This is a genomic window from Shewanella sp. (genome assembly GCF_047975355.1).
Lineage (GTDB): Bacteria > Pseudomonadota > Gammaproteobacteria > Enterobacterales > Shewanellaceae > Shewanella.
Genome location: NZ_JBKEDJ010000041.1, coordinates 1 through 57,671, shown reverse-complemented (window position 1 = coordinate 57,671; position 57,671 = coordinate 1). Strand labels below are relative to the sequence as shown.

The following is a 57,671-nucleotide window of genomic DNA, read 5'->3' as shown; positions in this document are numbered from 1 at the left end:
CATTTCCCTGACCGACAGTTTAGTAAAGGACACTAAGCCAAAAACGCACAGCAATAAGCTTAAAACGATCGCGACGACGGGGCGCTTAACTGAAACATCGGACAGCCACATTATTTCGTCTCCGCAGTGTTGACGTCAGACTTGGCTGCAGGACGATTTGTGTCGTTCTTGGCTTCGAGGACGACCTCATTGATCTTTAAGCCATCGCGCATATTCACTAGCCCTTGCACTACCACTTTGTCGCCAATCTTGAGGCCAGAATCGATCAGCACTTGGTCGCCCACGCGGGCGCCTAAAATCACTTCGGTGCGATGGGCGATATGGTCCTCGCCAACCACATACACGTAGCGCTTAGTGCCTGAATATTCTAAGGCTTGTACTGGCACAATCGGAGCAGAAATCGGTGGGAAGGTGATGGTCGATGACATCATCATGCCGGGTTTTAAGCGGTTTTTCGCGTTTTCAAATTGCACGCGGATCTTCAAGTTTAAGGTTTCTTCATTGACGCGGGGATCGATGGCAACCACTTTGCCGATAAAGGTTTCACCCGGCCAAGCGCGGCTGGTGGCCGAGACTGGCATGCCAATACTCAGCTGTGACAGAAAATGTTCGGGCACTTGTAGGTCGAGTCGCATACTGGATAAATCATCCAAGGTCATCAACTCAGTGCCTATGCTCACCATTTTGCCTTCACTGAAGTTAATCAGGCCGGTTTTACCGGCAAAGGGGGCGATCAGCGAATGGTAATGTAAATCTGCCTGCGCCGAGGCGAGTCGTGCTCTGGCAATATCGACACTGGCCTTTTGCGCATCGATTTCGGTTTGGGTGATGGCGTTGCGGCTGATAAGCTTTTCAAATTCCCTGAGTTTACGGGTTTCATCATTTAAAAAGGCATTGGCTTCGGCCACCGCAGCTTGGGCTTTCATATCGTCGAGTTCGATAAGCAGTTGGCCTTTCTTGACCGCTTGATTCGAGGTCACGGCGATTTGCTTAATTTTGCCAGTGACTTGCGGCGCTATCACCACAGCGCGATCGGCGGCGAGTTTACCTATCAGTGAAATAGATTGTGCTAGTGGATGTTCAACCACTTCTCCTGTGACCACAGGCACTGTGCGCATTAAATGGGGCGCGCTTTCGGGTTTTGCCGCTTGCAGTACATCACTAAAACTCACAGCGGCGGCAACCGCAGCAACTAAGGCAATGGCTATTATGGTTTTTTTCATTGGAATAATTATCTCGCACAAAGACGGTTAACAGGCGAACGCACTAATGGCGCTATTCTAGTGAATAACCGTCAGCAGGTGGGTAAAAGTTTGTAAAGTTAAGCACTCGAAAGTGAAAGAAATTGTGTTTTGTGTCGAGACACCCCATGGCAATCTCATCCGCCCCGTTTGAAGTGGCTAAGATAGCCGAGTTTAGTTACTAAGGATGTGCTTGTGTTCGTATTTTTTCTATCGGATCTAAGGTGGATTGAATTTGCGGGTATTGGCTTAAAATTGCGTCAAGGCGGCCATCCTGGTCCATGCTTTCCAGTCCTTTATTAAACTCATTGACTAAGGTAGTTTGGTCGGCGATTGCTAACGAAACTCCTAAATGGAATACCTCAGTCGCGATGGGCTCGCCTACTTGTTCAAGGGTATCGGCATATTCACCTTCATGTTGCTTGATTAAATACTGCGCAAGGTTGTAACCAATCAACACTAAGTCAATGCGTTTTAGAAACAATTTCTTAAAATTCATCTCATCGGAACTGCCTTCCTCGGTCCTCAGTCCCGCAGCGGCAATTTCGGGTGGATTGGCATAGCCGCGACCAATGCCTATGGTAAAGGGTTTTAGCTCAGTTAATTGACTAAAACTTAAAGGATTATCCTTACGTTTGTAGAAGACTATTTGTACGGCCTGTATGGGATCGGAATAGTGTGCCCATTGCTCACGCTCTTTGCGGTACCAAAGGCCAATAATGCCATCGGCCTGGCCTGTTTTAACGAGCAAGGCTGCCCGCGCAAAGGGATAGAATTTGACACTGGCATTATAGCCGCGACGTTTAAAGGCTTCTTTTACCACAAGTGCAACGCCGCCTTGGTCGGGTAACTCACTGGTGTAAAAGGGAGGGTAGTTAGTCGCCACGAGTGTTAAATCTCGTCCTGCCATACTCGGGGTTGATAATCCTAGTAGCTGCAACACAAGGCTAATTTTGATTAGCGACTTGATGTTCATACTCGTCCCTTAAAAAATAAAGAGTCACTTTGCTGAGTATAGGGGGAGTTTGGATCTTGAGTGGGGAATTTTGTGTGGCGATAACTATAGTGGTAACTCTCAAAAAATTAAAGGGAAAAGAGGCGCGGTGACATGCAACCGAGTTATTGGACTCAAAAAATAAAAAGGGCTTATGGGTAAACCTCATAAGCCCTAAATCCTGTTGTGCGGCACTCTTATTCTTGAGTGAGACTTTTATGTGAAAGCCATGCTTTAAAGTGGCTCTTGCTCTCCCTGATACAGACCTCGAGTGAGTTTATCTTGGTCTATCAATAGTAGCTCGCCCGATTTACCATTCTTAATGCTGCTATCTATCGCAATGATTTTATTATGGTAAAGCCCGAGAACTCGCTCCTGTGAGGTATGGCCGACTATGATGTGGTCGACTTTAAAGTAGTTAAGGATATGGTCGATTTCTTGCTCACTAAGCACGTCTTTAAAATAGCCTCGGTACCAAGTGGGGCCATTAGTGAAAAACAGGAAGTTCAACAAATCATTTTGTTTTAAATCTTCTTTTTTATCGTCTAAATGTTGGCGAAATAACTGGTTGGCATCACTGATATTGAGTTTACGCTCGACCCATTCAGGGCTTATTCCACCGTGCATAAACAGCAGATTGTTGATCTTCACTAGGGTGTTTTTGCTGCGTAACCAACGGCCGATTTCGGTGTCTTTGTTGTAGAGCGCATCATAGCTGCGATCGAGTAATTCGGTTGAGGTTTTGTAACGCTCATTGATATAGCGTAAGTCGCCGCGAAACACCATTTGCTCGTGGTTGCCCATGAGTAAATGTAAACGACCACCGGCTGCTTGGGCCTCTTTATCTAACTCATATAAAAACCACAAAACTTCGTTAACTTGATGACCGCGGTCGAACATATCGCCCGTCATCACCATATGACCATCACCAAAGGCCCAATGATTATTTTCATCGATAATCTTATGGGCTTTAAGCAAATTAATCATCACATCAAACTGGCCGTGCACATCGCTCAGAGCAATAATTTTACCCGCATGGGTATAAGTATCGGCCTCAACCTGAGGTGCCTCGCTATGACGTACTGGTTGTGGCAAGTTACCGCAATCGTTAGGGCGGGCTAATTGATTGTTTGCGATAGGAGTTTGTTTTAACTCACTCTGGCAGATCCAGTAAGCAGTATTTTCTTTTCCTTGGTCAAGAAACACATAGGGGCCATCTGTGACGTGTGCACTGTAAGTGGCAAAGGAAAACAAGCTGAGCAGAGAGAGTAGGGCTCCCTGAGCGGCGATAGTACCGCGCTTTTTGGCCGATGCGGATGAATACACATCCTGTGATGGGCATTTCACGTGATTGACGCCTCGTTCGGAGAGTATGTGCATTCGATGTTCCTTATATCGTTTACGCCGCCTATTTGGGGGTTGGTTAGCATAATGTTAATAATTGGATGCGGCAAGGGTCATCAAGATGGAAAATTTTCATGAACAAGCGATTAAAAGTCATGCTTATCTTGCGCTGAACTTGAGGGTTTATGTTGCGTGAAGTGTTTAAAACTATAGTGAAGCTATTTTTAACTAGATCATTTTAATAAGTGTTTTATGTTCATTTACCCCATTATTTTAATCGGCTTTAATACAGTTGTTTTAAATATTTTTATATCTTTTTATTCAACTAAATGGTCAGATGATATTTTTAATTGATACGTGTGTTTTTGATATTTGTGTCTTAGTTTAAATAATTTTGTTTATTGATTGCCAAATAAGTGTTGATAATGGTAAAAGTGCAGTTTGATCACCTAACGTCATGATTTTACTGATCTCCATTCGGTAATTGATGCTTTTTCTTAACCTGTGAGTTAAAGCCTGAAATCGTAGGTGAAATGTTTTTATTATCTAAATAACAGATATGCGTACCGTATGATACCGTTTTTATTAAAATGCCAACCCAGTAATCGGTTGGTATTCTCCATAGCTCGTGTTTCTTCGCTAATATACCTTAACACTCGACCACAAAACGTTCGCCATACGTTAACGTCAGTTGTTTCTCTTATTTTGTCGAGTTTAATTGTGAGTGCCGCCAGTTTATTTATGGCGCCGATTTATGCTGATGACACTGAACTTTATGTTTTCGAAGCGTCGGCACGCAATGGCTCGCGTCCACAGGTGCTGATTATTTTCGATAACTCGGGCAGCATGAGCAGTCTCGCCTATGATGTCGAGGCGCCCTACGAGAATAAGCGCAAGGTCAATTTCGCCCAATCGGGGAATTTATTTTATAGCCGAGGCTCGTCGGAAAATACGACTGCGCCTAATCCGAATGCATTGCGAGAAAAACGCAAGTTCAAAGGTTCACTCAATGGCTGCGAAAGCTCATGGGAATTTCTCAATCGTTACGGCACCTTTACGGGGTTCTTTAGGGAATATGGTTTTTCGGGAAGCTCGGGGTCTTGGAGAGAGTTTTCAGAGCTCAATGGCAGTTCCATTTCCGCCGTCGATTGTTTTGAGGATATTCAGGAAGCTAAGTTCGGTAACGCGGTAGGCGAAGCCGAAGGTTTACCCGTGGATAGCTTAGGGACGGCGAGCAAACCTGAACGTTATACTAGGGCCAGTACTAGCTCGTCAGACAGTATAAAGTCTGCGGCCAAGACGAAGGCGGAAAAAACCGCTTTTGGTACTGGCAAAGTGGTCACTGTCTATACCGAAGATTACTTAAACTGGTTGCATGGCCCTAAAACTAAGGTGGATAAGACCCGGCTAGAACTGGCTAAAGATGCGATTGAAAGTGTGATTTTAACCACGCCGGGCGTGGATTTTGGCTTAGCCGTTTTTAATATGAATGGTCCCTATGATGGGCAGCGTGATGGTGGGCGGATAATCTCTGGGATTAAGTCTATGTCCGCCGAAACTAAAATTGATTTGTTAAAAAGAGTTAACCTGATTAGTTATGCCCAAAATACCCCCTTATGCGAAACCCTTTATGAGGCGTACCGCTATTTTGGTGGGCAGAGTCAGTATTTTGGTGACGACGACAGCGATCACCATTATTTCGATCGCTGGGGGCGCTATCAAGGGACTTACCAAGCGAGCGTAAATCCTTTTACCGATCCCGAAGCATTAGTAGTGGGGACCAACAACTATAACTCGCCCTTCAAACGCTGCCAAAACGAAGCCTATATCATCTATATCACCGATGGTGAGCCCACACTGGATAATGCGGCCGATGGATTGGTTGAACAGTTAACCAAAGGTGTGGGGAAACATACATCTCGCCCCGTCAGTTACCTCAGTGCGCTTTCGGGCTGGATGAGAAATGAGGATGTCAATCCGAACTCCGCGGGTAAACAAACCGTTAAAACCTTTACCATCGGCTTTAGTGAAGGTGCTGCAAGTGCCGAACATTTGCTGAAGCAGACCGCTGAAAATGGCGGAGGTAAGTATTTCGATGCGACCGATGCCAGCAAATTACGTTCTTCATTACAAACGGCCTTGAACAATATCCTCGAAAAAAATGCCAGCTTTACCTCTCCCTCGGTGGCAAGTAATAACTTTAACCGAACGCAAACCTTTGATTCAGCCTATTACTCTATGTTCTTGCCAAACAAAGGGCCGAGATGGTTAGGCAATATCAAGAAATTTAAGGTGACCAGTGGTGGTGATGTTGTCGACAGCAAAGGCATTAATGCGATAGGCGAAGATGGCAATATCAAGGCCGATGCCTGTTCCTATTGGACCTCTGCCGAAGAGTGTGGTGTGAGCGGCGATGGTAACGATGTGAAGCGGGGCGGGGTGTTAGCCGCTATGCAACAGGCTGGCAGTCGAACCCTATACAGTAATTTTGGCACGGGATTGAGTCCGTTTACCCTATCGAACGCTTCTCGCAAAGCGGGGGGAAATACGTCTTTAGCCTTCTATATGGGAATCGATGAAACTGAGCTTAGCGAGCATTTTGATTGGGCAAAAGGAATCGATGTCGATAATGACAAGAATCAGGACTTAAGTGCCGTCAGTGGCGCAACCCCAAATTGGCGCACCGATATTATGGGGGATGCTTTACATTCCAAACCCTTAGCACTGAATTTTGGCTCCGAAGGCAAACCCGATATTCGGATTATCGTGGGGACTAACCATGGGTTCCTGCATATGTTTAAGGATGAAGGCGATAGCGTGTCCGAGACTTGGGGATTTATGCCCTATGAGTTGTTGCCTAATCTTCGCGATCTCAAGGCTAACGCGCCGACGGGCGTGCACTCAGTATACGGTATTGATGGCTCGCCAGTCGCCTATACCAAAATGCAGGGTAAACGCATTGAAAAAGCGTGGGTCTTTGTGGGGATGCGCCGTGGGGGAAATGCTTATTATGCCCTCGATATCACCTCCCCCGATAATCCTAGTTTTATGTGGAGGATTGATGCCAGCTCACCGGGAATGGGTGAGTTAGGTCAATCCTGGTCGACGCCTGTCGTCACCACGATTCCGAGTGCCACAGGGGATAAACCCGTGCTTATCTTCGGTGCAGGATATACCCCCGCGACTAAGGATGGCGCTGAGATTGGCAGTGACGATAGCCAAGGCCGAGGTGTGTTTATTGTCGATGCCGAAACGGGCGCGTTAATCCATCAATTTGGTGGCAGTGGCGCAAATACCCAACTGCCGGGGATTGCCAACAGTATTCCGAGCAGTGTTGCCGTGTTAGACGGTAATGGCGATGGTCGAACGGATAGGATTTATGCCACAGACACCCAAGGGAATGTGTGGCGAATGGACATGCCTTCGGCAAATACTTCGACTTGGTCGGGATTTAAATTTGCCGCATTAGGGGATAGGAGTTCGGTGGCAAGTGACAGACGATTCTTTTCGGGGCCGACAGTTGCCCAGACCATGGTCACCAATACCTTCGAGTTGACTCAGGTGGTGAATGGGAAATCGACCAAGACAGTGACTAAGCAGAATATTCCCTACGATGCCGTAGTTGTAGGCAGCGGTCATAGGGCGAAGCCTAGCGATGCGTCCCGTTCGGATATGTTTTTTGCCTTGCAAGATAGGAACATAGTGACTCAGTCATTCCAAGGTAAACCTAATCAAAAGCCTGTGCCGAGCGCCTTAACCTTAAGTGACTTATACGATGTGACTACGGCGGCGCCAAACGATAAAGCCAGCGAAATCGCTTTTGGTCAAAAGCGGGGCTGGTACTATAACTTCTCCCGCAAAGGTGAAAAGAGTCTATCCTCTGCGACCATAGTACAGGGCGAGGTGTATTTCACCAGTTTTGTGCCTGGCAGTGATGCTTCGGTGAACCAATGTTTGAGTTCGGGTAAGGGCTACCTCTATAAAAAGAACTTACACAAGGGCACAAATGGCTACAGAACCGATTTCTTGTATGCCGGTGAACTGGTTTTGGATACGCCGCAATTGGTCATCCCCCCGGCTGCGCAGTCCGATGACCCCAATGCTAAGGCTCCCACTCCAGATATGTTTTTGATTGGGATTGGTAAGGCGGTGCCCGAGGAGGCGACTTGTGAGAGTGGTAATCCTAAGTGTATCGGCAGTGGGCCTAAAGCAAACAAGATTTACTACTACGTAGATCAATGATGCAAAGCCTTAACAAACAACATGAGTGATAGCTTTATGATGAAATATGGTACCGTTTGTCTGTTGCTGTTATGGGGGCTGCAATGGCCTGCAATGGCGGCAGAAAAAGAGAAACGACAGGATTACAAATGCTATTTAGAAACGAATCAAGGATTTAAATTGATGCGTTTCTCCTGGTTTGAATCTAAAGTCGAGCAGTATCAACTGTCTTTACCCGGTACAAAATTACCCCGTTTACCACAGGATAAGCCGATAGCGCTCTATGTTAAGACGGTGCTGGAATGTGTGAAAAAGACGGAGAATTTCACCCTCGAAGAAGCAAAGCAGGCCGAGCTTGCTCCTGAAAACCAAGGTTAACCGATTATCTAAGCCTTTAAAAAGACATAGATAATCGCTTTGTGCTCAGGACTAAAATATCACGCCTTAGGTAGTAAACTTCCTAAGGCGTATGCTTTCAATCACCAACTTGATAAGAAAGCTGCTGATTAGGATAGCTGCTGATTCAGATATTCAAGCCACTCAGAGGGGTGACCGTAAAAGCGGCTGTGATTGAGAAGCTTTAAGTGGCCTTCACTGGTCTCTAGCGCCACTGAAGGAAACCCCTGGGCGCCGAGCTGATTCATTAATGCCCGCGAAGCGACGATATGTTGATAAAGGGTTTCTTCATTTTCGGCGTATTCTCCGGCGAAGGCGGCGCAATCTATCCCCAATTTCTCCGCTAAAAGTTGCAGGTTATTTTCATCGCTTGCGCACTTGCCATCGCGATAATGGGCGAGCTGCACCGCATGTAAGTAGGCTAAATCATCGCCTCCTAAGGCGGCTACAGCGAGTAACGCCCAGATGGGCGGCGCCGAATCTAATAGGATACTCGTGTCACGCAATAGGCCTTCATAGTAGTTCTCACCAAAGGCTTGTCCGGTTAGCGCGGCAATACGCTGGTCATGGGGCATCACATAGTCGCGCCATTGATTATCAATCTGTTTGCGTCTTGGGCCTGTGAGCATGCCGCCCGCGTGGAGTTTAATGGTAAATCCGGCAGCGGCTGCGGCATCAAACAGCGGTGCGGCCGCATAACACCAACCGCACAGAGGGTCGATAATGGCATGTAAAACGGCCGGTGGATTTTCAGTGGTATTCATTGGGACTTCCTATAAAACAGGCTGAACTTTGGCTTTTGCTTGAGTGTTAACCCAAGCACAACATCAGAGTGAATGGAGCCGGAATTTCCAGCTTACATGGGCCAGCGCATTTCGCCCATGATGACTTTGGAGCTGATCTCAAGGCCCACATCGCTAGGGATTTGTGGGTAGAGTGCGAGCATCTTGGCGATTAAGTCCGCAGAGTTTTTTGCTGTTTTAGCTGCATTTTCAAAGGCATGAATATAGTCGCGGGTAAAGTTAATCGCGCGCTGATCAAATCTCGCCTTGCCAAGATAATGGCCTGGGATCACCGTTTCGGGGGAGAGGGCGCTCATTTTATCCAAATGGGCTAACCAAGCCTGGCGAGACTCGATACTTTGGGTATCAGCAATCCAAACATGCGTGTTATCAAACACTTCAACGCCGCCAGTGATGGTCTTCGCAGAAGGGACCCACAGGAAGGTATGCTTAGGGTGAGTATCCTCTAGACCTTCAATCAGCACTTGTTCACCGTCGATACTAAAGCTATTGGTTGTCACCACCTTAGGCAGCACTAATTGGCTCGGTGCATTGTCCTTTAAAATCGGTCCCCAGTAGGCCAGTTTGCCCTCCATCGAGGCTTTAATATCATCGACCGTGGTTTGGGTGGCGACGATTTCAACCTCGGGGAAGTTTTGCTTAATCACATCCAATCCAAAGTAAAAGTCTGGATCGCTGTGGCTGATATACACCAAGGTAAGTTTTTTACCGCTGGCCTTAATGCTATCCACTAAGGTCTGGGCATCATTTTTTTGGAACTGAGCATCGACCAACATCATTTCATGTTCGCCACTGATAAAGCTGGAGGACACGGCAAAGATGCTGTTTTCGCCCGGATTAAAATGGCTCACTTGCAAAGGTGCGGCTTGCGCCGTAGCCATTCCCGCCACCAGCATTGCAGCGGCGAATTGGGGTTTGAAGCTGGCCAAGCTCAGGTTATTCAATAGTGTCATTTCAGTTCTCACTTATTCATTCAAATAGGCATTCGGTGATTTGCATTGCTACAAAAGTGAGCTTAGTTTAGGTTGCAAAAAACGTTAGATAAACACGGAAAATTGCGTTTATTTGTTGCATAATTCGGTTGAATTGGCGTTGAAAGCCGAATATCTAGTGCGCGCTAATCCACAAGGGAGAATAACCATGGATAGACTCGAAGCGGCAAAGGTGTTTGTGACTATTGTCGAACGGGGAAGCATGATTGGCGCCGCCGAGGCGTTAGATATGTCGCGCTCCATGGTGACCCGTTACTTGGCCGAGATGGAAGAATGGTCGGGCGCCCGTTTATTGCACCGCTCTACGAGACGTTTGAGCTTGACCAGTGCGGGTGAGCAAGTGCTCGATTATTGCCAGCGTTTGCTTGAACTTGCGCAGGAAGTGCCCGCCGTCAGTCATGCTCAGAGTGCCCAGCCGCGAGGGTTACTGCGGATCAGCTGCTCGCAATTTATGGCGCATTTACTCCTCCCCAGCGTTGTGCGTCCATATTTAGCCCAATACCCGCAGGCGAGTGTGAACTTTCATGTGACGAGTCAAACCGTTGATTTAGTGGCTGAACGTATCGATCTTGCCATTCGAATCACCAACGAACTCGATCCTACGCTTATCGCCAGACGTTTAGGCGAGTGTGAGTCTGTGGTGTGTGCTGCACCGAGTTATCTTGCCTGCCATTCGGCCATCACGCATCCCGAGGATTTAACCCGGCATAACTGCTTGACCTATTCCTACTTTGGCGATGTGATGTGGCGATTCACTCAAACGCATGCCGCCGCGAGGGCGATGCCAACGCTGGAAGTAGGGCAGATATTTAATATTCCGGTGAAGGGCAACCTAAGTGCCAATGATTCTATGGTGGTGCTAAACGCCACTCTGGCGGGAGAGGGAATTGCCATGCAGCCCTTATGGGCGGCGAAACCGCACCTCGATTCGGGGGCATTAGTGCCATTGCTGCGGGAATTTAGACCTCAATCCCTAGGCGTGTATGGGGTGTATCAATCCCGCAAACATATGCAGCCATCATTAAGGGTGATGATGGATATGCTAGTGCAGCATTTTAATGGGGCAATTTAAGGGCGTGATCTTGAATGCGCGACTTGTAAGTTGTACTTGCATCTCTATGAGATAGCGGCGACTGGGTTGTGTTGTTCGTTCGACTTTGTCCCTAGGTTAACGTCACTTTGGAATCGTTAATCAGCCCCAGCTCCTTCCTTCGATTTATATTTTGCGCTAGACACTTAAACCCCATTGCGGCTATTTTCTGTTCGGCTATATTGGTTGGGATATTTTTGTTTTAAATGTGCAACTTAGGTCCCATCCTCCCCTGCTGAGCAGACGATATGAGCGAAGATATTAAAGATCACAAAGAAATTACCCGCGCGAATATTCGCGTCAATGCCCAGCTCGATGTGCCCTTTTTGGCGATGAACACCCTAGCGGCCATCATCGCCAGCTACGGACTCTTGGCCAACAGTGCCGCTGTGGTTATAGGTGCCATGATTGTCGCTATGCTTTTTTCCCCGATTTTAGGTTTGGCTTTAGGGCTGGTCGAAGGCGAAAAACTCTTGGTTCGACATGCCATTAAAAGTTTGATCGTGGGGAGCATTCTCGTTTATCTCACTGCCTTTATCATTGGCTTTATTCATTCCGATATTCCTATCACTCCTGAGATCATGGCAAGAACGGCGCCAAACTTTCTCGATTTAATGGTCGCGTTTGCGGGCGGTGCGGCGGGGGCCTATGCGACTATTTCGCCGCGGTTAAGTACTTCCTTTGTAGGGGTGGCGATTGCCACCGCATTAGTGCCGCCCCTGTGTGCCTCGGCGATATTGCTAGGTCATGGGAATTTTGAACTCGCCCGAGGAGCCTTCTTACTGACGTTTACCAACATAGTCGCCATCCAATTTGTGTCCTCCGTAGTGCTGTGGTTGAACGGTTTTCATGGATTTTATTTTTGGCAAAAAAGCTCACTGTGGGAGTTGCTGAAACGTAACTTCATTACATTGATACTGCTGGTTATTTTAGTCATTGCTCTCAGTGTGAATCTGCATAATGTGGTAGCAAGGCAATTGTATGAGAGCAAAGTGACTCGCATTGTGAGTGAGCAGTTACTCAAGTTCCCCAATATGCGGTTGATTAAAGTTGGGATTGAGGAAGAGGCCAGTCAATGGATAGTGCGAGTCACGGTTGGTGGGCTTAAAAAACCGGATGCCAGTTTTGTGCGATTACTGGAGAGTGAGTTGACGCAGGCGGGACAGGAAAAACCAGCAATCGTGCGCGTGCGTTACTTTCAGGTTGATGTGATTGACCGAGATGGTGACGTAAAAGCAATTCATGAGCAGGATTAGTTGTGGTTAATGTGTTGAGTATTAAAGAAAAGCCCCGTAATTGCGGGGCTTTTTATGTACCTGTAAACGCATCGCGCTTACTTAGTCATACGCTTGTATTTTAAGCGGTGTGGCTCAACCACATCGGCACCATAGGTGTTCTTCAACCACGCCGAGTATTCGGTGTAGTTACCTTCGTAGAAGTTCACTTGGCCTTCGTCGCGGTAGTCCAGAATATGGGTCGCGATACGGTCTAAGAACCAACGGTCGTGCGAGATCACCATAGCGCAACCTGGGAATTCGAGAATCGCTTCTTCCAGTGCGCGCAGGGTTTCAACGTCTAAGTCGTTGGTAGGTTCGTCGAGGAGCAGTACGTTACCGCCAGCCTGCAACAGTTTAGCTAAGTGAACACGGTTGCGCTCACCGCCCGACAGCGTGCCGATCACCTTTTGCTGATCCGCACCACGGAAGTTGAAGCGGCCCACATAGGCGCGGCTTGGGATTTCCATGTTATTGATACGCATGATGTCTTGACCACCGGAAATTTCTTGCCAAATGGTGTTCTTGTCATTCATCGAGTCACGGAACTGTTCAACCGATGCCAGTTGCACGGTTTCACCCAGCTCGATGGTGCCGCTATCAGGCTGCTCGCTGCCAGACAGCATGCGGAACAGGGTCGATTTACCTGCACCGTTGGCACCGATAATACCGACGATCGCGCCCTTAGGAATGGAGAACGACAGGTTATCGATCAGAACGCGGTCACCGTAGGATTTGGTTAAGTTCTTCACTTCGATGACTTTGTCACCTAAACGCGGTCCGGGCGGAATAAACAGCTCGTTGGTTTCGTTACGTTTTTGGTAATCAGAGGTATTCAGCTCTTCGAAGCGCGCCATACGGGCTTTGCCCTTAGACTGACGGCCTTTCGCGCCTTGGCGAACCCATTCTAATTCCTTAGCGATGGTCTTTTGACGCGCGCTTTCAGCGGCCGATTCCTGCTTCAAGCGAGCATCTTTTTGCTCAAGCCATGAAGAGTAGTTACCTTCCCATGGGATGCCCTCACCACGGTCAAGTTCTAAAATCCAGCCAGCAGCATTGTCGAGGAAGTAACGGTCGTGGGTAATGGCCACAACGGTGCCCGAGTATTCCTGCAGGAAGTGTTCGAGCCAAGCGACTGATTCGGCGTCCAAGTGGTTGGTCGGTTCGTCGAGCAGCAGCATCTCTGGCTTTTCCAGCAGCAGACGGCAAATCGCCACACGGCGGCGCTCACCACCCGATAAGACTTCAATCTTTTCATCCCAATCAGGCAGACGCAGCGCGTTAGCGGCGCGCTCGAGGATGTTGTCCAGATTGTGGGCGTCCTGCGCCTGAATGATGGCTTCGAGTTCGCCTTGCTCTTTGGCAAGCGCGTCAAAGTCCGCATCGGGATCGGCGTAAGCTGCGTAGACTTCGTCTAAGCGTTTGAGGGCATTTTTGGCTTCAGAAACCGCTTCTTCAATCGCTTCACGCACGGTTTGCGTCGGATCGAGTTTCGGTTCTTGCGGCAGGTAACCAATCTTCAGCCCTGGCATTGGACGCGCTTCACCCTCAATCTCGGTATCGATACCGGCCATGATGCGCAATAGGGTGGATTTACCTGAACCGTTAAGACCTAACACACCGATCTTAGCGCCGGGGAAAAAGCTTAAGGAAATGTCTTTAAGGATCTGCTTCTTAGGAGGAACAACCTTGCCCACCCGCAGCATGCTGTAAACAAACTGAGCCATTTTTCTGCATCTTAAGTGACTAATGATGCGGCTAATTCTACTCGATTGCGCGCCGAACTCAACTCGGCATTGAGGCGAGTTCAAGGTAAAACTGTAGGATTTTCATGTTTCAGAGACTGGGATTGTCGGCTAGTTACGAGTAGAATACCGCGCAACCCTACCTACAAGAATTGGCAGCTGGAGTAAGCAATGCTGAAAAAAGATATGAATATCGCAGATTATGATCCGGAACTGTTCAACGCAATTCAGAACGAAACTCTGCGTCAAGAAGAGCATATTGAGCTGATTGCTTCTGAGAACTACACTAGTCCACGCGTGATGCAAGCGCAAGGTTCACAATTAACCAACAAGTACGCCGAAGGTTATCCAGGCAAGCGTTACTATGGTGGTTGTGAGTATGTGGACGTAGTTGAAACCTTAGCGATTGAGCGTGCAAAACAACTGTTTGGTGCGACTTACGCAAACGTACAACCTCACTCAGGTTCTCAAGCGAACAGCGCCGTTTACATGGCATTGTTAAAACCAGGCGATACCGTTTTAGGTATGAACCTCGCTCACGGTGGTCACTTGACCCACGGTTCACCTGTTAACTTCTCCGGTAGACTGTACAACATCATTCCTTACGGCATCGATGAATCAGGCAAAATCGACTACGACGAAATGGAACGTCTGGCGGTTGAACATAAGCCTAAGATGATGATCGGTGGTTTCTCTGCTTACTCAGGCATCGTTGACTGGGCAAGAATGCGCGAAATCGCAGACAAAATAGGTGCTTACCTGTTTGTCGACATGGCGCACGTAGCCGGTCTTATCGCCGCGGGCGTGTATCCAAATCCAGTGCCACACGCTCACGTTGTGACCTCAACCACTCACAAAACCTTAGCCGGTCCTCGTGGCGGTATTATTCTGTCTGCTGCCGATGATGAAGAGTTATACAAAAAGCTGAACTCTGCGGTATTCCCTGGCGGTCAAGGCGGTCCTTTGATGCACGTTATCGCGGGTAAAGCGGTAGCCTTCAAAGAAGCTTTAGAGCCAGAGTTTAAAGCTTACCAACAACAAGTGGTTAAGAATGCTAAAGCCATGGTTGAAGTGTTCTTAGAGCGCGGTTACAAGATCGTTTCTGGCGGTACTGACAACCACTTAATGCTGGTGGACTTAATCGGTCGCGACCTGACGGGTAAAGAAGCCGATGCCGCTTTAGGTAGCGCGAACATCACAGTAAACAAAAACTCTGTGCCAAATGACCCACGTTCTCCATTCGTGACCTCTGGTGTGCGTATCGGTACGCCTGCGATCACTCGCCGTGGCTTTAAAGAAGCTGAAGCGAAAGAGTTAACCAGTTGGATCTGTGACATCCTCGACGATGCCCACAATCCAGCAGTCATCGAGCGCGTAAAAGGCCAAGTATTGGCTCTGTGCGCCCGTTTCCCTGTTTACGGTTAATTCGTTAATTTATCTGAATATGGTGGCTGAGTTCACAACTGCTTAGGGTGTCACTCTTAGGTGGTTAACCTCAGCCGATAAATAGGATAAAATCCCATGGCCGCATTAAGCGGCCATTTTTATTGCTAAAATCTTAGACTTAAACCCGCTCGGTTTAAGCGAGAAACAGCGAAAGCCATAGGCTTTATTCCATTCACGGCAGGAGGCTCAATGCATTGTCCATTTTGCAGCGCGACAGATACTAAAGTGATCGATTCCCGATTAGTGGCGGAAGGCCATCAAGTGCGTCGTCGCCGAGAATGCACCGAATGCCACGAAAGATTTACTACCTTCGAAGGGGCAGAATTAGTCATGCCACGGGTGATTAAACGCGATGGTACGCGCCAACCCTTCGATGAAGAAAAGCTGCAAGCAGGTATGTTACGCGCGGTCGAAAAGCGCCCCGTGTCTATGGATGAAATCGAGCAGGCCTTAAGTAAAATCAAGTCAACGCTGCGGGCTACTGGCGAGCGCGAAGTGCCATCCGAGATGATAGGTAACTTGATGATGGAACAGTTAATGAGCCTAGATAAGGTTGCCTATATTCGTTTTGCCTCGGTTTATCGCGCCTTTGAAGACGTCTCCGAATTTGGTGAGGCGATTGCGAAACTGCAAAAGTAATGTGGGTTATCTTAGGTTAGTGCTTAGGTTAGCGCCTCATTATGCGCCGCATTCGGACACGCTTCCTCAAGATTTCATAGGGTTTATATGAATTGGTCAGAACTCGATAACCAGATGATGAGCCGAGCCATACAACTGGCTCGCAAAGGATTTTATACCACTCGCCCCAATCCCAGTGTGGGCTGCATTATCGTAAAAGATAATCAGATTGTCGGTGAAGGTTATCATCAAAAAGCTGGCGAGCCCCACGCCGAGGTGCATGCGCTGCGGATGGCGGGCGATAGTGCCCGTGGCGCGACCGCCTATGTCACCTTAGAACCTTGCAGTCATTATGGCCGCACACCGCCGTGCGCCTTGGCGCTGATCAATATTGGTGTAAAACGAGTCGTGGTGGCGGTTGAAGATCCCAATCCACAGGTCGGTGGCCGCGGTATTCAAATGCTGCGCGATGCGGGCATTCAAGTGGATGTCGGCTTGCACCGCGAAGAAGCTTACGCTTTAAATCTTGGTTTTATGAAGCGCATGGAATCAGGCCTACCTTGGGTAACGGTAAAGCTTGCCGCGAGTCTCGATGGTAAAACCGCGTTATCAAACGGGGTATCTAAATGGATCACAGGCCCCGAAGCTCGCCGCGATGTGCAGCGTTTACGTTTACGCGCCTGCGCGCTAGTGACAGGGATTGACACTGTGCTGGCCGATGACCCTTCGCTCAATGTGCGTTACTCAGAGCTTGGCAGTCTTAGCTTACTATTGAATGAAGCGCAGATTTTACAACCGCTGCGGGTGATTTTAGACAGTCGCTGCCGCATGCCGATTACGGCAGCTCTGCTTGCGATTGAATCGCCGATTTTATTAGTCTCAACAGTGCCTTACTCGCCAGCCTTTGTAGCGCAGTTGCCCGCCCATGTGACTTGTCTTCAATTACCGGCGATTGATGGTCGAATCTCTCTGCCGGCACTATTAAGCTATTTAGGCAAAAGCTGTAATCAGGTGCTTATCGAAGCGGGCGCGACCTTAGCCGGCGCCTTTATCGGTGCGGAATTAGCCGATGAGTTAGTGCTGTATCAAGCGATGAAAATCCTTGGCGCACAGGGACGTAATCTACTCGAATTACCCGATTATCAAATGATGGCCGATATTCCGACCCTCAAACTGGTCGATGAGCGTAAAGTGGGCGCGGATACGCGTTTCACCTTGAGGCTCACGTCCAATCCATCTTTAGCGAATAAGTGAGTTAACCATGTTTACTGGGATTATTGAGGCCGTTGGCACGCTGCGAAAGCTTGAACGTAAAGGCGATGATATTCGTTTGACGGTCGCCAGTGGCAAACTGGATTTAAGCGATGTGCGTTTAGGCGACAGTATCGCCACCAATGGTGTGTGTTTGACTGTGGTTCAGCAATTAGCCGATGGCTATGTGGCGGATGTGTCGGCTGAAACTGTCAGTCTCACAGGCTTTGCTAACTATAAAGTCGGCACTAAGGTTAATCTTGAAAAAGCCGTTACCCCGACAACTCGCCTCGGCGGGCATATGGTCAGCGGCCATGTGGATGGCATTGCCACCGTCGAGCAGCGTCTGGCGCGGGGCCAAGCGATTGAATTTTGGTTAGCGGCCCCTACCGATCTGGCTCGTTATATCGCCCATAAAGGCTCTATTACCATCGATGGCGTGAGCCTGACGGTAAACGAAGTCGATGGACACCGTTTTCGATTAACCATAGTGCCTCACACCGCGGGCGAAACCACGCTGGTGGATTTAAAAGCTGGTGACAAGGTGAATATCGAAGTGGACTTAATTGCCCGATATTTAGAGCGTTTAATGCGCTTTGATACTAAAGAAACCCAAGGCGGTGGGGTGACCATGGAAATGTTAGCCCGTGCTGGCTTTGTGCGTTAGGGCACTGGCACTTAGCTCACTTAGGTATAGAATTTCATAACAACAGTAAAATCATAAAGGTCCTACAATGGCGCTGCACAGTATAGAAGAGATCATCGAGGATATTCGTCAAGGCAAAATGGTTATTTTGATGGATGACGAAGACAGAGAAAACGAAGGCGACCTGATTATGGCGGCCGAGCTGGTCACGCCTGAAGCGATTAACTTTATGGCGAAATACGGCCGCGGGTTAATCTGCCAAACGATGACTAAGGCCCGTTGCCAGCAGTTAAACCTGCCCTTGATGGTGACTAACAACAATGCGCAGTTCTCGACTAACTTTACGGTTTCGATTGAAGCGGCTGAAGGCGTAACCACAGGTATTTCGGCCCACGATCGCGCAGTGACTGTTAAAGCGGCCGTAGCTAAAGATGCCAAGGCATCGGATTTAGTACAGCCCGGTCATATCTTCCCATTAATGGCGCAGGACGGCGGCGTGTTAACCCGCGCAGGTCACACGGAAGCAGGTTGTGATTTAGCACGTTTAGCGGGGCTTGAGCCATCGGGCGTGATTGTTGAGATCCTCAATGAAGACGGCACTATGGCCCGTCGCCCTGATTTAGAGATTTTCTCTGAATTACATGGGATTAAAATAGGCACTATTGCGGCGCTGATTGAATACCGCAACACCAAAGAAACCACAGTGGTGCGCGAAGCCAAATGTAAGCTGCCAACGCGCTTTGGCGAGTTCGACATGGTGACCTTTAGGGATACTATCGATAATCAATTGCACTTTGCCTTAGTGAAGGGCGAGGTAAAACCGGATTGTTTAGTGCGCGTGCACTTACAAAATACCTTCAACGATTTGCTTCACTCAGAGCGCGATCAGCAGCGTAGCTGGCCGCTTGAAAAAGCAATGGAGCGTATTTCTGCTGAAGGTGGTGTGCTGGTGCTGCTGGGCAATCAGGAGCATACCTGTGAAATCCTTGCTAAAGTCAAAGCTTTTGAGGCGGAAGATCAAGGCCAAGCGCCTGTGTCTGCAAAATGGCAAGGCACTTCACGCCGTGTAGGTGTAGGCTCGCAAATCCTTGCCAGCCTTGGAGTAACGAAAATGCGACTCTTAAGTTCGCCTAAGCGTTATCATTCACTCTCAGGTTTTGGCCTTGAAGTGACTGAGTATGTGGCGGAATAACGGGCTAAACCTGTAAGACGTTGCACTAAGGTAAAATTAATTATTTGTATAATTTGCATAGGGCTGTGGGCGATTGACTGTGGTATCATGTCGCCACTTTTCGCCCAGAGCCGGGTGCTTTAGCTAAATTAGGTAAGAAAATGAACGTAGTTCAAGGTAATATCGAAGCGAAGAATGCCAAAGTTGCGATTGTAATTTCGCGTTTTAACAGCTTTTTAGTTGAGAGCCTGCTTGAAGGTGCAATCGACACGCTGAAACGTTTTGGCCAAGTCAGTGATGAAAACATCACTGTCGTTCGTGTTCCTGGTGCGGTTGAGTTACCGCTGGCAGCACGCCGTGTTGCCGCAAGTGGTAAGTTTGACGGTATCATCGCACTCGGTGCCGTGATCCGTGGTGGCACCCCTCATTTCGATTTTGTTGCAGGTGAATGTAACAAAGGTCTAGCTCAAATCGCATTAGAGTTCGATCTGCCCGTTGCTTTCGGTGTATTGACTACAGATACTATTGAACAAGCCATTGAGCGTTCAGGTACTAAAGCGGGTAACAAGGGCGGCGAAGCTGCACTTAGCTTGCTTGAAATGGTCAACGTTCTGCAGCAGCTAGAACAACAGTTGTAATAGTAGGAAAAATAATGAAGCCTTCTGAGCGCCGCAAGGCCCGCCGTTTAGCCGTTCAAGCCATTTATTCATGGCAACTAAGCGGGAATAATATTGCCGATGTCGAGCATGAGTTTTTAACTGAACAGAGCCTCGACGGTGTCGATGTAGCTTATTTTCGTGAGCTATTTGCAGGCGTAGCAACTAAGAAAACCCAGCTGGATGAGTTGTTCATCCCACACTTGGACCGACCCATTGATGAGGTGTCTCCAGTGGAGAAAGCCATAGTACGCCTAGCGGCCTATGAGCTGACTTTCCGTAAAGATGTGCCGTTTAAAGTTGCCATAAACGAGGCGATTGAACTGGCTAAAGCTTTCGGTGCGGATGAAAGCCATAAGTTTGTTAATGGATTACTCGACAAACTGGTTGCACGTAAGTAATAAGGACAAACGGTATCTTAGGATACCGTTTTTCATTGCTAACAAAGGTGGCCGATGTGAGTCGCGCCAAACTGTACAGTGAAAGAATTCCAACTTATCGAATGTTATTTCAATCACCGCGGCCCCACGCGCCGTGATGTCAAACTGAGTATTGGCGACGATTGCGCCCTAGTGCAGCCCGCCGAAAACAAGTCTATCGCCATCTCCTGCGATACCTTAGTCGAAAATGTTCACTTCTTCCCCGATATTCCTCCTCAAGCCTTAGGTTACAAAGCTTTAGCCGTGAACCTTTCCGATTTAGCAGCTATGGGGGCTGAGCCTGCGTGGATGACACTCGCGCTCACCTTGCCAGAGGTTAACGAGGCGTGGTTGAGTGGTTTTAGTGAAGGACTGTTCGAAGCGGCGGAATACTATGGTATAGCCTTAATTGGCGGCGACACCACTCGCGGCCCAAGAGCCATCAACATTACCGTGCATGGACAAGTGCCGCAGGGTAAGGCTCTGACTCGCCACGGCGCAAAAGCCGGTGACTGGATTTATGTGACCGGCACGCTCGGTGACTCGGCATTGGGGCTCGACTTGATCCGCGGTGTGCAACACGCGCGTGCGGAGCATAAAGAGTTCTTAATTAATCGACATTATCGTCCGACGCCACGAGTGCTAGCGGGTCAGTCATTACGATCTTTAGCATCTAGTGCTATCGATTTATCCGACGGTTTTATCTCCGATATTGGCCATATCCTTAAAGCATCACAGGTTGGTGCTGTTATTGATGTTGGTTTGATTCCGTTATCCCGCGCCATGCAAGATACCGTGAGCGAAGAGCATGCCCTAGGTTATGCGCTAACGGGGGGCGAGGATTATGAGTTGCTCTTTACCGTGCCAGAGGCACAAAAAGGTGCGTTAGAAACAGCACTGAGTCACGCAGGAACTAAGTTTGTGCGGGTTGGGCAAATCTGCGCGGGCAGTAAACTTAAGTTGCAACTCAATGGTGAGCCGTTTACGCCGCCATATCATGGCTTTGAGCACTTTTAATGAAGTTGTTATCCCAAGATCAGGCGCTGTCGCGCCTGTCTCTTAAAAATCCGATCCATTTTTTAGCATTAGGCTTTGGCAGCGGTTTAGCGGCTAAGGCACCCGGCACCTTTGGTACCTTGGCGGCCGTCCCGCTCTATTTGTTGTTGGCGCAATTGCCCTTGAGTTGGTATTTAGCCGTGACCTTAGTGTGCGTACTCGCGGGGATTTATATCTGCGATAAGGCTGCGAAGGACATGGGCGTACATGACCATGGCGCAATTGTTTGGGATGAAGTCGCAGGTCTATTAATCACTATGATTGCGGCACCAGCCGGAGTCCTCTGGTTAGTCGCTGGTTTTGTGCTGTTTCGTCTCTTTGACATTATCAAGCCTTGGCCAATCCGTTGGCTCGATGCTAAAGTCGAGGGCGGTTTTGGCATTATGATTGACGATGTATTAGCGGGGATTTTTGCGCTGATTGGCGTGCAAGCCCTTGCAGCTTTTATGCTTTAGCTGAACGCTATTCCGATGTCATCCAGCAGCCTTTAGAGAAAACTAAAGGCTGTTTTTGTTTAAGCGTTGTTTAGTGGGGATGTCTTGGTTTGACAATAAAGAGATCGGTTCGCAGCTTGTTGATGATGTTTCGAGCCGCATTACCTTTTAATGCACTCAACATGCCTTTGCGTTCTGCGCTGCCCATTATCAACATATTAACGTTGAGCCTGCGTGCTTCAGTGGAAATGGTATCTTCTGGCAAGCCTTCTTCTATGTGTAGATTATGGGTATTGAGATTATGCTGCCGCGCTACCGTCGTGAGCCTTGCCTTATATTTTTCTCGCTCAGAGACTTGCTCTTGCGCCTGATGATTGAAGCTCATATAGAATGGATCGGGTAAATAGCTATTGATTAAGTGCAGATCATTCGAGAGTAGGCTCGCAATCCGTTTGCTTTCTTCTATCAGGGTTTTATTAAACTCAAGGTGTGTGATGTTTTCATTGTCGAGTTCAAGTGCCGTGAGTACGTGGCCGTTCTCATGCCAATCTTCAAGATCCACAAACATTACAGGAATATGGGGTAACCGTAACAATTGCCATTCATCTGCAATTAAAAATTCATTAAAAAAGGGTGGATAGAATTTATGACTCACTATGATGAGATCATAATCTGACTGGCTACATTCATTGACAATAGCATTGTGCATTGAGTGGGATAGACATTCTTTTATACGGATTGGATATTGTTTACCGGGATAAGCCAAGATGGGCTTTCGCCTGTCATCGGGCATGCTCTTAGATTTATCTCTATGAAATAAAAGGTTAAGATTAAAATTATGAGTACGTTTTACCTTGAGAACCGTCAAGGAGGCATGGCATTTTCTTGCCAAGACAACTGACTTTTTGAGAACGGCATTAGGTGGAACGGAATCATCGACCGCAGCGAGAATGTGCTGAAAAGACATGTTCAACTCCTATTGACCTGAGAGGTAATTAAGTCTAGGAGAGTAGGGCTTATTAGAAAATATTAAATATCACTATTAAATTTGCAATCTAGCTAATAATAATCTAATAGAAATTTATTTTTAAATTTCAGTTGATTACACTCAGCTTGTCGAGGACTTTCGATTATTTTTATATAATCACTTCGATTGATATACGAATATATTTGCAAATTTAGGTTTCGATAAGGCGTACAGCTTAATTGTGAGTTGAATATAATCTTTAATTATTAACTGTAAAATATTAATACTTTTAGTTTGTTAGCATTTAAGCCTTCAATTTTCAGCCATTAATAAGGCTCTGCTGGAGCCTTATTAACATGTAAGCCTGAATTTACAGTTTAGTCCGGCTACTACTGTAACAACTCCCGCGCATTGGCTAAGGTGTTGCTGGTAATCGTATCGCCACCGAGTAATCTGGCGAGCTCTTGGATACGTTGCTCCCTATCTAAAGGCGTCATTGAGGTTTCAGTACTTCCCGCCTTGTTGAATTTATTCACAAACATATGCTGATGACCATTACCCGCAACCTGAGGTAAGTGGGTCACACATAGCACTTGAGTCGATTCGCCAAGGCTACGCAGCATTCGCCCAACTACGGCTGCAGTGGGGCCAGAAATCCCCACATCCACTTCGTCGAAAATCAGAGTCGGGGTGGCAACCTTTTTCGCGGTAATTACTTGGATCCCTAAGCCAATACGTGACAGTTCGCCGCCTGAGGCAACCCTAGATATAGGTTGTAACGGCTGGCCTGGGTTGGTGGTAACCATAAACTCTATATTATCGCTACCATTCATCGACATGATTTCTGGGTTGAAATTTACTTCGATAGTGAACTTCCCCTTAGGCATGTTGAGCTCATGGATAGATTGGGTCACTAGCTTATCCAACTCTTTTGCATATCGGGCGCGACTCTGACTCAGCTTTTGCGCATTAGCTAGATAGGCCGCTTTACTGGCTTCCACTTGGCGTTGGATATCTTCTAGCTTATTCTCATCATCATCGAGGGTGGTGAGTTCGGCCTTGAGAGCTAAATGATGCTCTGCTAGTTTGTCAGGGCTGACATGGTGCTTTCGTGCCAACTGCATGGCCTTTGAGAGTCTTCCTTCTAAATAGGCAAAATGCGCCGGATCGAGCTCGAGTTTGCTAAGGTAATGTTGCAATTCGCCTGCACTTTCTTGTACTTGAATTAGGGCCTCATTCAACATAGTGCTGACATTGGTTAAGGCAGGGTCATAGCTTTGCAGATTTTCTGCAAGGCTGACAGCTTTATTCAGCAGCGACTCGATATTACTCTCTTCACCATCTGTGAGTAAAAACAGGCTCGCTTGACAGCTATCGACCAGCTCAGTGCCATTTGCGAGACGTTTGTGTTCCTGTTCAATTTCTTCAAACTCACCGACCTTGAGGTCGAACTCATCTAACTCTTCAACTTGATATTGCACCAGCTGTTTACGGGCGATACGTTCCTGCTGTGAGGCTTCTAATTGCTTGAGTTCGGCTTCAATTTGTTTACAGCGCTGATAACTTGCCGCCACTGTGTCTATCAGCAGCCTGTGATTAGCGTAGCTATCGAGTAAGGTGAGCTGATGCTCACTCTTTAACATCGCATGGTGGGCGTGCTGACCATGAATACCCACAAGCAATTGCCCTAGTAACTTTAACTGAGTTAAAGGGACGGGATTGCCATTGATGTAGGCGCGTGAGCGACCGTCACTACCAATGGTTCGGCGTAGAATACACTCATCATCGAGTTCGAGATCGTTATCTTCGAGCCAACGTTTTGCCAGAGGCACATCCTCGAGTGAAAATCGGGCACTGACTTCGGTTTTACTCGCGCCAGGGCGAACACTACTGGCATCGGCGCGGTTACCTAGGCATAGACCGAGTGCGTCAATGGCGATGGATTTTCCCGCGCCGGTCTCACCGGTAATGCTGGTCATACCGGGGCGAAAGTCCAGTTCAAGGAAACGTACGATAGCGAAATTATTGATGCTGAGTTGGCAAAGCATAGTGAGTTCCTGTCGAAAAACTTACCAAATCACTGTATTGATAAACAGTATATACTGATTTTATATACAGTAAAGTGGCTTTGGGTGAATATTCGACATATCGCGATAAGCTAAAGTCTAATCGATTGTTTATGAATAGGTTTTAACGAGCTGCTCCAAAATGGGTAAGCTGAAAAAGGTCACTATAGTGCCAAAGAGTATTCCTTGAGCACTGGTGGAGGCTTGGGTGTTATACCGTTGGGCCAGTAGATAGACGCTTGCCGCCGTGGGCAAGGCACTGAGGATGACGCCCATAACGAGATAATCGCCACTGACACCTACGCCTTTCAACATAAAGTAAACCAAGGCGGGTTGCAGGATGAGTTTAAACAGGTTGATAAGGCTGAGTTCGACGAAGTTTGTCAGGCTAAAGACCTTGCTATCTTTTTGATAACGCATGGCTTTAGCCAAGACCATGCCGACGGCAAAAAGAGCGCAGGGGCTGGAAGTATTGCCTATCTGCTGGATCATCATTGCCACACCAGCAGGCAAGGTTATCCCTAATGCTGAGATGGCAACCCCAATAAAACAACCTATCACAATCGGGTTTTTCACCACGGCTAACAGCATGATCACCGCGGCGTGATGTTGCCGCAGTTTATTGGTGGCGAGTTCTAGCGAGACCAGCGCCACGGCAAACATGAGCACGGACAATAAACTGGCAATTGCGGCGGCAACTAAGGCGCTTTGTTGCTGGGGAAATAAGATAATCAGCAGTGGAATGCCAATGAATGCGGTATTTCCAAAGGTGGCATTTAAGGCGCGAACCGCAGCGATGGCATGCTGTTTTGGATTAACAAGCAGGGAGATGCCGATACAAACAAGGTAAATCACCAGCATGGCGGCGCTGTACCCGGCGATAAATCCCCATTGTAGAATTTCTTCAATGGGTTGCTGCGCGAGTGCTATCAATAGGATGGCAGGAAACGCAATATAGTAAACATATTGATTGAGTACTTGGTCTGTTTCTACTGGAAGAAAGCGCAGTTTTTGCACTAGTGTGCCCAGTAGCATGATCCCGAAGACGGCAAACAGAGGGGTTAAAATGGTCATGTCCCTCATTCATCCTTTTGTGTTTCTTTCCCGCGGGATGACCTTATTTCCCTTAAAGCTAACAAGCGGACAAGGCGAGGTCATCAGGGAATATTCTCTCAGGTAATTGACAATAATCGGCGCTAGCGCAGTAAATTTGTTGGCAAAATAGCATAGCATTCCCCCTAGAGGCTATTGCGCTATGGTCGTAGAAGTGAATAATTCTACGTTTAAAACACAATGAGTTAGTGCGTAGCCTGAACGCAAGCACTCACATAAACGATTGGGATTGAGAATGGCTGATGATGTAGGCGGCGAGCTGCAATTAATTTATCTATTTGTGCATTTAGTGAATGCTGGGAGTTTTTCCCAAGCCGCTAAAGAACTCGACATGCCCATCGCCACTGTTAGCCGCAAGCTGGCCAAGCTTGAAGAAAAGCTAGATAAACAATTGTTTATGCGTAGTACCCGTAAACTGCGGTTAACCGAAGAAGGCTTGGCATTATTTCAACGTTATCAGAGTGTGATTGCCCAATTTGATGAACTCAGTGGCATTGGTAGCGATAAGCCTGAAGGGACATTGCGGATTGCCGCGCCAATTTCAATTATTTCCATCATCTTTATTCGCGCATTAAACGAGTTTGGTCGCTTATATCCCGATATCCGCTTGCACATCTCCCAAAGTAATGAGTTGGTGGATTTAATCGATAAAGGGATAGATGTGGCGATTGTGGGCGGTGCTCAGCCCGATTCCTCTTGGGTGTCGAGCACCTTAGGCGAGCTTGATTACCGCCTGTTTGCGACGCCGGAATATTTAGCCACGGCGCCTAAATTAACCCACCCCGATGATCTCGAAGCCCATCAGTTAATCAAGGTTTGGCCGCTGTTTAATTGGCATTTAAAGCACCCCAATGGCGAGTCGTTCTATTTTAATGGCCCGACAAAGTTAACACTTACGGATCTCCACGGCGCGATTCAAGCGACCTTAGATCATGGCGGCATTCTCTATGGACCAGAATTATTTGTAAAACAACAGATTAAAGACGGTCAGTTAAAAGTATTGTTGCCAGAATGGATAGGTGAGCAGCGCAGGATATCGATTCTGTATCACCAGCGGAGTCAGCAGCCGCAAAAGGTTAGGGTGTTTATCGAGTTTATGCAGTCTAAGGCGCCCGAGCTGTTTTCTATGGTGTAATCCCGTTAGCGTTTACGGGGTTTTAGCGGATTTTTACTCATGGAATTTTGGGTATGTTTCGCCTCTTGCAGACTCGCACGGGTGGCGGGCACTATACCCAGCTCAAGGTAGTAATTGACTAAACGGCGCAGTTCAAACAGAGAACCAATACGGCTTTGCTGACCTATGGTGAGTTTCCAGCTGTCGGTGCGACCTTCGCTATTAGTTAAAATAAATCCTTGGTAAACGAGTTTTTTCATATTGAATGGATGCTTGGCTTAATCCTATTCCTGAGGTGCAATTACGTAATAATGATGCTACCTAATAGTGAACCACTCTTAGGTAGCATGAACAACTTATGCGACGCTAATGCCGATATTCGATACACCCGCTTCGATAATCTCTTTGCGTAAACCTTTCACTAACTCGGCGGTGATCTTAGGATTTTCTTCGATGATTTCCAGCAGGGTATTTTGTAGTGCGCGCTCTTCTTCCATCACTTCATGGGCAAAGACATAGTCATCTAAGGCATCATCGGTCAAATCCACATCACTGATGGTCTCAATGTAGTTTGCCACTGTGCTTGAGGATAGCTTGCTGATATTGGTGATATCTTCTTCAAGGTTGGTTTGAATCGCACCAAGTAACGTCGAGAGGGCGACCACGGCATCCATCGCCGGGTATACGCCATAGCTATCAAAATCGGCGGGTTCTGGGGTGTTATCTTCTAAGCGCTGTAGATGTACGTCAATGTTGAATTTCAGCTTGTTGTCGTACTGGGATTGCCAAAGAAGATCAAGAACAGTGCTTAATACCGCAGGATCGCCAAACTCACAAACCTCTGAAAACAATTGATAGTTAGGTAACATTCGTTGGCAAAGGGCAATGGCAAAGAGTTTTTTCTGTGGTAGTTCTAGCGCCTTTAAACGCTTAAAGAAGCCCGTTTTTTTGGTCATCTGTTATTCCCGCTGATAGCTGTGATAGCACTTGTTTTGCCGCCGATTCTACCTTAGTTAGCTCATCAAGTAACTCTAGTATTTCCGGTTCGAGATCTTCGACACGGGCATCATGTTTCAATGCCGATTCAATCTCTTGGCATAATCGTTGTGTGGTCGGCACTCCGCAATAGCAACTGGCACCATGGAGCTTATGGATTGTGCTGAGCATAGTCGCTTGATCGTTCTGACTCAGCGCCATCTCTATCGCCGAGACAGTCTGAGGCAGCGAATCCAATAACATGCGCAACATATCTAACGCCAAATCCGACTTGTGGTTGGCTTGTGTTAAGCACAGATCCCAGTTGAGGGTGTGTAAATCGAAGTGGGTAAACTTGGGCCGGGTGATCCAGCGATTTATCTCCGCTTTCAGTGCGGCTTCATCGATGGGCTTAGGCAAGTAACCATCCATGCCACAGCCTAAAATCAGCTCACGCTCCTCGGCGATCGCATGTGCTGTCACGGCAATAATCGGCGTGTTGCGGTTCATCGACCCTTGGCGAATTTGCTTAGTGGCACTGATGCCGTCGGTGCCCGGCATCTGAATATCCATAAAGATAAGATCAAAGGTGCGGCTCTTGGCCTGCTTCACGGCTTCTTCACCGCTGTTAACGGCGATGACGGTAGTCACTAACTCGCTAAGTAGGGTATCAATCAGTTTTAAATTGGCAAAGTTGTCATCCACCGCTAATACGGTAAGTGACTGACGTGCGGCGGGGACTGTAATGCTTGCAGGCGGTAAAATGTCATATTCCATTGGTGGATAAAGCATATTACGCGCCAGTTGGTGCTCGCTCACGGGGAGCGACAGCACCACATCGGCATTGGGGCGAATAAACTGGCTTAACACTTCCTGCTCTTGGCAATCGAACAGCACGATTAAGCAATCCGTCTTGGCCTTGGCTTGGTTTAAGGTGCTGACTAATTGATTGGGATTGCTAAACCCATGGCAACTCAATAACACATAATCGAATTGATGCTCAGTGGTCGAGAGGGTCGTCAGCAAACTCGGAATGTGTTGATGGTGAGTGACCTTAGTATCCCATTGCTTTAACTGACGACTAATCACTGAATGGGTGAGTACTCTAGGCTCATAAAACAATACTGTCTTATCTTTGAGTTTTTCCAGTGGTAGCGAGTCGCCAATTTGGAATTGCCCTAAACCTAAGGGCAGGGTAAACCAGAAGTTAGAACCCTTATCCACCGCCGAGGTAAAGCCTATTTGGCCGCCCATTTGATTAATGAGGCGCTTAGTGATGACCAGCCCCAGTCCTGTGCCCCCAAAGCGGCGAGAAATCGAGGAGTCCGCTTGACCAAAGGCTTGGAAGAGGAAGTCTTGCTGACTGTCGTCAATCCCAATCCCAGTATCGATAACATCACAGCGCAACATCACTTGCTCATCGGTCTGGTTTTGTAACTCTAATTTGACTAACACGCTGCCTGAATCGGTAAACTTGATGGCATTTCCCACTAAGTTATTGATAATTTGGCAAACGCGCATAGCATCGCCGTTAACATTGTCGGGGACGTTTGGCGCAATATCGACAACTAACTCCAGCCCTTTAGCCTGGGCACTGCCGGAGATTAAAGTAATCGTCTCACCTAAGGTTTCTCTTAAGCCGAATGGCATATTTTCTAACACCATTTTACCGGCTTCGAGTTTAGAGAAGTCGAGAATATCGTTGATAATTGCTAACAGGTTAGTCGCGCTGCGCTCGATGGTATTAATGTAATCGACTTGGCTCGAGTGCAATGGGGTTTTTACCAATTGGCGGGCAAACCCTATCACCCCATTTAATGGTGTGCGCAGCTCGTGGGACATGTTAGCCAAGAACTCAGACTTAATACGACTGGCCTCCAGCGCGCGTTTTTTGGCTAAATCGAGTTCGACGTTTTGGATCTCAATCTGCTCTAAGGTTTCTCGCAGATCAGAGGTCGCCTGATCGATATTTTGCTGCATCTCATCGTGATATTCCGATAGCGAGCCCGCCATGGCGTTAATGCCGCGTTTCAGTAAATCCAGCTCACCGATAAGATTACCCTCTAGCCTAGCATCGAGCTTACCCTCGCGGATCTTGGCGACCACCCGCACCATTTCGGTAATAGGCTGGGTGACATTTTTTACCAGACGAAAGGTAAACAACAGGTTTAATTGCACCCCAATCAAGACGATAATAAAGGCAGCCACGGCGGCCCTGTGCTGTTCGAGGAGTGCCCGCTCCTTATTGATAATCACCGAGATATAGCCGAGTAACTCGCCATTATCGGTTTGGATATCAAAATTGACGGGCTCGCCAGCCGCAGGTGGCGCGGTTGCAAAAATCGGCGTTCGTAAGATAAGGCTATCGCCCACATGTTCGATTTCGGTTTTGTGCAGATTGGTTAGCGCCTCTTTATAGCGCATGATCTCGAAGTCTTTGTGGTAATGCGATGTGACAAACAGTTGATTCTGAATGTCAAAAATGGCAATGGATTTAACGAGTGTGGATTTATTGAGTTGGGCGGCGGCAAGGAGTCGTTTCGTCGCTTCCCTGTCATTACCCACGAGTCCGACTTCGCTGGCAATTGCCAATGGCTCGATAATATTGCTGCCCTGTTCAATCAGCGTATCTTCGAGTTCATAAAAGCGATTTATGGTAAAGTAGCTGCCCAGCAGAATACCGACTAAGATCGTCGGCGCAAGCGCTAGTACCAGAACCCAGGAACGTAAGCTGTATTTGGTCATGTTGTTGACAGGGTTCATAGCCGCAGCGCAGTTTCCTAAATTCTAGGGACGATATGATTTTATAAGACTGCCAGAAAAAGGGCGGTCTTTACCAGTTTTTTATTGATTTAGAGGCCGAAATGGCACAATTTTTTAAAGCAAAACCAAATAGTTCCAAGCAATTGTCCGCGAAGCAGTCCTTTAGTGTGTATCAGCTCGATCATCTAGGGGCAGGTATAGCACAACATCAGGGAAAAGTCGTATTTATCCCCGGCGCCTTGCCAAATGAAACCGTACAGGCGCAGCTGACCGAACAAAAGAAAAACTATGCCCGAGCTAAGCTCATTAAAGTTGAGACGCCAAGCGCAGAGCGAGTATCGCCTTTATGCCCTCATTATCAGAGCTGTGGTGGCTGTGATTTACAACATATGTCATTAACTGGGCAGCGCGAGCATAAGTCGGCTGCATTGGTTGATATTATGGCCAAATTTGCCGGCGCCGAAGGTAGCTCTGTGCCTGCATTGACGGACGAAGGCTGGCACTATCGTCGCCGCGCCCGCCTTGCGACCCTATTCGATAAAAATACCAAACAGTTGAGCTTAGGATTTCGCGCATCGAGCAGCAGCCAAGTCGTGCCCATCAACGCCTGTTTAGTCTTAGCTAAACCTTTATCCGATTTAATTGCCCCATTTGCCAAGCTGCTTAACCAACTCTCGGCCAAATCGAGCCTTGGGCATTTAGAGTTAATTGACGCCGACAACGGCCATTTTGCGGTGATTCGGATCACTAAATCCTTAAACGATAAGGACATGGCAAAGCTTGCACAGTTTGCCGAGCAGCATCAAATCCATATTTGTTTGCAAGACAACAACGGCGAGTTTCATGGCGTGAATGGCACTCTGCTATTGCCCGTCTACCAGTTGCTCGATGATAAAGCCGATGCAAAGCCTGTGAGTCTCACCTTTACCCCTGGCAACTTTGTGCAAGTGAATGCGCAGATTAACAAGGCCATGGTGGCGCAGGCGTTAGACTGGTTAGCGCCGCAGCCGGGTGAGCGCATTCTCGATCTCTTCTGCGGTATGGGTAACTTCAGTTTGCCCTTAGCCAAAATGGGCGCCGAAGTGATTGGGGTTGAAGGAGTGCCAGAAATGGTCACTCAAGCCCGTGAAAACGCGGCGGCAAATGGTTTAAGCAATTTAACCTTTTACCACGGCGACCTAAGTGCCGATTTATCCTGTGAGCCTTGGATGGGTAAGATTGACAAATTGCTACTCGATCCCGCGCGCGCGGGGGCGTTCGAGAGTTTGCAATGGCTTAAAAAGATGAAGCCCCGCCAAGTGGTGTATGTCTCTTGTAATCCGGCGAGCTTGGCCCGCGACAGTGCGGTGTTGCTCGAGCGTGGTTACAAGTTACAAAAGTTAGGTTTAATCGATATGTTCCCGCAGACACATCATATCGAAGCCATGGCCTTGTTTGAGCTTACAAAATAAGGTGCATCGCTTGGACAAGGTTCCATCATTTGCCACTTTATTCGAATGTAAAGTAAGCAAAGCGTTTGAATAACGTAAAAAATGTGAAGTTTCGTCTCGTTGGGTTTGACAAGTACGTGCCAATGCTGAAGATAGGAGTGCCGAGGTGGTGCCACTTTTCTCTGAGCACGAATAAGGAAATAAATTAAGATGGTCTCTGTTCGCGAAGCGCACTTTAATGATCCCGATTTTCATCTTGAAGATTGGGTGGCTCGCTATGTCAGTCATGCCGATGAAGCGCAAACCATACTCGCCCTGATTGAGCAGGTCGATGCCTTACCCGCTAAGAGTCCTGCCGCGAAAAGAGAACTGCTCGAACGTGCCCGCGAGATGATCGAAATCCTCGCGCCATTGAATATGGATATCGAGACGCTGCAAGCGGCTATCCTGTTTGTGGTGTTTGATGCGGGCTTATTAAACGAAGAGGCGATCAAAGAAAAGTTTGGCGAGTCCCTCGCGCGTTTAGTCGCCAGCGTCGTGACCATGGATGCCATTGGCGCGTTAAAAATCAATCCCAATAGCCGCTCAACCGAGCCGCAAATCGACAATATCCGCCGCATGTTGCTGGCGATGGTCGAAGACGTGCGCGCCGTGGTGATTAAGCTTGCCGAGCGTGTCTGTTTGCTGCGCGCCGTGAAAAATGCCGATGAAGAAACCCGCGTCTTGCTGGCCCGCGAAATTGCCGACATCTATGCGCCGCTCGCTAACCGTTTGGGGATTGGTCAGTTAAAGTGGGAATTAGAAGATATTTCCTTCCGATATCTGCATCCAGATACCTACAAGGACATTGCGAAACAGTTAGACGGTAAGCGGTTAGATCGCGAAGTCTATATCGAAAAATTTGTTGAGCAGTTGCAGCAACGCCTCGATGAGGATCATATCCGCGCGAAAGTGTATGGTCGCCCAAAACATATCTACAGTATTTGGCGCAAGATGAAGGGCAAACACCTCAAGTTTGATGAGTTGTTTGACGTGCGCGCCGTGCGGATTGTCACCGAGCGTTTGCAGGACTGTTACGGCGCCTTAGGGGTAGTGCATACACTTTGGCACCATATTCCGCGCGAGTTCGACGACTATGTGGCCAACCCTAAACCTAACGGTTATCAATCCATCCATACCGTGGTGGTGGGGCCGGAAGGTAAAACCGTTGAAATTCAAATTCGTACCCAAGATATGCATGAAGATGCTGAACTTGGGGTTGCCGCGCATTGGAAATACAAAGAGGGTAATCACTCCGGCAAACAGAGCGGCTACGAAGAAAAAATCAATTGGCTGCGTAAAATTCTGCAATGGCAGGAGGACGTGGTCGAAAGCGGCAACTTGGTTGAAGAAGTCCGCAGCCAAGTGTTTGAAGACCGAGTCTATGTGTTCACCCCAAGCGGTGAGGTCGTTGACTTGCCGCTCGGCTCAACCGTGCTCGACTTTGCCTACTATATCCACTCGCAGGTTGGCCATAAGTGTATCGGTGCCAAGGTCGATGGCCGCATTGTGCCGTTTACCTATCAGGTTGAAACGGGCGAGCGCATCGAGATCATCACTTCGAAGCATCCGAATCCTAAGCGCGATTGGCTCAATCCAAACTTAGGATATATCCGCACATCGCGGGCGCGCTCGAAAATTCAGCATTGGTTTAAGCAGCAAGATCGCGATAAAAACATTATCGCTGGTAAAGAGATGCTCGAAGCCGAGCTGGCGAGAGTCAGCCTTAAAATCAAAGATGCCGCCATTGCCGTTGAGCGCTTTAATATGGCGAGCATGGACGACTTGCTTGCCGCTATCGGCGGTGGTGATGTGCGGTTACATCAGGTCGTTAACCATATTCAAAGTAAGTTGCGCCTCGATGAAGTCAGCGAAGAAGATGCGGTTGAAGAATTAGTTAAAAAGAGTCATCCGAAATCTGGCACTAACAGCCGTGGGCAGGTGGAGGTGAATGGTGTGGGGAATTTACTCAGCCATATCGCCCGTTGCTGCCAGCCCGTACCTGGTGACGAGATTTTAGGTTTTATTACCAAAGGACGTGGCATTTCGGTACATCGCTCCGACTGTGAGCAGGTTAAAGAGTTGATGCGCGTTCACCCAGAGCGTGGCGTTGATGTAGTTTGGGGCGAGAATTACTCCGGCGGTTATCGCATGCGTTTGCGAGTCTTGGCCCATGATCGCAGCGGATTATTGCGGGATCTCACCTCGGTACTCGCCGCCGAAAAATCGAATGTGCTTGCCATGAGCTCTTCATCGGATATTAAGAATCAAACGGCGGCCATCGAACTGGAATTAGAGTTATACAACCTCGATGGCTTATCGCGGGTATTATCTAAGCTCTCCCAAGTCGATAGCGTGATAGAAGCGCGCAGATTGTAACTTTCTACTCTGTGATTATGAGTTGTAAAAAAGCGGTAGGGCATAAAGCGCTACCGCTTTTTTGTATTTTGGGGATTGAAGGAGAAAGAGGGAAGGTTAGTATCGTCAAATGACTTATTTGTTCCACACTTAAAAGCTTTTACTAGCTCAGACCTGATCTCACAGCAACCTTAAGGCTAGGGCCTGCTTAATGCTTAAATAGCTCTTCATCGGTGCCAGACATCGCAACGAAAAGGGCTTCAAAGAGATCGTTAATCATCAAAGCTTCCTCACCTTTCGCAGCTTTTGCTATGGAATTAAATTCACGGATTGTATCCATAGTGATGGGGGTTGTCAGTATCGCTTGAGCTCGTGCCAAGTAGGTATTTGGGGTATTCATTAATATTCCTTATATCTGTAAACTTACCATGCATAAGCCGATAAAACAGGAGTTATAGGGCTAGAATCGCTTTAATTTCGTCCCATTGATGGACTATATAGAGCTGTTCAGTTATTCAAAATCTTAAATCACACTTCGCTGAATTTTTGATACGGGAGTTAGCTGTAAGCCACACAACTAGCACTGGAGGTATGTGCGACGAGTGGTCGTATTAAGTTATTAAAATGTAATGGATACTCCAATTGTTGAATGAGTTTGAGTAAATAGTTGGATCAAACAAACGAAATTATAGAAGACCTTATGACCATTCATATCCCTACTGTTTTTTTAATGATCATTACTGTTAGTGGGACGCTGGCCCTATCCGTTGGCTGGGTTACACGTGCAAAAGAAGATAGGGAGTTATTGCTATGGACTGTTGGATTATTTTTACAAACGCTGACATACATTTTATTTTTTTTTAGAGATCAAATACCAGTTTTGATATCGGTATTACTGGCTAACATCGTTCTTTCCGCTAGTTACTCATTTTTTCTTGCTGCAATTGTTGCTTTTCAGGAACGTCGATTATCTATCATATGGTTCTTCGCTCCTCCGCTGATTTTAGGTGTGATTTTCTTTTTTCTCATGGATAGCATTAGTGCGCGGATCATCGTGAGTGGAGTGATTTTTGCTACTCAAAGCCTTTATATTTTATTCTCTTTGCTCAACCGCCAACACAAGGTCGTTGGCAGAGGTAAATATTTAATGGCGACCGGATTATTGGTCACAATTATTGTATTAGCCCTCCGAGTTGCAAGTGTAATATCCAATCCTGACGCTATTACAAGCATGTTGCATCAAACCCCCAACCAAGTGGTAACGTTTCTAGGTGTGTTTATCACACTTATTCTGATGACAAATGGTTTCTTGGTGATGAATAAAGAGCGTGCCGATTATCGCATTAGGATGATCGCAATGACCGATCGACTGACAGGCATTTGGAATCGTGTTCGATTAGAAGAAGAGGCTTTGCTCGAAATTGCGAAATTTGAACGTTATGGCCATCCGATTTCATTAATAATGCTGGACTTGGATAATTTTAAACAAATTAATGACAAGTTTGGCCATGTCATTGGTGATTTAATTCTGAAAGAATTCTGTGCAGTTGTAAAAAATTGCATTCGCACAACCGATATTCTAGCTCGCTGGGGTGGCGAGGAGTTTGTGGTGCTTTTGCCTAACAGTGGATTTACCCATGCAACTTCTTTGGCTGAACGGATTCGAGTGGCTGTAGAAAATCATGAATTTAACCATGGTTTGCGGATTACAACGAGTGCGGGTTTTTCTACCTGCTACCCTACGGACTCTTGGGATTCATGGCTAGAACGTGCAGATAAAGCGCTATATCGCGCTAAAGCATCGGGTCGAAATTGTGTTAAAAGCGAATATTTCCCCAAAAATGAAGTGCAAAAAGGACTCTCTAAGACAAACTTGGTTCAACTGGTTTGGCGCAGCGCTTATGAATCGGGTAACACTTTGATTGATTCTCAGCATCGGGCACTCTTCGAACATGCGAATGCGCTGTATCAAGCGGTACTAGAGAACAGTCCAAAATCACAAATTTCTTCATTAGTTGTCTCATTGATTTCTGATGTAGAGCAACATTTTAGGGATGAAGAGTTGATTTTCCAGATGAGTGATTATGCGGAATACCAACATCATCAGCTGCTGCATAGACATTTGGTTAACGAGTCAAAGGAATTATTTAAGCGTTATCAGGATGATGAGTTGAGAGGCAGTGAACTAGTGCATTTTTTCATGTACGAGGTCGTTTCATTGCACATCCTGATTGAAGACAGAAAATATTTTTCTTCGATTACTATGTGAAGTAATTTGTCAACTTGGATTAATTACTTTAGCTCTTGACTGGGAAATCAAAAGGGAAGGGCGCACAAACTTGTCAGTTTGCGGACATTTTCGAGTTAAAGCCCTCACTCTAACTGGTCAGTTTAGGATTAAAATCATTCAACAACCTTATGATTTGAATACGACTTATACTTAATCAGCTTTTGTTGGGTAGTCGTGGGTTACATCACACGTAGTGTAACGATGAAAATGTCTAGATCAGAAAGTCCGTTCGCTATTCTCCATCGACAACTTTTTAACTCGTTTGGGAGCATAACCTCCCAACTAGTTAGTTATCTGAGCCCCAAATAGCACTTAGGGCTCGGCTACTTTATCATGGTTGTGTTATCGGCCTTTGTTGCAACAGGAATCTGCTTGAGTGTACTCCTGTTTACTCATCCTGCGCATTGGCTTGTGTCGACCTTATCTTGAAAGGATATCAGCATGACTTCCCATACCACGCCTTCTTCCACTACTGAGCTTTCAGCAACAGAGCTATCCACAAAAGAACTTTATTCAAAAGTGCCATCAAACGAGCTTCCCTCAACAGCACTTTCTGCAACCGATGTTGCGCCGCTACTGAAGATAATGGAGAAGCTGCGCGATCAGCAAACGGGTTGTCCTTGGGATAAGGCGCAGACCTTTCAAACCATAGTGCCTTTTACCCTCGAAGAGGCCTATGAGGTGGCCGACACGATTGAACGTTTAGCCCTAGACGAACTGCCCGATGAGCTGGGGGATTTATTATTTCAAGTGGTGTTTTATTGCCAGTTGGGGAAAGAGCAGGGCAGGTTCGATTTCAGCACAGTTGTCAATAAAATCACCGACAAACTGACCCGCCGTCATCCCCATGTGTTTGGTGAAGCCATGTTTGAGGCCGATGCTAGTAGTCAGCAAATGAAAGCCAATTGGGAAGCGATAAAAGCGGCCGAGCGTGAGCAAAAGTCTCTGGCGGCTGGGGTGACTTCTCCAAGCGAGGTGTCTGTGCTTGATGATATTCCGCGCGCGCAGCCAGCGTTATCCCGTTCAATCAAAATTCAGCAGCGGGTCGCGCGTGTTGGGTTCGATTGGCCTGAGCTTGAGCCCGTTGTTGCAAAAATCCATGAAGAAATTGATGAAGTGCTGGCGGAGGTGAATCAGCCAACGCTTGACCAAGCCAAAGTGCAGGCCGAAATGGGCGACTTATTATTTGCAGTGGTGAATTTGGCGCGTCATTTAAAGGTGGACCCAGAACAAGCGCTACGCCAAGCCAATGTTAAATTTGAACGCCGTTTTAAAGGTGTTGAGGCATTTGCAAGACAAAATAATAAAGCATTAGAAGAACATAGCTTAGAAGAGTTAGATGCCTACTGGGATAAGGTTAAACAGGGTGAGCCAAGATAAAGGGCAAATTATCCGGATTGGTGTTTGTCGAATGGCAACACCTTTGGTATACTACTGCCCCGTCCTAGTGCTTTCTTACAAGCACGTATTTTCAAACTCATTTTCTCAGGTTCAGCATGACTACAAGGTATATCTTCGTTACTGGTGGTGTGGTTTCATCACTAGGTAAAGGCATTGCAGCCGCTTCATTAGCCGCGATTTTAGAGGCCCGTGGTCTCAATGTAACCATCATGAAACTGGACCCATACATTAACGTTGATCCAGGTACCATGAGCCCAACGCAACATGGTGAAGTGTTTGTGACTGAGGACGGCGCAGAAACAGACCTTGACCTAGGCCACTATGAGCGTTTCATCCGCACTAAGATGAACCGTCGCAATAACTTCACCACAGGCCGTATTTACGAGGAAGTATTACGTAAAGAGCGTCGTGGTGATTACTTAGGTGCGACGATTCAGGTGATCCCACACATCACTAACGCGATCAAAGAAAAAGTGATTGCTGGTGGTGAAGGTCACGATGTGGCTATCGTTGAAATCGGCGGTACTGTTGGTGATATCGAATCACTGCCATTCCTTGAGTCTATCCGCCAATTAGGCGTTGAACTGGGCCGCGATCGTACTCTGTTTATGCATTTAACCTTAGTGCCATTCCTAGGTGCTGCGGGTGAAGTGAAAACGAAACCGACTCAACATTCAGTCAAAGAATTGCGTTCTATCGGTATTGCACCAGATGTGTTGATCTGCCGTGGCGACCGCGCGATTCCTGCCAACGAGCGTGCGAAGATTTCGTTATTCTGTAACGTTGAAGAACGTGCGGTTATTTCATTAAAAGACGTCGACAGCATCTACAAGATCCCAGCGCTGCTGCGCTCACAGGGTTTAGATGACTTAGTGGTTAAGCGTTTTGGCTTAGAATGCCGCGAAGCCGACTTGTCTGAGTGGGAAAACGTAATTTACCAAGAAGCCAATCCAAACGGCGAAGTTGTGATTGGTATGGTAGGTAAATACATCGAACTGCCAGACGCCTATAAGTCAGTTAACGAAGCATTAAAGCACGCTGGCCTTAAAAATCGCGTATCTGTGACTATCAAGTATATCGATTCACAAACCGTAGAAGCGAAAGGCGATGAAGTTCTGCAAGGTTTAGACGGTATCTTAGTTCCAGGTGGCTTCGGTGAGCGCGGTGTGGAAGGTAAGATTCAGGCGGCTAAATTTGCCCGTGAAAACAATCTGCCCTATTTTGGTATCTGTTTAGGTATGCAAGTGGCGCTGATTGAATTTGCCCGTAACGTTGCAGGCATGACTGATGCGCATTCAACCGAATTCAATAAAGAAACGCCATTCCCTGTGGTTGGTTTAATCACCGAATGGGTTGACGAAGAAGGTAACGTTGAACAACGCCATGAGGCCTCTGACTTAGGTGGCACTATGCGTTTAGGTGCACAGTTATGTCACCTGCTTGAAGGTTCAAAAGCCGCTCAAGCATATAAAGGTAACAGCTGTGTTGAGCGTCACCGTCACCGTTATGAGGTGAACAACAAGTACAGAGAACGTTTAGAACAAGCGGGTCTGGTATTTAGTGGTTTATCTTCTGACCGTAAACTGGTTGAGATGATCGAGCTGAAAGATCACCCTTGGTTTGTTGCGGGTCAATTCCACCCAGAATTCACTTCGACCCCACGCGATGGTCATCCATTGTTCGAAGGTTTCGTTGCTGCCGCAAGTGCACATCAAAAACGTGATCTGAAGAAATAAATTTTAAGGCCGGACCCGCGACAGTAGGCCCGGCCTTTTGTTACACTCAGGCCGCGTAATCATGAGTCAAAACTCATACCCATGTGTATAAACGACATGCGTAAAGACGGAAATGGTAAACGGAATATAAAGATTTTGGTCGTACTCTACATCTGTTAATTCCCATTGGTATTGGTTTTTTCTTTTCTCTTTTAAACTTAAATCGAGGGTAATATGGCTAAGATTATTAACGTGATTGGTCGCGAGATTATGGATTCTCGTGGGAACCCAACAGTTGAAGCCGAAGTGCATTTAGAAGGTGGTTTTATCGGTATGGCGGCTGCGCCATCTGGTGCATCTACCGGTAGCCGCGAAGCGCTGGAACTGCGTGATGGCGACAAGAGCCGTTATTTAGGTAAAGGTGTATTAACTGCTGTGGCTAACGTAAACGGCCCTATCCGTGCAGCGTTAATCGGTAAAGATGCGACTGCACAAGCTGAGCTTGATCAAATCATGATCGACTTAGACGGCACTGAAAACAAAGACAAGTTAGGCGCTAACGCGATTCTAGCTGTGTCTTTAGCAGCGGCTAAAGCGGCTGCAGCATTCAAAGGCATGCCTTTATACGCTCACATTGCGGAACTAAACGGCACTCCAGGCCAATACGCTATGCCAGTGCCTATGATGAACATCCTCAACGGTGGCGAGCACGCTGATAACAACGTTGATATCCAAGAATTCATGGTGCAACCTGTTGGCGCGAAAAACTTCCGCGAAGCTTTACGTATGGGCGCTGAGATTTTCCACACGCTGAAGAAAGTTCTGCACGGTAAAGGCTTAAGCACTTCTGTAGGTGACGAAGGTGGTTTCGCACCTAACCTGTCTTCAAACGCTGATGCATTAGCGGTAATCAAAGAAGCAGTTGAATTAGCGGGTTACAAGCTGGGTACCGACGTGACTCTGGCATTAGACTGCGCTGCTTCTGAGTTCTACAAAGACGGCAAATATGACCTGTCTGGCGAAGGCAAAGTATTCGATTCAAACGGCTTCTCTGACTTCCTGAAGTCACTGACTGAGCAATATCCAATCGTATCTATTGAAGATGGTCTGGACGAGTCAGATTGGGATGGCTGGGCATACCAAACTAAGATCATGGGTGACAAGATCCAATTAGTGGGCGACGATTTATTCGTCACTAACACTAAGATCTTAACCCGTGGTATTGAGAACGGCATCGCTAACTCAATCCTGATCAAGTTCAACCAAATCGGTTCATTAACAGAAACCTTAGCGGCTATCCGTATGGCAAAAGCGGCGGGTTACACTGCGGTGATTTCACACCGTAGCGGTGAAACTGAAGACGCCACTATCGCCGATTTAGCGGTAGGTACTGCGGCTGGCCAAATCAAGACGGGTTCACTGTGCCGTTCTGACCGTGTTGCTAAATACAACCAATTGCTGCGTATCGAAGAGCAATTAGGTGAAAAAGCGCCATACCGCGGTTTGAAAGAAATCAAAGGTCAGGCGTAATTTAGTCGTCTGATGTAAAAAGGCCACCACTTGGTGGCCTTTTTTGTTGTACTATCTGCAGTATATTTTTTTAATTCAAGATACTGACGCTAATTCCTCCATGAAATTCTTTGTCATTGCACTCATAGTGCTTCTCGGTTTGCTGCAATATCGGCTGTGGTCGGGCGATAACAGCCTGCCCGAATACTTTGTTCTGCAAAAACAGATCGCGGCTCAACAAGAAAGTAATGCAAAACTCAATGAGCGTAATCAAGTGCTTAAAGAAGAAATTATCGATCTTAAGAGCGGTACCGAAGCGATTGAAGAGCGGGCACGTAATGAACTAGGCATGGTGAAAGAAGGTGAGACCTTCTATCGCGTGGTAGGCGGTGACCGTGCAGTATCGAGTCCCTCGCAGTAACGGAGCGCCTATGGATACAGTATTAGAGGCCATACCGTTGGTCGAAACGCAAGTCGCAGCCCAGATTGATCTTTTCTCACCTAATGTGGTGGCGATTGTGCCCGCAGCGGGGATTGGTAGCCGCATGGGCGCAGGTAAACCCAAGCAATATTTAACCTTGTTGGGGCAAAGCATTCTGGCGCATACCTTGGACAAGTTATTGTCCCATCCGCAAATTAACCAAGTGATTGTGGCGCTGCATCCTGAGGATACTGAGTTTGCCGCTTTGCCACAGGGCAAGCATCCCAAGCTGGTGACTGTGATTGGCGGCTCTGAGCGCGCCGACTCTGTGCTGGCGGCGCTCGATAAGGCGCCTGATTATGGTTGGGCTTTAGTTCACGATGCGGCCAGGCCCTGCCTGACGGCGCAAGACATAGATAAATTGCTGGCATCGCGGGTGCAATTTCCCCAAGGCGCGATTTTGGCAATGCCTGTTCGTGATACCATGAAGCGTGCCAATAGCTTAGGGGAAATTAGCTCGACTGTTTGCCGTGATAATCTCTGGCATGCCTTAACGCCGCAGCTGTTCCCAACTTCGTTATTACGAATACATTTAAAAGCCGCGCTTGCCGCAGGCGCCGTTGTGACCGATGAAGCCTCGGCGATGGAGTGGGCGGGCATTTCCCCTGGTTTGGTCGCGGGGCGGGCGGATAACATTAAAGTCACCCATCCCGATGATTTGGAGTTGACAGAGCTTTTTTTACTGCGCGCGAATGCTTGAAGGCAAGCTGATTGAATTGCGCAATTTATTAAATACGTTAGGAATTAAGTAATGAAAATCCGAATCGGCCATGGTTTTGATGTCCATAAATTTGGTGAAGCGCGTCCGTTAATTTTATGTGGGGTCGAAGTCCCCTACGAAACCGGGCTGGTGGCTCATTCCGATGGTGATGTGGTGCTGCATGCCATTTCCGATGCCGTTTTAGGGGCGATGGCCCTTGGGGATATTGGTAAACATTTCCCCGATACCGATGCTGCCTATAAGGGCGCCGATAGTCGCGTCTTGCTGCGCCATTGTTATGCGTTAGCGCGGGCGAAGGGATTTGAGCTGGGTAATCTGGATGTCACAATTATTGCCCAGGCGCCTAAGATGGCGCCGCATATCGAGGATATGCGCCACGTGTTGGCAGCCGATCTTAATGCTGACATTGCCGATATCAACGTTAAGGCCACCACCACCGAAAAACTCGGGTTTACCGGCCGTAAAGAAGGCATTGCGGTCGAAGCCGTTGTATTACTCAGCCGCCAATAGCCTGAAACTTTAAGAGATAAGAAAGACCCATGAGCGAACTACATTACCTGTACGGCAAACCGACGGGCACCGCAGATTTAAGAACCGTTAACAGCGACTTTATCGTGAAAGAGATTTTGCCTTTTAGCCCGTCGGGCGAGGGCGAGCATCATTTAGTCCACATTCGTAAGGATGGGCTGAATACGGTGCAAGTGGCTGAAATGCTGGCGAAGTTCGCTAAGGTTCATCCCAAAGAAGTGACCTATGCCGGACAAAAAGATAAAAATGCCATCACAGAACAGTGGTTTGGCATTCGTATCCCAGGTAAAGAAACCCCGGCGTGGAGCGAGCTTAACAGCGAGCGCTTAACCATTTTATCCAGTAGTCGCCACAGCAAAAAACTGCGTATTGGCGCGCTCTTGGGCAACCGTTTTATTCTTACCCTGCGCAATGTCACAAACGTGGAAGACATTATCAGCCGCATCGAAAAAGTTAGCCAAATTGGTGTGCCTAACTATTTTGGTGAGCAGCGTTTCGGCCACGATGGTAAAAACCTCGTGATGGGACGGCAAATGCTGGCGGGCAAAAAGGTGAAAGACCGTAATAAGCGCAGCATGTATCTGTCTGCGGTGCGCTCCAATCTGTTCAATACCGTTGTTTCCTATCGTTTGGCGAATCATGGCACTAAACCCTTAGCGGGGGATTGCGTGATGCTGGCGGGTAGTAAGAGCTTTTTCGCCACGCCAGAATGGGACTTAGTGGTATTAAAGCGATTAATTGAAAAGGATATTCAGCTTTCTGCGCCACTCTGGGGCCGCGGGAAAATGCTGCCGCAGGGCGAAGCCGCCGAGGTTGAAACCCTCGCCATGGCAGAGCTGAGCGAAGATTGCTACGGCCTTGAGCACGCGGGGCTTGAGCAGGAGCGTCGCCCATTGCTGCTTGAACCTCAAGGCCTTAAATATGAGCAAACCACGGATGGATTAGTGCTCGAATTTATCTTACCTGCGGGCAGCTTTGCGACATCACTGTTAAGAGAGCTAGTTGATTATCAAGATGTGAAAGAGCTGCAATGGCAAGCGACAGTCTCATCTGATACGAATGCAGCTGAAACAAACACAGCATCAGAAACCGATTCAGCAGAGGCCATTACAACCGATAAGGGCGAGTCAGCTTTATGATCCGCATCCTAGTCAGTAATGATGATGGTGTGAATGCGCCAGGGATCAAAGCCTTAACCGAGGCGCTCGCCGAAATCGCCACTGTTATGACGGTCGCGCCCGATCGTAATTGTTCCGGCGCAAGTAACTCTTTAACCTTGACTAACCCATTAAGAATTAATAGGTTAGATAATGGTTATATTTCGGTTCACGGTACACCCACGGATTGCGTTCACTTAGCCATACGTGAGCTTTGTGATGGTGAACCGGATATGGTGGTATCGGGCATTAATGCTGGCGCGAATATGGGTGATGACACTTTATATTCGGGCACAGTAGCGGCGGCGATGGAGGGGCGTTTTTTAGGTTTCCCCGCCGTTGCGATTTCGCTTAATGGTAAGGCATTAAAGCATTATCACTCTGCGGCTGTGTATGCGCGGCGGATCGTGCAGGGGCTGTTAGCGCACCCGATTGCGAGCGATCAGATCCTCAATATCAATGTGCCCGATTTGCCGCTCGATGAGATTAAAGGGATCAGGGTGACGCGCTTGGGTGCACGGCATAAGGCCGAAGGCATAGTGCGAACGCAAGATCCTGCGGGGAAAGAGATTTTTTGGCTTGGCCCACCGGGTGTTGAACAAGATGCAAGTGAAGGAACGGATTTCCATGCGATTGCCCATGGTTATGTATCGATCACTCCCTTAACCGTGGACTTGACCGCGTATAGACAATTATCGGTATTGCAAGATTGGGTAGATAAAATATGACTCGAGTTGCCTTAACATCGGCGGTGAATTTAGCTAAAAAGCTTCAGGAGGCGGGGATCCGCCATCCAGCCGTTCTTAAGGCAATATCCCATACCCCGCGCGAGTTGTTTCTTGATAATGCGCTGGCCCATAAAGCCTACGAAAATACCGCCTTGCCCATAGGTCAAGGGCAAACGATTTCTCAGCCTTATATCGTGGCGCGTATGACAGAGTTACTGCTGCAACATCAGCCGCAAAAGGTGCTCGAGGTAGGAACGGGCTCTGGCTACCAAGCGGCGATCCTCGCGCAATTAGTGCCTGAATTGTGCACCATTGAGCGTATTAAAGGTTTACAGATCCAAGCGAGGCAAAGATTAAAGCGACTCGATCTGCATAATGTGTCATTTAAATATGGCGATGGCTGGCAGGGCTGGCCGAATCGCAGTCCCTTTGATGGCATTATGGTCACTGCGGCAGCGGCTAAGGTTCCCGAAGCTTTGTTGTCTCAGTTAGCCGAAGGGGGCGTGCTGATCATTCCTGTGGGGGAGGAGACGCAGCAATTGATGCGCTTTACCCGTCACTCGGACCGTTTTAGTTCCGAAGTGATAGAAACCGTCAAGTTTGTTCCCTTGGTCAATGGCGAGCTCGCTTAAGTTATTCGCTTAAGTTTTTAGCTTTAGGTCACTTCGTTAAATACTTGACCTTAATGATTAGGTAAAACAGTAAGATAGCCCTAAAGAGGAGTTTTTATTGTTGAATGCGGGTTTACTCTTAAACCTCAGCTTAGTGTTGTTGCTTGCAGGCTGTAGCTTTCAGGCGAGTCGCCCCGCACCTGTCGAAAGTCTTTCCCACAGTTATTCCAAACATAACAAAGGCCACATTAAATCTAATTCATATAAAGTTAAGAAAGGTGACACCCTTTACTCGATCTCTTGGGCAGCGGGTAAAGATTTCGCCGAAATTGCTAAAATTAATCAATTAGATAAATCGTATACCATCTACCCTGGGCAGATTTTATATTTAACGAATGACCATAGGAAAAATGGTAAAGGTTCTACAACTTTAGGTGGGAGTAATTCGGCATCTAACGGGCAAAATCAAGATGATTTTTCGGAAAAACAATCAGCTAACAACAATTCCTCCGCGAAAAACTTGTCAAGTGAACAGCAGAAAAAAACACTTGATCAGAAAGCGAAGTCTGCGTATTCTGCAACAAGCTCTCAACAAAATATTAACCATTCGATCGTCACACCGACGTCAACACTGCCAGACAGTGTCAGTCAGTGGCAATGGCCAGTAAAAGGTAAATTGATTGGGACATACTCTGCCAATGAGCAGGGAAATAAAGGAATTAAGATCGCAGGAAAACGCGGAGATATCATCAAAGCCGCTGCAGATGGGCGGGTGGTATACGCAGGTAGTGCTCTTAGGGGTTACGGTAATTTAGTGATTATTAAACATAGTGACGATTATCTTAGTGCCTATGCTCATGCAGATCAGATCTTAGTCGAAGAAAAGCAACATGTCCTGGCCGGACAGACTGTTGCAAAAATGGGCAGTACAGGTACGAATCAGGTAATGCTTCGCTTTGAGATCCGTTACCACGGTCAGTCTGTTAACCCACTTAACTATTTACCTAAGCAATGATTGTTTAGGGCCTTGTTGGCATGGAGGATAAAAAATTGCAGTAATTCAAGCAGTTTACATTAGGTTTGGGAGATTCGATCATGAGCCGCATAAATAGCACTGCCGCAGAAGAACTAGTAGATTTTTCCGTAGATACCGCAGAGTTTGATCTCGAGAAAGAGGATATTGCCGCTGATTTAGTTCAGGAATTAGGACTCGAACAACAGGTTCAAGATGACCTGCAAAAAAATCTTGATGCCACACAGCTCTATTTAGGTGAAATAGGGTTTTCCCCACTGCTTAGCGCAGAAGAAGAAGTTTACTTTTCCCGTAAGGCCTTAAAAGGCTGCGAAAAATCCCGTAATCGTATGATCGAGAGTAATTTGCGACTCGTGGTCAAAATTGCCCGTCGTTACAATAACCGTGGCCTTGCGCTGCTGGATTTAATCGAAGAGGGAAATCTTGGCTTGATCCGTGCGGTAGAAAAATTCGACCCTGAAAGAGGTTTCCGTTTCTCAACCTATGCAACCTGGTGGATCAGACAAACCATCGAACGTGCCATTATGAATCAAACCCGCACGATTCGCTTGCCAATCCATGTTGTGAAAGAACTCAACGTGTATTTACGGACGGCTCGGGAATTAGCGCAAAAACTTGACCATGAACCTACTGCAGAAGAAATTGCCGAAAAACTGCAAGTATCCAGTGTTGATGTCAGCCGTATGCTGAAGCTCAACGAGAAAATCACTTCTGTCGATATCCCCTTAGGTGGCGATAACGACAAGGCGTTACTCGATGTGCTTGCCGATGACGACAACGTAGGCCCTGACTACAAAGTTCAAGATGAAGACATTTCTAACTCAGTGGTGAAGTGGCTCAATGAACTCAATACCAAGCAAAGAGAAGTATTAGCGCGTCGCTTTGGATTATTGGGTTATGAACCCTCAACCCTTGAAGATGTGGGTGCTGAAATTGGCTTAACCCGTGAACGCGTACGCCAAATTCAAGTTGAAGCCCTAAAACGCCTGCGTGATTTGCTGGGTGCTCAAGGTCTCTCCGTAGAGGCACTATTTAGAAACTAAGGTTTAGAAACTAATGCTTAGAAATTAAGGTTTAGAAACGTACCCTTAAACCATTTTATCAACCTATAAAAAACGCCCAATTTTCAGGGCGTTTTTGTTTATGCTATCGCTATCTCTTCACTCTATGGTTTTAGCTCAAGCGTTTAAGTTCATAGAGTAAATCCAGCGCCTGTTTTGGTGTCAGATTATCTGGGTTGATGGCTTTTAACTTGCTTATTGCGGGATTCTCCACCGGCTCAGGCAGGGCTAACAGGGTTTGAATCGGTGCCTTTGTGCCTTCAACTTGATGATCGCGGCTCTCAAGCTGATGTAATTTGTGTTTTGCCGCCTTAATCACCCTAGCTGGTACCCCGGCAAGGGCCGCAACTTGTAAACCATAACTCTTACTGGCCGCACCTTCTTGCACCGCGTGCATAAAGGCGATGGTATCTTCGTGCTCAATCGCATCGAGGTGCACGTTATACACCCCTGCCATGAGTTCCGGTAATTGTGTTAACTCGAAATAATGGGTAGCGAAGAGCGTCATTGCGCCGACCTGCTGTGCTAAATACTCAGCTGCAGACCAAGCTAATGACAGACCATCGTAGGTTGATGTGCCACGGCCAATTTCATCCATCAAGACTAAACTTTGCGCGGTCGCATTATGGAGAATATTTGCCGTTTCTGTCATTTCCACCATAAAGGTTGAACGACCAGAGGCGAGATCGTCTGATGCGCCGATACGGGTAAAAATCCGATCGATAGGGCCAATGATGGCGCGATCTGCTGGCACAAAAGAGCCAATGTGTGCCATTAGCGTGATTAAGGCGACTTGGCGCATATAGGTTGATTTACCGCCCATGTTCGGACCTGTAACAATCAACATACGGCGTTGATTGTGCAAGGTGACGGGGTTGGCGATAAAAGGCGTTTGGCTCACTCGCTCGACCACAGGGTGGCGGCCAGCTTCGATTTTTACCCCAATTTCGCTACTCAGTTCTGGGCAGGTATATCCTAAGGTTTCGGCACGTTCGGCAAAGTTACTCAGCACATCGAGTTCGGCTGCGGCTCTGGCAAAGGCTTGTAGCTCATGCAACTTGGGGAGTATTAAATCAAACAATTCGTCCCAAAGTTGTTTTTCAAGGGCGAGCGCCTTACCTTGGCTCGACAGCACTTTTTCTTCGTATTCCTTAAGTTCAGGCGTGATGTAACGCTCCATATTCTTAAGGGTTTGACGGCGCTGGTAATTTAAAGGCACTTGCTGCGATTGCAGTCGGCTGACTTCTATGTAGTAACCATGGACTCGGTTGTAGCCAACCTTCAACGTGGCAATGCCGGTACGCTCTTTTTCCCGCGCTTCGAGCTGAACCAGATAATCTGTGGCCCCTTCACTTAAGCCTCGCCATTCATCTAACTCGGCATTGTAGCCTTCACGGATCACGCCGCCATCACGGATCAGCATAGGCGGGTTATCGACAATGGCGCGCTCAAGCAGTTGTTGCTCTTCGGGAAACTCACCTAAGAGTTGGCCTAGTTTCACCGTATGTGGCGCACTTAACTGCGCGAGTGATTGCTGCAACTGAGGCAATAGGTTTAATGCTTGGCGTAGTCGGGCAAAATCCCTTGGACGAGCGGTACGAAGCGCCAGCCTTGCCATGATACGTTCGATATCGCCTAGGGCTTTAAGCTGCTCATGTAATGATTCATGGGCCGTGGTCTCGAGTAATTCATTCACGGCCGTTTGGCGAGCAAAAATCTGGGCATGGTCTCTCAGCGGCTGATGGATCCAGCGTTGCAACATCCGGCTGCCCATCGCTGTTGCGGTATTGTCGAGCACAGCTGCTAGGGTGTTATCTCGACCACCACTCAAATTTTGTGTCAGCTCGAGGTTACGGCGCGTTGCCGCATCCAAGACAATCGTATCGGTTTGATTGAAACGGGTAATGGCATTGATATGGGGCAGGGCGGTGCGCTGGGTGTCTTTCACATATTGCATCAAGCAGCCAGCCGCCTGTAGCGAAAGCCTCGCATCGGTAATCCCAAAGCCGTGCAAATCCTTAGTGCCAAATTGTGCCAGTAGCAATTTGATGCTGGTATCGTAATCAAACTCCCACTCGGGGCGGCGACGTTTGCCTTTGAAATGGTGCAGCAATTCCATAGCGCCGAAATCTTCGCTATAGAGGATTTCGACCGGATTGGTACGTTGCAGCTCGGCTTCGAGGGATTCCTTCGTTTCTAATTCAGCAATCACGAAGCGGCCGGAAGACACATCGAGGGTCGCGTAGCCAAAACCAACTTTACCTTGGTAAACCGCGGCTAACAGATTGTCTTGTCTCTCCTGTAATAGTGCTTCGTCGGTCAAAGTACCTGGGGTGACGATACGCACCACTTTTCGCTCAACCGGGCCTTTTGAGGTAGCAGGGTCGCCAATCTGCTCACAGATCGCGACCGATTGACCAATTTGAACCAATTTGGCTAGATAGCCTTCAACCGCATGGTAAGGGATACCCGCCATCGGGATCGGATCGCCACCACTTTTGCCTCGGGCCGTAAGGGAAATGCCCAATAATTCAGAGGCGCGTTTTGCGTCATCATAGAAGAGTTCATAGAAGTCACCCATACGATAAAACAGCAGCATGTCGTGATGCTCTGCTTTCATGGTCAAATATTGACGCATCATAGGGGTATGTTTTTCTAAATCATCGGTATCTATAGGATTCATTAAATCGTTTTCGTCCGTTATGCCGGCCCAAAGCGGGGAAATAAGTCGTACAGTAATGGGATAAAAAATCAGTGGATGTGCACTATTACTGTCTAAAATAAATTGACGCCAATCTTAGCAATAATTTTCTGAAAATTGACCCTTAAACCATGGATATTCACTGATATCCTGACAAATCTGCAGCATGAATCGGTAAAAGCTTGTCTCAACGGGAAAATTTTCTGACTGAAAAATAAATCATTCACAGGTCTTGATACTGTATGATTGTACAGTATACTAGACAGCAGATTATGACAAAGAGCCTCGCTTTTTGTATTACCCGCTTTAATTAAATTGAATATCACTTTTGACAGTACTGATACTGTCTTGATGAGGGAACAGGAATGAAGGTCGATCCAAACAAAGAGAAAGCACTTGCTGCGGTATTGAGCCAAATTGAAAAGCAATTTGGTAAAGGCTCCATCATGAAGCTGGGCGAAGACCGCTCTATGGATGTTGAGACTATTTCTACTGGTTCACTTTCCCTTGACGTCGCCTTAGGGGCTGGCGGTTTACCAATGGGACGTATCGTTGAGATCTATGGTCCAGAATCATCAGGTAAAACGACGCTGACATTAGAAGTGATTGCCGCCGCTCAGCGCGAAGGTAAAACCTGTGCCTTTATCGACGCCGAGCACGCGCTAGACCCTATCTATGCTAAAAAGTTAGGCGTAGATATTGATAACTTATTGTGTTCACAACCCGATACCGGTGAACAAGCCCTTGAGATCTGTGATGCGTTAACCCGTTCTGGCGCGGTAGATGTGATCATTGTTGACTCGGTCGCGGCATTAACACCCAAAGCGGAAATTGAAGGTGAAATTGGTGACTCACACATGGGCCTAGCGGCGCGTATGATGAGCCAAGCGATGCGTAAGCTCGCGGGTAACCTCAAGCAATCGAATACACTGTTAATCTTCATCAACCAAATTCGTATGAAGATTGGTGTGATGTTTGGCAACCCAGAAACCACAACGGGCGGTAACGCGCTGAAGTTCTACGCTTCTGTTCGTCTCGATATTCGCCGTACTGGTGCTATCAAAGAAGGCGATGAAGTGGTGGGTAACGAGACGCGCGTTAAAGTGGTTAAAAACAAGGTTGCCGCGCCGTTTAAGCAAGCTGAGTTCCAAATTCTTTACGGTCAAGGTATCAACCGTACCGGTGAATTAGTCGATTTAGGTGTTGCCCATAAACTTATCGAAAAAGCCGGTGCATGGTACAGCTACAAGGGTGACAAGATTGGTCAGGGTCGTGCAAATGCCGGTAAATATCTGACTGAAAACCCAGAAATTGCTGCTGAAATCGATAAAACACTGCGTGAGTTACTGCTGAGTAACCCAAGTGCTATGTCTTCATCTTCTTCTGATGATGAAAATAGCGAAGGCAATGTTGATTTCGAAACAGGCGAAGTATTCTGAGTCAGTCTGCCCGTCAAATCGCGGTCGCGCTGTTAGCGCGCCGCGACTATTCACGCCAAGAAATCCGCTCCAAACTGCTCGAAAAAGGCTTTGAGGTCGTAGACATCGATCCCGTGCTCGATGATTGTGAAGCATCGGGTTTTATCAATGATAAGCGCTATGCCGAGCTTCTCGTTCGCAGCCATATTGCCCGTGGTCATGGACCTATCCGTATTCGTCAAGCCATTGCCCAAAAGGGGCTTTCAAAGGATTGTATCGAAGCCGCGTTATCGGCAAATGATCATGATTGGTTTGAGTTAGCAAAAGCTAAAGCCATCAAAAAATATGCTACCCCTAAAGTCACCGAGGTCAAAGGCTCACAATCCCGCGAGCTGCTGGCGAAAGAAAAAGCCAAACGGGTGCGGTTTTTACTGAGCCAAGGCTTTAATTACGAACAAGTCTCCTACGCCTTAGATTACGACCCTTTGGAAGATAATGATGACTAACGTCATGGCATAAACTCGCAGCCCTTGGCGGGGCTTATCGTTGTCTTTTTCGTTCGGCCACTGTGCAGATTCGCCTCATCGACTTTTCTTTACCGCTTGGCTTTTGTGATAAGCCATGTCTTAGCGGTAAACTCACCGAAAATATGAGATTCCTAAGCCTATATCGCTATTCAAGGCTGGTCGTCTTTCTTCAGTCTGCTTATAATGCTGGGCAAATAGAAATACGGCTACCTTATGGTGTAGCTGGTCATGCTTACCCAATTCAGGACGATTTCATGTATCAAACGACAGCAGCGCTTAGAAGTGCTTTCCTCGAATTTTTCCGCAGCAATGGTCACCAAGTTGTGGACAGTAGTTCTCTTGTACCAGGCAACGATCCAACGCTTTTATTCACCAACGCCGGTATGAACCAGTTCAAGGACGTGTTTCTTGGCATGGACAAACGTAGCTATACACGTGCGACCACTGCCCAACGCTGCGTCCGTGCGGGTGGTAAACACAACGATTTAGATAACGTTGGTTACACCGCGCGTCACCATACTTTCTTCGAAATGCTGGGTAACTTTAGCTTTGGTGATTATTTCAAAGAAGATGCGATTCACTTTGGTTGGACCTTCCTGACCGAAGTATTGAAGTTACCAAAGGAACGTCTGTGTGTGACTGTTTACCAAACAGACGATGAAGCCTTTGAAATTTGGAATAAAAAGATTGGTGTTGCCGCTGAAAACATCATTCGCATCGGCGATAACAAGGGCGCGCCATACGCTTCAGATAACTTCTGGCAAATGGGTGACACAGGTCCTTGTGGTCCATGTACCGAAATTTTCTACGATCATGGCGACCATATCTGGGGCGGACGCCCTGGTAGCCCAGAAGAAGATGGCGACCGTTTCATCGAAATCTGGAACATCGTATTCATGCAATACAATCGCCAAGCCTCTGGCGAAATGTTGCCGCTGCCAAAACCTTCAGTCGATACTGGTATGGGGATTGAGCGTATCGCTGCGATTATGCAGGGCGTTCATTCAAACTACGAAATCGATATTTTCCGCGCCTTGATTGCTAAAGCGGCTGAAATCATCGGCGTGACTGACTTATCTAACAAGTCACTGCGGGTTATTGCCGACCATATCCGTTCATGTGCCTTCTTAGTTGCTGATGGTGTAATGCCATCGAACGAAGGTCGTGGCTATGTACTGCGTCGTATTATTCGCCGCGCCGTGCGTCACGGTAACAAGTTAGGGGCCACCGAAGCCTTCTTCTACAAGTTAGTTCCGACGCTAATCGAAGTGATGGGCGATGCCGCTAAAGGTCTTGCCGATACACAAGTGATTGTTGAAAAAGCCCTTAAAGCGGAAGAAGAGCAGTTTGCCCGTACGCTTGAGCGTGGTTTAGGTATTCTGGATAGCGCGTTAAACGAATTGCAGGGCGACACCTTAGACGGTGAAACTGTCTTTAAACTGTACGATACCTACGGCTTCCCAGTGGATTTAACCGCTGACGTATGCCGTGAGCGCAACATTATCGTCGACGAAGCGGGCTTCGAAGCGGCGATGGCAGAACAACGTAGCCGCGCTCAAGCCGCGGGTAACTTCGGTGCCGATTACAACGCCGCACTGAAAATTGATGCTGAAACCGCATTCTGTGGTTACTCAGAACTTACTGGTAATGCCAAAGTCACAGCACTTTACTTAAACGGTGAGTCAGTGCCTGCAATCAATGCGGGTGATGATGCCGTAGTCGTGCTTGATGTGACGCCATTCTACGCAGAATCAGGTGGTCAGGTTGGCGACAAAGGTGTTCTGGCTGCCGAAGGTGTTGAGTTCGTTGTAAACGACACCCAAAAATTCGGTCAAGCCTCTGGTCATAAGGGCACATTAACAGCTGGCACTATCAGTGTTGGTCAAGCCATTGAAGCCAAAGTGGACAAAAAACTGCGCCACCGTACTCAGTTAAACCACTCTGTGACTCACTTATTACATGCTGCACTGCGTCAAGTGTTGGGCACTCACGTTACTCAAAAAGGTTCGTTAGTTGACCCTGAGCGTTTACGCTTCGACTTCTCTCATTTCGAAGCGGTCAAGCCTGCTGAATTGAAACAGGTTGAAGAGTTAGTCAACACCCAAATTCGCCGTAACCATGAGCTGAAAGTCGCTGAAATGGCGATTGATGAAGCCAAAGAAAAAGGCGCTATGGCGCTTTTTGGTGAGAAATATGATGCCGAGGTGCGTGTTGTCACCATGGGCGATTTCTCTATCGAACTGTGTGGTGGTACTCACGTTGGACGTACCGGTGACATTGGTCTATTCAAAATTACCTCTGAAGGCGGTATCGCTGCAGGCGTTCGCCGTATTGAAGCGGTAACCGGCGCTGCGGCGATGGCCTATGTGGCACAGCAACAAGCGCAACTTGAAGAAGTAGCAGCTCTGCTTAAAGGCGATACTCAGTCCGTCGTGACCAAGCTGAAAGCGCAACTGGATAAAATGAAGCAACTTGAAAAAGACATGCAGCAACTTAAAGATAAGTTAGCTGCGGCAGCGAGTGCAGATTTAGCCGGTGATGCGGTTGTGGTTAATGGCGTTAACGTGCTGATTAAGAAGCTTGAAGGCGTTGAAGCTGGCGCACTGCGCGGCCTGCAAGATGAGTTAAAGCAAAAGCTGAAATCCGCCGTTATCCTGCTCGGTGTGGCTCAGGAAGGCAAAGTGAACCTTATCGCAGGCGTGAGCAACGACTTAGTTGGTAAAATCAAAGCCGGTGAACTGGTTGCTATGGTGGCTGCACAAGTGGGCGGTAAAGGCGGCGGTCGCCCTGATATGGCCCAAGCGGGTGGTAGCCAGCCAGAAAATCTGGATGTGGCACTGTCTCAAGTATTACCTTGGATTACTGAGCGTTTAGCTTAAGAGGTTGCTGTGCTCGAAAAACGAAAGCTTAGTGGTAGCAAGCTTTTTGTGAAGAAGTTTGGTGGCACTTCGGTGGGTTCGATTGAACGCATCGAAGTGGTTGCCGAGCAAATTGCAAAGTCCGCTCACAGTGGTGAGCTGCAGGTCTTGGTACTTTCTGCGATGGCAGGGGAGACCAACAGACTATTTGCGCTTGCGGCGCAAATCGACCCCCGCGCGAGTGCGCGGGAACTCGATATGCTGGTCTCTACGGGAGAGCAAATCAGTATTGCGTTAATGGCGATGGCGTTACAACGTCGTGGCATTAAGGCTAGATCCCTGACTGGTGATCAAGTCCAAATTCATACAAACAGTCAGTTTGGCCGAGCGAGTATAGAAAGTGTCGATACGGCATACTTAACCTCCTTGTTGGACGATGGCATTGTGCCGATTGTGGCAGGCTTTCAGGGGATCGATCCCAATGGGGATGTGACGACCTTAGGGCGCGGCGGTTCGGATACCACGGCTGTTGCACTCGCAGCGGCATTAAAGGCCGACGAATGTCAAATCTTTACCGATGTGCCCGGAGTGTTTACGACCGATCCTAATATCGACAGTAGTGCGAGACGCCTCGATGTGATTGGCTTTGATGTGATGCTAGAAATGGCAAAACTCGGCGCTAAGGTGCTGCATCCCGATTCGGTTGAATATGCCCAACGTTTTAAAGTACCACTGCGGGTTTTGTCGAGTTTTGAGGCGGGTCATGGGACATTGATCCAGTTTGGTGATGAATCAGAGCTGGCGATGGCTGCATCCGTGCAAGGTATTGCTATTAATAAGGCATTAGCGACCTTAACCATAAAAGGGTTGTTTACCAGCAGTGAGCATTATCAAGCATTGTTAGCCTGTTTGGCACGGCTTGAGATCGATGTTGAATTTATTACCCCGCTCAAACTCAATGAAACCTCAGCAGCCGAATGTGTCAGTTTTATGCTGGCCGAAGCTAAGGTGGATATTTTATTGCACGAGCTTGAGCTTTTAAGCGAAAGTCTTGATCTAGGCCAATTGATTGTTGAACGTCAACGTGCAAAAGTGTCTTTAGTTGGCAAAGGTTTACAGGCAAAAGTTGGATTATTGACTAAGATGTTAGATGTATTGGGTAATGAAACAATCCATGCTAAGTTACTTTCGACATCGGAGAGTAAATTGTCAACTGTGATCGATGAAAGGGACTTGCACAAGGCGGTTCGAGCGCTGCATCACGCCTTCGAGCTAAATAAGGTGTAATTAAATAACTGTTTGAGTATTGAATACTATTAATTTGTACTCAGCTGACCCTATAATATGCCCATCTACCGGATGAGTGCCGTGTGTAAGCTGAATTAAGACATAAAGGAGCTATCGAATGCTGATTTTGACTCGTCGTGTTGGCGAAACACTGATGATTGGTGATGAAGTCACAGTTACAGTGCTAGGGGTAAAAGGCAATCAAGTGCGTATTGGTGTTAATGCACCGAAAGAGGTTTCTGTCCACCGTGAAGAAATCTATCAACGCATTCAATCTGAAAAATCAGGTACACCTTCAGAAGGTGGTAACTTTTAATACGGCGCTTAGGCGAGTATTAGCGAGATAGAAGAGTCAGTTTTTTAACTGGCTTTTTTATTTTTTAGACCTAAAGATTGGCGCAAATCAATACATTGGATTGATATAACAGCAATGTGATTAAAAACGCTTCAAACGGAAGTTGTTTCAGAAAAAGGGTTTGACTTATTTCCGTCAAACAGTAATATGTGCGCCAAGAAAACGGAGAGGTGGCCGAGTGGCCGAAGGCGCTCCCCTGCTAAGGGAGTATGGGCTTTATCTCCCATCGAGGGTTCGAATCCCTCCTTCTCCGCCATTTCTTACCAATAAAAAATTGCGCGTGTAGCTCAGCTGGATAGAGTACCTGGCTACGAACCAGGCGGTCGGAGGTTCGAATCCTTCCACGCGCACCATTTTATTGAAGCAAGATAGATACAAGTCGCGCATGTAGCTCAGCTGGATAGAGTACCTGGCTACGAACCAGGCGGTCGGAGGTTCGACTCCTTCCATGCGCACCATCTCTGCATTAGTTATGTTTAACTCATCAGGTTTGAATTTCAGACGAAATTTTGTAATTAGTGCTTCAAGTAAGTGTTTTAAGCGCGTGTAGCTCAGCTGGATAGAGTACCTGGCTACGAACCAGGCGGTCGGAGGTTCGAATCCTTCCACGCGCACCATATTCAATCTTAATGCGAATGTGTTGAGATAACAGTTAAAAATGCGCATGT

General features: G+C 47.5%; 48 protein-coding genes and 4 tRNA genes (1 of these 52 running past the window's edge). 37 read left to right on the top strand and 15 right to left on the bottom strand.

Going from position 1 to position 57,671, the window contains the following annotated elements; genetic code table 11:
* The 4 genes from ACK5NH_RS12695 to ACK5NH_RS12680 form a co-directional block, all read right to left on the bottom strand.
* On the bottom strand, nt 1-111 hold the beginning of the coding sequence (locus ACK5NH_RS12695) for a multidrug efflux RND transporter permease subunit (RefSeq protein ID WP_416920583.1). The gene continues 3,030 nt to the left of window position 1, outside the view; 111 of the gene's 3,141 nt are visible here — the first part of the coding sequence; the start codon lies at nt 109-111; its stop codon lies off the left edge, out of view.
* The gene (locus ACK5NH_RS12690) at nt 111-1,223 is read right to left on the bottom strand and encodes an efflux RND transporter periplasmic adaptor subunit (protein ID WP_416920581.1); all 1,113 of its coding nucleotides are present in this window, start codon (nt 1,221-1,223) and stop codon (nt 111-113) included. The genes ACK5NH_RS12695 and ACK5NH_RS12690 overlap by 1 nt, the downstream gene beginning before the upstream one ends.
* A 199-nt stretch (nt 1,224-1,422) precedes the next feature.
* Nucleotides 1,423-2,217, bottom strand: a complete 795-nt coding sequence (locus tag ACK5NH_RS12685; RefSeq protein WP_416920579.1) for a substrate-binding periplasmic protein — start codon at nt 2,215-2,217, stop codon at nt 1,423-1,425.
* Between the two features lie 252 nt (nt 2,218-2,469).
* On the bottom strand, nt 2,470-3,615 hold the full coding sequence (locus tag ACK5NH_RS12680; RefSeq protein ID WP_416920577.1) for a metallophosphoesterase: 1,146 nt from the start codon (nt 3,613-3,615) through the stop codon (nt 2,470-2,472).
* Between the two features lie 534 nt (nt 3,616-4,149).
* Between ACK5NH_RS12680 and ACK5NH_RS12675 the strand changes: the two genes are divergently transcribed.
* Both ACK5NH_RS12675 and ACK5NH_RS12670 read left to right on the top strand, forming a co-directional pair.
* Nucleotides 4,150-7,821 (top strand): pilus assembly protein, encoded by a 3,672-nt coding sequence (locus ACK5NH_RS12675; RefSeq protein WP_416920575.1) that lies wholly within the window; start codon nt 4,150-4,152, stop codon nt 7,819-7,821.
* Nucleotides 7,822-7,842: 21 nt separating this feature from the next.
* Nucleotides 7,843-8,178 carry a TapY2 family type IVa secretion system protein gene (locus ACK5NH_RS12670; protein WP_416920573.1) on the top strand — a complete coding sequence of 112 codons (336 nt, stop codon included), beginning with the start codon at nt 7,843-7,845 and terminating at the stop codon, nt 8,176-8,178.
* Nucleotides 8,179-8,306: 128 nt separating this feature from the next.
* Here the strand turns inward: ACK5NH_RS12670 and ACK5NH_RS12665 are convergent, their stop codons facing one another.
* Both ACK5NH_RS12665 and ACK5NH_RS12660 read right to left on the bottom strand, forming a co-directional pair.
* On the bottom strand, nt 8,307-8,960 hold the full coding sequence (locus tag ACK5NH_RS12665) for a DsbA family protein (RefSeq protein ID WP_416920571.1): 654 nt from the start codon (nt 8,958-8,960) through the stop codon (nt 8,307-8,309).
* A gap of 92 nt (nt 8,961-9,052) precedes the next feature.
* Nucleotides 9,053-9,952: an MBL fold metallo-hydrolase gene (locus ACK5NH_RS12660; protein ID WP_416920569.1), complete on the bottom strand. Its 900-nt coding sequence runs from the start codon at nt 9,950-9,952 to the stop codon at nt 9,053-9,055.
* A gap of 187 nt (nt 9,953-10,139) precedes the next feature.
* Between ACK5NH_RS12660 and ACK5NH_RS12655 the strand changes: the two genes are divergently transcribed.
* Both ACK5NH_RS12655 and ACK5NH_RS12650 read left to right on the top strand, forming a co-directional pair.
* Nucleotides 10,140-11,063, top strand: a complete 924-nt coding sequence (locus ACK5NH_RS12655) for a LysR family transcriptional regulator (RefSeq protein ID WP_416920567.1) — start codon at nt 10,140-10,142, stop codon at nt 11,061-11,063.
* A gap of 266 nt (nt 11,064-11,329) precedes the next feature.
* Nucleotides 11,330-12,337 (top strand): TIGR00341 family protein, encoded by a 1,008-nt coding sequence (locus ACK5NH_RS12650; protein WP_416920565.1) that lies wholly within the window; start codon nt 11,330-11,332, stop codon nt 12,335-12,337.
* A 77-nt stretch (nt 12,338-12,414) separates the two neighbouring features.
* Here ACK5NH_RS12650 and ettA read toward each other — a convergent pair whose 3' ends face one another.
* The gene (gene ettA, locus ACK5NH_RS12645; RefSeq protein ID WP_089068234.1) at nt 12,415-14,082 is read right to left on the bottom strand and encodes an energy-dependent translational throttle protein EttA; all 1,668 of its coding nucleotides are present in this window, start codon (nt 14,080-14,082) and stop codon (nt 12,415-12,417) included.
* Nucleotides 14,083-14,271: 189 nt separating this feature from the next.
* Between ettA and glyA the strand changes: the two genes are divergently transcribed.
* From glyA to ACK5NH_RS12600, 9 genes are all read left to right on the top strand, one after another.
* Nucleotides 14,272-15,525 carry a serine hydroxymethyltransferase gene (glyA, locus tag ACK5NH_RS12640; RefSeq protein ID WP_069454448.1) on the top strand — a complete coding sequence of 418 codons (1,254 nt, stop codon included), beginning with the start codon at nt 14,272-14,274 and terminating at the stop codon, nt 15,523-15,525.
* 210 nt (nt 15,526-15,735) lie between these two features.
* Entirely contained in the window at nt 15,736-16,185 is a 450-nt protein-coding gene (gene nrdR, locus ACK5NH_RS12635) for a transcriptional regulator NrdR (RefSeq protein ID WP_011073317.1), read from the top strand.
* 87 nt (nt 16,186-16,272) lie between these two features.
* Nucleotides 16,273-17,418 carry a bifunctional diaminohydroxyphosphoribosylaminopyrimidine deaminase/5-amino-6-(5-phosphoribosylamino)uracil reductase RibD gene (gene ribD / locus ACK5NH_RS12630; protein WP_416920562.1) on the top strand — a complete coding sequence of 382 codons (1,146 nt, stop codon included), beginning with the start codon at nt 16,273-16,275 and terminating at the stop codon, nt 17,416-17,418.
* 7 nt (nt 17,419-17,425) lie between these two features.
* On the top strand, nt 17,426-18,082 hold the full coding sequence (locus tag ACK5NH_RS12625) for a riboflavin synthase (RefSeq protein WP_416920560.1): 657 nt from the start codon (nt 17,426-17,428) through the stop codon (nt 18,080-18,082).
* A gap of 67 nt (nt 18,083-18,149) precedes the next feature.
* Nucleotides 18,150-19,253, top strand: coding sequence for a bifunctional 3,4-dihydroxy-2-butanone-4-phosphate synthase/GTP cyclohydrolase II (ribBA, locus tag ACK5NH_RS12620; RefSeq protein WP_416920558.1), 1,104 nt, complete (start codon nt 18,150-18,152; stop codon nt 19,251-19,253).
* A gap of 140 nt (nt 19,254-19,393) precedes the next feature.
* Nucleotides 19,394-19,870 (top strand): 6,7-dimethyl-8-ribityllumazine synthase, encoded by a 477-nt coding sequence (gene ribE, locus ACK5NH_RS12615; protein WP_416920556.1) that lies wholly within the window; start codon nt 19,394-19,396, stop codon nt 19,868-19,870.
* A 14-nt stretch (nt 19,871-19,884) separates the two neighbouring features.
* Nucleotides 19,885-20,289, top strand: a complete 405-nt coding sequence (nusB, locus tag ACK5NH_RS12610) for a transcription antitermination factor NusB (RefSeq protein WP_011621889.1) — start codon at nt 19,885-19,887, stop codon at nt 20,287-20,289.
* Between the two features lie 78 nt (nt 20,290-20,367).
* On the top strand, nt 20,368-21,324 hold the full coding sequence (gene thiL / locus ACK5NH_RS12605; protein WP_416920553.1) for a thiamine-phosphate kinase: 957 nt from the start codon (nt 20,368-20,370) through the stop codon (nt 21,322-21,324).
* Nucleotides 21,324-21,818, top strand: a complete 495-nt coding sequence (locus ACK5NH_RS12600) for a phosphatidylglycerophosphatase A (RefSeq protein ID WP_416920551.1) — start codon at nt 21,324-21,326, stop codon at nt 21,816-21,818. Before thiL ends, ACK5NH_RS12600 begins: the two co-directional genes overlap by 1 nt.
* A 70-nt stretch (nt 21,819-21,888) precedes the next feature.
* On the opposite strand, the gene ACK5NH_RS12595 is transcribed toward ACK5NH_RS12600, so the two are convergent.
* From ACK5NH_RS12595 to ACK5NH_RS12585, 3 genes are all read right to left on the bottom strand, one after another.
* On the bottom strand, nt 21,889-22,764 hold the full coding sequence (locus ACK5NH_RS12595; RefSeq protein ID WP_416920549.1) for a universal stress protein: 876 nt from the start codon (nt 22,762-22,764) through the stop codon (nt 21,889-21,891).
* A 389-nt stretch (nt 22,765-23,153) separates the two neighbouring features.
* The gene (gene recN, locus ACK5NH_RS12590) at nt 23,154-24,812 is read right to left on the bottom strand and encodes a DNA repair protein RecN (protein WP_416920547.1); all 1,659 of its coding nucleotides are present in this window, start codon (nt 24,810-24,812) and stop codon (nt 23,154-23,156) included.
* 129 nt (nt 24,813-24,941) lie between these two features.
* Nucleotides 24,942-25,904, bottom strand: a complete 963-nt coding sequence (locus ACK5NH_RS12585) for an AEC family transporter (RefSeq protein WP_416920545.1) — start codon at nt 25,902-25,904, stop codon at nt 24,942-24,944.
* A 274-nt stretch (nt 25,905-26,178) separates the two neighbouring features.
* Here ACK5NH_RS12585 and lldR point away from each other — a divergent pair, with 274 nt between their 5' ends.
* Entirely contained in the window at nt 26,179-27,078 is a 900-nt protein-coding gene (lldR, locus tag ACK5NH_RS12580) for a LysR family transcriptional regulator LldR (RefSeq protein ID WP_416920543.1), read from the top strand.
* A 5-nt stretch (nt 27,079-27,083) separates the two neighbouring features.
* Here lldR and ACK5NH_RS12575 read toward each other — a convergent pair whose 3' ends face one another.
* From ACK5NH_RS12575 to barA, 3 genes are all read right to left on the bottom strand, one after another.
* Complete coding sequence (locus ACK5NH_RS12575) at nt 27,084-27,317, bottom strand: DUF3319 domain-containing protein (RefSeq protein ID WP_416920541.1); 234 nt, start codon at nt 27,315-27,317, stop codon at nt 27,084-27,086.
* 96 nt (nt 27,318-27,413) lie between these two features.
* The gene (locus tag ACK5NH_RS12570; protein ID WP_416920539.1) at nt 27,414-28,013 is read right to left on the bottom strand and encodes a YjaG family protein; all 600 of its coding nucleotides are present in this window, start codon (nt 28,011-28,013) and stop codon (nt 27,414-27,416) included.
* Entirely contained in the window at nt 27,988-30,795 is a 2,808-nt protein-coding gene (gene barA / locus ACK5NH_RS12565) for a two-component sensor histidine kinase BarA (RefSeq protein ID WP_416920537.1), read from the bottom strand. Before barA ends, ACK5NH_RS12570 begins: the two co-directional genes overlap by 26 nt.
* A 101-nt stretch (nt 30,796-30,896) precedes the next feature.
* Here barA and rlmD point away from each other — a divergent pair, with 101 nt between their 5' ends.
* Together rlmD and relA are read left to right on the top strand one after the other, a co-directional pair.
* On the top strand, nt 30,897-32,246 hold the full coding sequence (gene rlmD / locus ACK5NH_RS12560; protein WP_416920535.1) for a 23S rRNA (uracil(1939)-C(5))-methyltransferase RlmD: 1,350 nt from the start codon (nt 30,897-30,899) through the stop codon (nt 32,244-32,246).
* Nucleotides 32,247-32,435: 189 nt separating this feature from the next.
* Entirely contained in the window at nt 32,436-34,643 is a 2,208-nt protein-coding gene (gene relA / locus ACK5NH_RS12555; RefSeq protein ID WP_416920533.1) for a GTP diphosphokinase, read from the top strand.
* 187 nt (nt 34,644-34,830) lie between these two features.
* Here relA and ACK5NH_RS12550 read toward each other — a convergent pair whose 3' ends face one another.
* Nucleotides 34,831-35,022: a hypothetical protein gene (locus ACK5NH_RS12550; RefSeq protein WP_416920531.1), complete on the bottom strand. Its 192-nt coding sequence runs from the start codon at nt 35,020-35,022 to the stop codon at nt 34,831-34,833.
* Nucleotides 35,023-35,322: 300 nt separating this feature from the next.
* Here ACK5NH_RS12550 and ACK5NH_RS12545 point away from each other — a divergent pair, with 300 nt between their 5' ends.
* The 12 genes from ACK5NH_RS12545 to rpoS all read left to right on the top strand — a co-directional run bounded on the left by ACK5NH_RS12545 (nt 35,323) and on the right by rpoS (nt 47,839).
* Nucleotides 35,323-36,891, top strand: coding sequence for a diguanylate cyclase (locus ACK5NH_RS12545; RefSeq protein ID WP_416920529.1), 1,569 nt, complete (start codon nt 35,323-35,325; stop codon nt 36,889-36,891).
* Between the two features lie 462 nt (nt 36,892-37,353).
* Entirely contained in the window at nt 37,354-38,292 is a 939-nt protein-coding gene (gene mazG / locus ACK5NH_RS12540) for a nucleoside triphosphate pyrophosphohydrolase (RefSeq protein WP_416920527.1), read from the top strand.
* A 116-nt stretch (nt 38,293-38,408) separates the two neighbouring features.
* Nucleotides 38,409-40,049, top strand: a complete 1,641-nt coding sequence (locus ACK5NH_RS12535; protein WP_416920525.1) for a CTP synthase — start codon at nt 38,409-38,411, stop codon at nt 40,047-40,049.
* Between the two features lie 213 nt (nt 40,050-40,262).
* Nucleotides 40,263-41,558: a phosphopyruvate hydratase gene (eno, locus tag ACK5NH_RS12530; RefSeq protein WP_011621904.1), complete on the top strand. Its 1,296-nt coding sequence runs from the start codon at nt 40,263-40,265 to the stop codon at nt 41,556-41,558.
* Between the two features lie 100 nt (nt 41,559-41,658).
* On the top strand, nt 41,659-41,958 hold the full coding sequence (gene ftsB / locus ACK5NH_RS12525) for a cell division protein FtsB (RefSeq protein ID WP_416920523.1): 300 nt from the start codon (nt 41,659-41,661) through the stop codon (nt 41,956-41,958).
* Nucleotides 41,959-41,968: 10 nt separating this feature from the next.
* A complete protein-coding gene (gene ispD, locus ACK5NH_RS12520) occupies nt 41,969-42,718 on the top strand; it encodes a 2-C-methyl-D-erythritol 4-phosphate cytidylyltransferase (RefSeq protein WP_416920521.1) in 750 nt (249 codons plus the stop codon).
* 51 nt (nt 42,719-42,769) lie between these two features.
* Complete coding sequence (ispF, locus tag ACK5NH_RS12515) at nt 42,770-43,249, top strand: 2-C-methyl-D-erythritol 2,4-cyclodiphosphate synthase (RefSeq protein ID WP_416920519.1); 480 nt, start codon at nt 42,770-42,772, stop codon at nt 43,247-43,249.
* A gap of 29 nt (nt 43,250-43,278) precedes the next feature.
* The gene (gene truD / locus ACK5NH_RS12510) at nt 43,279-44,406 is read left to right on the top strand and encodes a tRNA pseudouridine(13) synthase TruD (protein ID WP_416920517.1); all 1,128 of its coding nucleotides are present in this window, start codon (nt 43,279-43,281) and stop codon (nt 44,404-44,406) included.
* Nucleotides 44,403-45,152, top strand: coding sequence for a 5'/3'-nucleotidase SurE (surE, locus tag ACK5NH_RS12505; protein ID WP_416920515.1), 750 nt, complete (start codon nt 44,403-44,405; stop codon nt 45,150-45,152). Before truD ends, surE begins: the two co-directional genes overlap by 4 nt.
* Entirely contained in the window at nt 45,149-45,784 is a 636-nt protein-coding gene (locus ACK5NH_RS12500; RefSeq protein ID WP_416920513.1) for a protein-L-isoaspartate(D-aspartate) O-methyltransferase, read from the top strand. The genes surE and ACK5NH_RS12500 overlap by 4 nt, the downstream gene beginning before the upstream one ends.
* Nucleotides 45,785-45,881: 97 nt before the next feature.
* Nucleotides 45,882-46,778, top strand: coding sequence for a peptidoglycan DD-metalloendopeptidase family protein (locus tag ACK5NH_RS12495; RefSeq protein ID WP_416920511.1), 897 nt, complete (start codon nt 45,882-45,884; stop codon nt 46,776-46,778).
* 80 nt (nt 46,779-46,858) lie between these two features.
* On the top strand, nt 46,859-47,839 hold the full coding sequence (rpoS, locus tag ACK5NH_RS12490; RefSeq protein WP_416920509.1) for an RNA polymerase sigma factor RpoS: 981 nt from the start codon (nt 46,859-46,861) through the stop codon (nt 47,837-47,839).
* 130 nt (nt 47,840-47,969) lie between these two features.
* Here the strand turns inward: rpoS and mutS are convergent, their stop codons facing one another.
* Nucleotides 47,970-50,540 (bottom strand): DNA mismatch repair protein MutS, encoded by a 2,571-nt coding sequence (gene mutS, locus ACK5NH_RS12485; RefSeq protein WP_416920508.1) that lies wholly within the window; start codon nt 50,538-50,540, stop codon nt 47,970-47,972.
* Between the two features lie 383 nt (nt 50,541-50,923).
* On the opposite strand from mutS, the gene recA reads away from it, so the two are divergent.
* The 9 genes from recA to ACK5NH_RS12440 all read left to right on the top strand — a co-directional run bounded on the left by recA (nt 50,924) and on the right by ACK5NH_RS12440 (nt 57,620).
* A complete protein-coding gene (gene recA, locus ACK5NH_RS12480; RefSeq protein WP_109287350.1) occupies nt 50,924-51,997 on the top strand; it encodes a recombinase RecA in 1,074 nt (357 codons plus the stop codon).
* A gap of 17 nt (nt 51,998-52,014) precedes the next feature.
* Entirely contained in the window at nt 52,015-52,482 is a 468-nt protein-coding gene (locus ACK5NH_RS12475) for a regulatory protein RecX (protein WP_416920593.1), read from the top strand.
* A 275-nt stretch (nt 52,483-52,757) separates the two neighbouring features.
* A complete protein-coding gene (gene alaS, locus ACK5NH_RS12470) occupies nt 52,758-55,382 on the top strand; it encodes an alanine--tRNA ligase (protein WP_416920505.1) in 2,625 nt (874 codons plus the stop codon).
* A gap of 9 nt (nt 55,383-55,391) precedes the next feature.
* Nucleotides 55,392-56,648, top strand: coding sequence for an aspartate kinase (locus tag ACK5NH_RS12465; RefSeq protein WP_416920503.1), 1,257 nt, complete (start codon nt 55,392-55,394; stop codon nt 56,646-56,648).
* 118 nt (nt 56,649-56,766) lie between these two features.
* Complete coding sequence (csrA, locus tag ACK5NH_RS12460) at nt 56,767-56,964, top strand: carbon storage regulator CsrA (RefSeq protein ID WP_006082602.1); 198 nt, start codon at nt 56,767-56,769, stop codon at nt 56,962-56,964.
* 203 nt (nt 56,965-57,167) lie between these two features.
* Nucleotides 57,168-57,259: transfer RNA gene (locus ACK5NH_RS12455), tRNA-Ser, on the top strand.
* Nucleotides 57,260-57,279: 20 nt separating this feature from the next.
* Nucleotides 57,280-57,356 (top strand) — tRNA-Arg (locus ACK5NH_RS12450).
* Nucleotides 57,357-57,384: 28 nt separating this feature from the next.
* Nucleotides 57,385-57,461, top strand: a tRNA-Arg gene (locus tag ACK5NH_RS12445).
* A gap of 82 nt (nt 57,462-57,543) precedes the next feature.
* A tRNA-Arg gene (locus ACK5NH_RS12440) sits at nt 57,544-57,620 on the top strand.
* Nucleotides 57,621-57,671 lie beyond the last annotated feature (51 nt).

What these genes read in the sequence shown, in the direction of transcription:
- ACK5NH_RS12690 (WP_416920581.1), bottom strand. Translation starts at nt 1,223, where the DNA reads ATGAAAAAAACCATAATAGCCATTGCCTTAGTTGCTGCGGTTGCCGCC.
- ACK5NH_RS12685 (WP_416920579.1), bottom strand. Translation starts at nt 2,217, where the DNA reads ATGAACATCAAGTCGCTAATCAAAATTAGCCTTGTGTTGCAGCTACTA.
- ACK5NH_RS12680 (WP_416920577.1), bottom strand. Translation starts at nt 3,615, where the DNA reads ATGCACATACTCTCCGAACGAGGCGTCAATCACGTGAAATGCCCATCA.
- ACK5NH_RS12675 (WP_416920575.1), top strand. Translation starts at nt 4,150, where the DNA reads ATGATACCGTTTTTATTAAAATGCCAACCCAGTAATCGGTTGGTATTC.
- ACK5NH_RS12670 (WP_416920573.1), top strand. Translation starts at nt 7,843, where the DNA reads ATGAGTGATAGCTTTATGATGAAATATGGTACCGTTTGTCTGTTGCTG.
- ACK5NH_RS12665 (WP_416920571.1), bottom strand. Translation starts at nt 8,960, where the DNA reads ATGAATACCACTGAAAATCCACCGGCCGTTTTACATGCCATTATCGAC.
- ACK5NH_RS12660 (WP_416920569.1), bottom strand. Translation starts at nt 9,952, where the DNA reads ATGACACTATTGAATAACCTGAGCTTGGCCAGCTTCAAACCCCAATTC.
- ACK5NH_RS12655 (WP_416920567.1), top strand. Translation starts at nt 10,140, where the DNA reads ATGGATAGACTCGAAGCGGCAAAGGTGTTTGTGACTATTGTCGAACGG.
- ACK5NH_RS12650 (WP_416920565.1), top strand. Translation starts at nt 11,330, where the DNA reads ATGAGCGAAGATATTAAAGATCACAAAGAAATTACCCGCGCGAATATT.
- ettA (WP_089068234.1), bottom strand. Translation starts at nt 14,082, where the DNA reads ATGGCTCAGTTTGTTTACAGCATGCTGCGGGTGGGCAAGGTTGTTCCT.
- glyA (WP_069454448.1), top strand. Translation starts at nt 14,272, where the DNA reads ATGCTGAAAAAAGATATGAATATCGCAGATTATGATCCGGAACTGTTC.
- nrdR (WP_011073317.1), top strand. Translation starts at nt 15,736, where the DNA reads ATGCATTGTCCATTTTGCAGCGCGACAGATACTAAAGTGATCGATTCC.
- ribD (WP_416920562.1), top strand. Translation starts at nt 16,273, where the DNA reads ATGAATTGGTCAGAACTCGATAACCAGATGATGAGCCGAGCCATACAA.
- ACK5NH_RS12625 (WP_416920560.1), top strand. Translation starts at nt 17,426, where the DNA reads ATGTTTACTGGGATTATTGAGGCCGTTGGCACGCTGCGAAAGCTTGAA.
- ribBA (WP_416920558.1), top strand. Translation starts at nt 18,150, where the DNA reads ATGGCGCTGCACAGTATAGAAGAGATCATCGAGGATATTCGTCAAGGC.
- ribE (WP_416920556.1), top strand. Translation starts at nt 19,394, where the DNA reads ATGAACGTAGTTCAAGGTAATATCGAAGCGAAGAATGCCAAAGTTGCG.
- nusB (WP_011621889.1), top strand. Translation starts at nt 19,885, where the DNA reads ATGAAGCCTTCTGAGCGCCGCAAGGCCCGCCGTTTAGCCGTTCAAGCC.
- ACK5NH_RS12600 (WP_416920551.1), top strand. Translation starts at nt 21,324, where the DNA reads ATGAAGTTGTTATCCCAAGATCAGGCGCTGTCGCGCCTGTCTCTTAAA.
- ACK5NH_RS12595 (WP_416920549.1), bottom strand. Translation starts at nt 22,764, where the DNA reads ATGTCTTTTCAGCACATTCTCGCTGCGGTCGATGATTCCGTTCCACCT.
- recN (WP_416920547.1), bottom strand. Translation starts at nt 24,812, where the DNA reads ATGCTTTGCCAACTCAGCATCAATAATTTCGCTATCGTACGTTTCCTT.
- ACK5NH_RS12585 (WP_416920545.1), bottom strand. Translation starts at nt 25,904, where the DNA reads ATGACCATTTTAACCCCTCTGTTTGCCGTCTTCGGGATCATGCTACTG.
- lldR (WP_416920543.1), top strand. Translation starts at nt 26,179, where the DNA reads ATGGCTGATGATGTAGGCGGCGAGCTGCAATTAATTTATCTATTTGTG.
- ACK5NH_RS12575 (WP_416920541.1), bottom strand. Translation starts at nt 27,317, where the DNA reads ATGAAAAAACTCGTTTACCAAGGATTTATTTTAACTAATAGCGAAGGT.
- ACK5NH_RS12570 (WP_416920539.1), bottom strand. Translation starts at nt 28,013, where the DNA reads ATGACCAAAAAAACGGGCTTCTTTAAGCGTTTAAAGGCGCTAGAACTA.
- barA (WP_416920537.1), bottom strand. Translation starts at nt 30,795, where the DNA reads ATGAACCCTGTCAACAACATGACCAAATACAGCTTACGTTCCTGGGTT.
- rlmD (WP_416920535.1), top strand. Translation starts at nt 30,897, where the DNA reads ATGGCACAATTTTTTAAAGCAAAACCAAATAGTTCCAAGCAATTGTCC.
- relA (WP_416920533.1), top strand. Translation starts at nt 32,436, where the DNA reads ATGGTCTCTGTTCGCGAAGCGCACTTTAATGATCCCGATTTTCATCTT.
- ACK5NH_RS12550 (WP_416920531.1), bottom strand. Translation starts at nt 35,022, where the DNA reads ATGAATACCCCAAATACCTACTTGGCACGAGCTCAAGCGATACTGACA.
- ACK5NH_RS12545 (WP_416920529.1), top strand. Translation starts at nt 35,323, where the DNA reads ATGACCATTCATATCCCTACTGTTTTTTTAATGATCATTACTGTTAGT.
- mazG (WP_416920527.1), top strand. Translation starts at nt 37,354, where the DNA reads ATGACTTCCCATACCACGCCTTCTTCCACTACTGAGCTTTCAGCAACA.
- ACK5NH_RS12535 (WP_416920525.1), top strand. Translation starts at nt 38,409, where the DNA reads ATGACTACAAGGTATATCTTCGTTACTGGTGGTGTGGTTTCATCACTA.
- eno (WP_011621904.1), top strand. Translation starts at nt 40,263, where the DNA reads ATGGCTAAGATTATTAACGTGATTGGTCGCGAGATTATGGATTCTCGT.
- ftsB (WP_416920523.1), top strand. Translation starts at nt 41,659, where the DNA reads ATGAAATTCTTTGTCATTGCACTCATAGTGCTTCTCGGTTTGCTGCAA.
- ispD (WP_416920521.1), top strand. Translation starts at nt 41,969, where the DNA reads ATGGATACAGTATTAGAGGCCATACCGTTGGTCGAAACGCAAGTCGCA.
- ispF (WP_416920519.1), top strand. Translation starts at nt 42,770, where the DNA reads ATGAAAATCCGAATCGGCCATGGTTTTGATGTCCATAAATTTGGTGAA.
- truD (WP_416920517.1), top strand. Translation starts at nt 43,279, where the DNA reads ATGAGCGAACTACATTACCTGTACGGCAAACCGACGGGCACCGCAGAT.
- surE (WP_416920515.1), top strand. Translation starts at nt 44,403, where the DNA reads ATGATCCGCATCCTAGTCAGTAATGATGATGGTGTGAATGCGCCAGGG.
- ACK5NH_RS12500 (WP_416920513.1), top strand. Translation starts at nt 45,149, where the DNA reads ATGACTCGAGTTGCCTTAACATCGGCGGTGAATTTAGCTAAAAAGCTT.
- rpoS (WP_416920509.1), top strand. Translation starts at nt 46,859, where the DNA reads ATGAGCCGCATAAATAGCACTGCCGCAGAAGAACTAGTAGATTTTTCC.
- mutS (WP_416920508.1), bottom strand. Translation starts at nt 50,540, where the DNA reads ATGAATCCTATAGATACCGATGATTTAGAAAAACATACCCCTATGATG.
- recA (WP_109287350.1), top strand. Translation starts at nt 50,924, where the DNA reads ATGAAGGTCGATCCAAACAAAGAGAAAGCACTTGCTGCGGTATTGAGC.
- alaS (WP_416920505.1), top strand. Translation starts at nt 52,758, where the DNA reads ATGTATCAAACGACAGCAGCGCTTAGAAGTGCTTTCCTCGAATTTTTC.
- csrA (WP_006082602.1), top strand. Translation starts at nt 56,767, where the DNA reads ATGCTGATTTTGACTCGTCGTGTTGGCGAAACACTGATGATTGGTGAT.